This window comes from Elusimicrobiota bacterium, from assembly GCA_016218575.1.
GTDB lineage: Bacteria > Elusimicrobiota > Elusimicrobia > UBA1565 > UBA9628 > JACRDN01.
In genome coordinates, this window is the sequence record JACRDN010000016.1 from 56,889 (window position 1) to 114,343 (window position 57,455).

At 62.8% G+C, this 57,455-nt stretch carries 50 protein-coding genes and 1 pseudogene (2 of these 51 cut by a window edge); 16 read left to right on the plus strand and 35 right to left on the minus strand.

The annotated features are described in order from the left end of the window. The 8 genes from HY921_05315 to HY921_05350 all read left to right on the plus strand — a co-directional run. A protein-coding gene (locus HY921_05315) for a cytochrome c biogenesis protein CcdA (protein MBI5630284.1) crosses the window boundary here: on the plus strand, positions 1-665 show its 3' portion. 67 nt of this gene lie to the left of the window's left edge; only the last 665 of its 732 coding nucleotides appear in the window; its start codon lies beyond the left edge, outside the window; it ends in the stop codon at positions 663-665. After that, positions 662-1,168 (plus strand): TlpA family protein disulfide reductase, encoded by a 507-nt coding sequence (locus tag HY921_05320; protein ID MBI5630285.1) that lies wholly within the window; start codon positions 662-664, stop codon positions 1,166-1,168. The genes HY921_05315 and HY921_05320 overlap by 4 nt, the downstream gene beginning before the upstream one ends. Further along, positions 1,158-1,991 (plus strand): DUF1207 domain-containing protein, encoded by an 834-nt coding sequence (locus HY921_05325; protein MBI5630286.1) that lies wholly within the window; start codon positions 1,158-1,160, stop codon positions 1,989-1,991. Before HY921_05320 ends, HY921_05325 begins: the two co-directional genes overlap by 11 nt. Positions 1,992-2,004: 13 nt before the next feature. Next, on the plus strand, positions 2,005-4,602 hold the full coding sequence (gene mutS, locus HY921_05330) for a DNA mismatch repair protein MutS (GenBank protein ID MBI5630287.1): 2,598 nt from the start codon (positions 2,005-2,007) through the stop codon (positions 4,600-4,602). After that, positions 4,602-6,368 (plus strand): DNA mismatch repair endonuclease MutL, encoded by a 1,767-nt coding sequence (gene mutL, locus HY921_05335; GenBank protein ID MBI5630288.1) that lies wholly within the window; start codon positions 4,602-4,604, stop codon positions 6,366-6,368. Before mutS ends, mutL begins: the two co-directional genes overlap by 1 nt. Positions 6,369-6,640: 272 nt before the next feature. Next, positions 6,641-7,447 carry an SDR family NAD(P)-dependent oxidoreductase gene (locus HY921_05340; GenBank protein ID MBI5630289.1) on the plus strand — a complete coding sequence of 269 codons (807 nt, stop codon included), beginning with the start codon at positions 6,641-6,643 and terminating at the stop codon, positions 7,445-7,447. Then, positions 7,444-8,217 carry an acetoacetate decarboxylase family protein gene (locus HY921_05345; GenBank protein ID MBI5630290.1) on the plus strand — a complete coding sequence of 258 codons (774 nt, stop codon included), beginning with the start codon at positions 7,444-7,446 and terminating at the stop codon, positions 8,215-8,217. Before HY921_05340 ends, HY921_05345 begins: the two co-directional genes overlap by 4 nt. Then, the gene (locus tag HY921_05350) at positions 8,214-9,476 is read left to right on the plus strand and encodes an FAD-dependent oxidoreductase (protein ID MBI5630291.1); all 1,263 of its coding nucleotides are present in this window, start codon (positions 8,214-8,216) and stop codon (positions 9,474-9,476) included. The genes HY921_05345 and HY921_05350 overlap by 4 nt, the downstream gene beginning before the upstream one ends. A gap of 4 nt (positions 9,477-9,480) precedes the next feature. Here the strand turns inward: HY921_05350 and HY921_05355 are convergent, their stop codons facing one another. The 10 genes from HY921_05355 to HY921_05400 all read right to left on the minus strand — a co-directional run bounded on the left by HY921_05355 (position 9,481) and on the right by HY921_05400 (position 21,153). After that, positions 9,481-10,200 (minus strand): 7-carboxy-7-deazaguanine synthase QueE, encoded by a 720-nt coding sequence (locus HY921_05355; GenBank protein MBI5630292.1) that lies wholly within the window; start codon positions 10,198-10,200, stop codon positions 9,481-9,483. 2 nt (positions 10,201-10,202) lie between these two features. Continuing rightward, positions 10,203-10,868, minus strand: coding sequence for a 7-cyano-7-deazaguanine synthase QueC (queC, locus tag HY921_05360; protein MBI5630293.1), 666 nt, complete (start codon positions 10,866-10,868; stop codon positions 10,203-10,205). Positions 10,869-10,881: 13 nt separating this feature from the next. Next, on the minus strand, positions 10,882-11,658 hold the full coding sequence (locus HY921_05365; GenBank protein ID MBI5630294.1) for a 3'-5' exonuclease: 777 nt from the start codon (positions 11,656-11,658) through the stop codon (positions 10,882-10,884). A gap of 13 nt (positions 11,659-11,671) precedes the next feature. Continuing rightward, entirely contained in the window at positions 11,672-13,042 is a 1,371-nt protein-coding gene (locus HY921_05370; protein ID MBI5630295.1) for a CPBP family intramembrane metalloprotease, read from the minus strand. A 225-nt stretch (positions 13,043-13,267) separates the two neighbouring features. Next, positions 13,268-14,590, minus strand: a complete 1,323-nt coding sequence (locus HY921_05375) for an FAD-dependent oxidoreductase (GenBank protein ID MBI5630296.1) — start codon at positions 14,588-14,590, stop codon at positions 13,268-13,270. Beyond that, positions 14,587-15,612, minus strand: coding sequence for an undecaprenyl/decaprenyl-phosphate alpha-N-acetylglucosaminyl 1-phosphate transferase (locus HY921_05380; protein ID MBI5630297.1), 1,026 nt, complete (start codon positions 15,610-15,612; stop codon positions 14,587-14,589). Before HY921_05380 ends, HY921_05375 begins: the two co-directional genes overlap by 4 nt. Then, entirely contained in the window at positions 15,609-17,585 is a 1,977-nt protein-coding gene (locus HY921_05385; protein MBI5630298.1) for a hypothetical protein, read from the minus strand. Before HY921_05385 ends, HY921_05380 begins: the two co-directional genes overlap by 4 nt. Further along, positions 17,585-18,352, minus strand: coding sequence for a glycosyltransferase family 2 protein (locus HY921_05390; protein ID MBI5630299.1), 768 nt, complete (start codon positions 18,350-18,352; stop codon positions 17,585-17,587). The genes HY921_05385 and HY921_05390 overlap by 1 nt, the downstream gene beginning before the upstream one ends. Positions 18,353-18,394: 42 nt before the next feature. Then, entirely contained in the window at positions 18,395-20,041 is a 1,647-nt protein-coding gene (locus HY921_05395; GenBank protein MBI5630300.1) for a glycosyltransferase family 39 protein, read from the minus strand. Beyond that, positions 20,038-21,153 (minus strand): DegT/DnrJ/EryC1/StrS family aminotransferase, encoded by a 1,116-nt coding sequence (locus HY921_05400; GenBank protein ID MBI5630301.1) that lies wholly within the window; start codon positions 21,151-21,153, stop codon positions 20,038-20,040. The genes HY921_05395 and HY921_05400 overlap by 4 nt, the downstream gene beginning before the upstream one ends. Positions 21,154-21,208: 55 nt before the next feature. Between HY921_05400 and HY921_05405 the strand changes: the two genes are divergently transcribed. Next, positions 21,209-22,972, plus strand: a complete 1,764-nt coding sequence (locus tag HY921_05405) for an ABC transporter ATP-binding protein (GenBank protein MBI5630302.1) — start codon at positions 21,209-21,211, stop codon at positions 22,970-22,972. 21 nt (positions 22,973-22,993) lie between these two features. Here HY921_05405 and HY921_05410 read toward each other — a convergent pair whose 3' ends face one another. The 11 genes and pseudogenes from HY921_05410 to HY921_05460 form a co-directional block, all read right to left on the minus strand. Continuing rightward, the gene (locus tag HY921_05410) at positions 22,994-23,431 is read right to left on the minus strand and encodes a hypothetical protein (GenBank protein ID MBI5630303.1); all 438 of its coding nucleotides are present in this window, start codon (positions 23,429-23,431) and stop codon (positions 22,994-22,996) included. A 3-nt stretch (positions 23,432-23,434) separates the two neighbouring features. Continuing rightward, entirely contained in the window at positions 23,435-23,692 is a 258-nt protein-coding gene (locus tag HY921_05415; protein ID MBI5630304.1) for a type II toxin-antitoxin system RelE/ParE family toxin, read from the minus strand. Next, positions 23,689-23,937 (minus strand): type II toxin-antitoxin system Phd/YefM family antitoxin, encoded by a 249-nt coding sequence (locus HY921_05420; GenBank protein MBI5630305.1) that lies wholly within the window; start codon positions 23,935-23,937, stop codon positions 23,689-23,691. The genes HY921_05415 and HY921_05420 overlap by 4 nt, the downstream gene beginning before the upstream one ends. Before the next feature lie 39 nt (positions 23,938-23,976). Then, positions 23,977-24,306 carry a cupin domain-containing protein gene (locus HY921_05425; GenBank protein MBI5630306.1) on the minus strand — a complete coding sequence of 110 codons (330 nt, stop codon included), beginning with the start codon at positions 24,304-24,306 and terminating at the stop codon, positions 23,977-23,979. Continuing rightward, positions 24,303-24,534, minus strand: a pseudogene (locus tag HY921_05430) (hypothetical protein). Before HY921_05430 ends, HY921_05425 begins: the two are co-directional and overlap by 4 nt. Further along, on the minus strand, positions 24,531-25,724 hold the full coding sequence (locus tag HY921_05435) for a glycosyltransferase family 39 protein (protein MBI5630307.1): 1,194 nt from the start codon (positions 25,722-25,724) through the stop codon (positions 24,531-24,533). The pseudogene HY921_05430 and the gene HY921_05435 overlap by 4 nt, the downstream one beginning before the upstream one ends. Continuing rightward, positions 25,711-26,403 carry a nucleotidyltransferase family protein gene (locus tag HY921_05440; protein MBI5630308.1) on the minus strand — a complete coding sequence of 231 codons (693 nt, stop codon included), beginning with the start codon at positions 26,401-26,403 and terminating at the stop codon, positions 25,711-25,713. The genes HY921_05435 and HY921_05440 overlap by 14 nt, the downstream gene beginning before the upstream one ends. After that, on the minus strand, positions 26,400-27,392 hold the full coding sequence (locus HY921_05445) for a GHMP kinase (GenBank protein MBI5630309.1): 993 nt from the start codon (positions 27,390-27,392) through the stop codon (positions 26,400-26,402). Before HY921_05445 ends, HY921_05440 begins: the two co-directional genes overlap by 4 nt. Continuing rightward, complete coding sequence (locus HY921_05450; GenBank protein MBI5630310.1) at positions 27,389-28,447, minus strand: Gfo/Idh/MocA family oxidoreductase; 1,059 nt, start codon at positions 28,445-28,447, stop codon at positions 27,389-27,391. Before HY921_05450 ends, HY921_05445 begins: the two co-directional genes overlap by 4 nt. Continuing rightward, entirely contained in the window at positions 28,444-29,163 is a 720-nt protein-coding gene (locus HY921_05455) for a glycosyltransferase family 2 protein (protein MBI5630311.1), read from the minus strand. Before HY921_05455 ends, HY921_05450 begins: the two co-directional genes overlap by 4 nt. Further along, positions 29,160-29,786 carry an SIS domain-containing protein gene (locus HY921_05460; GenBank protein ID MBI5630312.1) on the minus strand — a complete coding sequence of 209 codons (627 nt, stop codon included), beginning with the start codon at positions 29,784-29,786 and terminating at the stop codon, positions 29,160-29,162. The genes HY921_05455 and HY921_05460 overlap by 4 nt, the downstream gene beginning before the upstream one ends. Before the next feature lie 120 nt (positions 29,787-29,906). Here HY921_05460 and HY921_05465 point away from each other — a divergent pair, with 120 nt between their 5' ends. Both HY921_05465 and HY921_05470 read left to right on the plus strand, forming a co-directional pair. Continuing rightward, entirely contained in the window at positions 29,907-31,607 is a 1,701-nt protein-coding gene (locus HY921_05465) for a hypothetical protein (GenBank protein ID MBI5630313.1), read from the plus strand. Between the two features lie 145 nt (positions 31,608-31,752). Next, the gene (locus HY921_05470; GenBank protein ID MBI5630314.1) at positions 31,753-33,054 is read left to right on the plus strand and encodes a hypothetical protein; all 1,302 of its coding nucleotides are present in this window, start codon (positions 31,753-31,755) and stop codon (positions 33,052-33,054) included. A gap of 72 nt (positions 33,055-33,126) precedes the next feature. Here HY921_05470 and HY921_05475 read toward each other — a convergent pair whose 3' ends face one another. After that, positions 33,127-33,672, minus strand: a complete 546-nt coding sequence (locus HY921_05475) for an HAD family hydrolase (GenBank protein MBI5630315.1) — start codon at positions 33,670-33,672, stop codon at positions 33,127-33,129. A gap of 26 nt (positions 33,673-33,698) precedes the next feature. On the opposite strand from HY921_05475, the gene HY921_05480 reads away from it, so the two are divergent. From HY921_05480 to HY921_05490, 3 genes are all read left to right on the plus strand, one after another. Continuing rightward, entirely contained in the window at positions 33,699-34,706 is a 1,008-nt protein-coding gene (locus HY921_05480) for a glycosyltransferase family 2 protein (GenBank protein ID MBI5630316.1), read from the plus strand. After that, positions 34,703-35,377: an adenine nucleotide alpha hydrolase gene (locus tag HY921_05485; protein ID MBI5630317.1), complete on the plus strand. Its 675-nt coding sequence runs from the start codon at positions 34,703-34,705 to the stop codon at positions 35,375-35,377. The genes HY921_05480 and HY921_05485 overlap by 4 nt, the downstream gene beginning before the upstream one ends. Before the next feature lie 1,174 nt (positions 35,378-36,551). Beyond that, positions 36,552-37,253 (plus strand): hypothetical protein, encoded by a 702-nt coding sequence (locus tag HY921_05490; protein ID MBI5630318.1) that lies wholly within the window; start codon positions 36,552-36,554, stop codon positions 37,251-37,253. Here the strand turns inward: HY921_05490 and HY921_05495 are convergent. The 12 genes from HY921_05495 to HY921_05550 all read right to left on the minus strand — a co-directional run bounded on the left by HY921_05495 (position 37,229) and on the right by HY921_05550 (position 54,044). Continuing rightward, positions 37,229-39,190, minus strand: coding sequence for a hypothetical protein (locus HY921_05495; protein MBI5630319.1), 1,962 nt, complete (start codon positions 39,188-39,190; stop codon positions 37,229-37,231). The genes HY921_05490 and HY921_05495 overlap by 25 nt on opposite strands. Beyond that, entirely contained in the window at positions 39,187-40,392 is a 1,206-nt protein-coding gene (locus HY921_05500; protein MBI5630320.1) for a glycosyltransferase family 39 protein, read from the minus strand. Before HY921_05500 ends, HY921_05495 begins: the two co-directional genes overlap by 4 nt. Then, a complete protein-coding gene (locus HY921_05505) occupies positions 40,385-41,941 on the minus strand; it encodes a TldD/PmbA family protein (GenBank protein MBI5630321.1) in 1,557 nt (518 codons plus the stop codon). Before HY921_05505 ends, HY921_05500 begins: the two co-directional genes overlap by 8 nt. A gap of 100 nt (positions 41,942-42,041) precedes the next feature. Then, entirely contained in the window at positions 42,042-44,585 is a 2,544-nt protein-coding gene (locus HY921_05510) for a tetratricopeptide repeat protein (GenBank protein MBI5630322.1), read from the minus strand. After that, complete coding sequence (locus tag HY921_05515) at positions 44,582-45,268, minus strand: glycosyltransferase family 2 protein (GenBank protein MBI5630323.1); 687 nt, start codon at positions 45,266-45,268, stop codon at positions 44,582-44,584. Before HY921_05515 ends, HY921_05510 begins: the two co-directional genes overlap by 4 nt. Next, positions 45,265-46,260, minus strand: coding sequence for an NAD-dependent epimerase/dehydratase family protein (locus HY921_05520; GenBank protein MBI5630324.1), 996 nt, complete (start codon positions 46,258-46,260; stop codon positions 45,265-45,267). Before HY921_05520 ends, HY921_05515 begins: the two co-directional genes overlap by 4 nt. Positions 46,261-46,263: 3 nt before the next feature. Beyond that, a complete protein-coding gene (locus HY921_05525; GenBank protein MBI5630325.1) occupies positions 46,264-47,439 on the minus strand; it encodes a glycosyltransferase family 2 protein in 1,176 nt (391 codons plus the stop codon). Continuing rightward, positions 47,436-48,833 carry an FAD-dependent oxidoreductase gene (locus tag HY921_05530; protein MBI5630326.1) on the minus strand — a complete coding sequence of 466 codons (1,398 nt, stop codon included), beginning with the start codon at positions 48,831-48,833 and terminating at the stop codon, positions 47,436-47,438. The genes HY921_05525 and HY921_05530 overlap by 4 nt, the downstream gene beginning before the upstream one ends. Beyond that, positions 48,830-49,933, minus strand: a complete 1,104-nt coding sequence (locus tag HY921_05535) for a DegT/DnrJ/EryC1/StrS family aminotransferase (GenBank protein ID MBI5630327.1) — start codon at positions 49,931-49,933, stop codon at positions 48,830-48,832. Before HY921_05535 ends, HY921_05530 begins: the two co-directional genes overlap by 4 nt. Beyond that, on the minus strand, positions 49,930-50,442 hold the full coding sequence (locus HY921_05540) for a hypothetical protein (GenBank protein ID MBI5630328.1): 513 nt from the start codon (positions 50,440-50,442) through the stop codon (positions 49,930-49,932). Before HY921_05540 ends, HY921_05535 begins: the two co-directional genes overlap by 4 nt. Then, positions 50,372-52,849 carry a glycosyltransferase gene (locus tag HY921_05545; GenBank protein MBI5630329.1) on the minus strand — a complete coding sequence of 826 codons (2,478 nt, stop codon included), beginning with the start codon at positions 52,847-52,849 and terminating at the stop codon, positions 50,372-50,374. The genes HY921_05540 and HY921_05545 overlap by 71 nt, the downstream gene beginning before the upstream one ends. Then, positions 52,830-54,044, minus strand: coding sequence for a DegT/DnrJ/EryC1/StrS family aminotransferase (locus HY921_05550; GenBank protein MBI5630330.1), 1,215 nt, complete (start codon positions 54,042-54,044; stop codon positions 52,830-52,832). Before HY921_05550 ends, HY921_05545 begins: the two co-directional genes overlap by 20 nt. Positions 54,045-54,074: 30 nt before the next feature. Between HY921_05550 and HY921_05555 the strand changes: the two genes are divergently transcribed. Then, the gene (locus HY921_05555) at positions 54,075-55,964 is read left to right on the plus strand and encodes a YfhO family protein (GenBank protein MBI5630331.1); all 1,890 of its coding nucleotides are present in this window, start codon (positions 54,075-54,077) and stop codon (positions 55,962-55,964) included. On the opposite strand, the gene HY921_05560 is transcribed toward HY921_05555, so the two are convergent. Then, complete coding sequence (locus HY921_05560) at positions 55,899-57,086, minus strand: glycosyltransferase family 9 protein (protein MBI5630332.1); 1,188 nt, start codon at positions 57,084-57,086, stop codon at positions 55,899-55,901. The two genes, HY921_05555 and HY921_05560, sit on opposite strands and share 66 nt — an antisense overlap. Positions 57,087-57,159: 73 nt before the next feature. Here HY921_05560 and HY921_05565 point away from each other — a divergent pair, with 73 nt between their 5' ends. Beyond that, positions 57,160-57,455, plus strand: the 5' portion of a protein-coding gene (locus HY921_05565) for a hypothetical protein (protein ID MBI5630333.1). 121 nt of this gene lie beyond the right edge of the window; 296 of the gene's 417 nt are visible here — the first part of the coding sequence; the start codon lies at positions 57,160-57,162; its stop codon lies off the right edge, out of view.

Below are 57,455 nucleotides of genomic sequence, written 5' to 3' on the forward strand. Positions count from 1 at the left end.
TCCTGCCCCTGGTGCCGGGCTATATTTCCTTCCTCTCTGGACTCTCCTTGGAGGAGCTTTCGCGCGGATCCGACCGCCGTCAAGCGCTGGCCAAGGCGGGCCTGGGCTCCGTTTTTTTCGTCCTCGGTTTCTCCCTCGTGTTCACCGCTCTGGGCGCCTCGGCCTCGGCCATCGGCCGAGTCCTCTCCCAGAACCTCCCCCTCTTGAGCAAGCTGGCGGGAGTCCTCATCATGGCCTTCGGTCTGCACATGACGGGACTCGTCCCGATCCGCTGGCTCTACTACGAGAAACGCCTTTCATTAGCCCGATTCCCCTCAGGCTATGGAGGATCTTTTCTCATGGGACTGGCCTTCGCCTGCGGCTGGACTCCCTGCATCGGGCCGATCCTTGCCTCGATCCTGGCGCTGGCCGCCACGCAGGAAACGGTCGGAAGGGGCATGCTTCTGCTTTTCGCCTATTCCCTGGGCTTGGGGATTCCATTCATCCTGACCGGCTTCATGGTCAACGCCTGCCTCCAGCTTTTCGCGCGCTACAAGCGCTATATCCGCTGGGGCGAGATCGCGGCCGGGGCCCTGCTCATCCTCGTGGGAGGGCTCGTGGCCGGCAACCGTCTGACCTGGCTCATCCAGTATCTGCCCAAGTCCCTCTCCCAATTCTCCCGATGAGCCGCCGCCTTCTGACGGCCTTGGCGCTCCTCGCCCTAGGCGCCGTTCTATTCGTGAGCCTCAAGGAAACGCGCCGCGAGAGCGAAAGCCTGGAAATCGCCCCGCCCTTGTCGCTTCCGGACCTGAACGGAAAAACGATCTCCCTGGAAAGCTTCAAGGGGAAGGTGGTCTTGCTGGATTTCTGGGCCACCTGGTGCGAGCCATGCCTCGAGGAGCTCCCGGACCTCATCGCCTTGCACGAGAAATTTCAGGAGAGAAGCTTCGCCCTCATCGGGGTTTCCCTGGATCCCTTGGGAGCCAAGGCCGTTCGCCCCTTCGCTCGAAAAAATAAAATCCCCTACCCGATCCTTCTGGGAGACGAGCTGCCGCCGGCCGGCTACTTCCTGCGCGGCATCCCCACAGCCTTCCTGATAAACCGGGAGGGCCGCATCGTCAAGCGCTATCTCGGCCCGCAGACCTTCGCGGACCTGGCCAAAGACATCGAGGAACTCCTTGACCGCTAGAAAAACGTTGTTGTCGCTTGCTTTCGCCCTCTCGTGGATCGCGGGCCCGGTCTCGGCGACCGTGGTCTCGGAAATGTTCCCCAACGCCAATGAGCTCTTCGCGCGCCTCCTGGCCGATCCTCGGCAAATCCAGCTCTCGGCCGCCTACTACAAGCTCAACGGCAACAACAGCGCCGACATTTCCCTCGGCCACAGCTGGGGCATGGCGCGCTGGCACAGCACGGACAGCCTGTGGTTCTGGCAGTGGAACATCGAGGGCATGGCCTTCTCTCGCTTCAAGCTCTCGGGGGCCGTCAATGAGTTCCAGACCGTGGACTTCTTCGCCAACGTCCCCCTCGAGGTCCGCCACGGCATCTATTCCGGAAAATTCATGCTCTTCCATGAAAGCTCGCATCTTGGCGATGACTACATCCGCCGCACCAGCAACACGGGATTTCGCTACAGCGTGGATGGACTGAGGGCCCTGTTCTCGGCGGAGCCATGGCAATTTCTAAGAGGCTACGGAGGCGCCACCTTCCTCATGCACAGCATCCCCTCGCCCAAGAGGGGGGCTTTGCAGTACGGCTTTGAGCTCTCCAGCCCCGAGTACAACGCGCTCAGGGACACCCCGGTAAAAGCATATCTTGCCCAGGATTTCCAGTTCCACGAGAACGTCTCCTGGAACATGAACTCGAGGACGGCCATCGGAATCAACATCGGGTTCAAGGAAGTGATCCGCTCCATGCGCCTTCAGATAGGATACTTCAAGGGCCACTCCCCCTACGGGCAATTCTTCGCCGTTCCAGAGCAATACACCGACATAGGCATCAGCTTCGACCTTTAGTACAATACACGCCATGCCGCAGCCGCAAACCCTGCCGGACACCCCCGTGATGCGCCAATACCAGGAGCTCAAAGCCCTCTACCCCGAGGCCATCCTGTTCTTCCGCCTGGGGGATTTCTACGAGATGTTCGCCGAGGACGCCCGGGATGCCTCGCCCCTTTTGGGTCTGGTGCTCACCTCGCGCCAGGGCGCGCCCATGTGCGGCGTGCCGGCGCACAACAGCCAACATTACATCGCCAAGCTCCTCAAGGCCGGGCGCAAGGTGGCCGTGGCCGAGCAGATGGAGGAGCCGGGCCTGGGCAAGAAGCTCGTGCGCCGCTCGGTTACCAGGCTCATCACCCCCGGAACCGTGATCGAGGACGAACTCCTGGAGCCGAGCTCCGCCAATTTTCTCGCCGCCATCGAGCTCGACGTGGTGGGCTGGGGCGCTGCTTGCCTAGACGTCTCCACGAGCGAGTTTTGGGCGACCCAGGCCCTGAACGACCGGGACTGCCGCAAGCTCATCGACCTCCTGGCGCGCCTGGGGCCGGCCGAGGTCGTGGCCTCGCCGGCCGCGGCCGCCCGGCTCAAGCTCAAGGAAATTCTTCCCGCCAAGGCCTGCCTCACGCCCTGGGAGATCGCCCCCGCCCCGACCAGGAAGGACTGGGCCCAGAATCCGGTCTGGGCCAACCACCCCCTCGCCCTCAAGGCGGCCCAGCTCGCCGCCCAGTACGTGCAGAAAACCCAGTTTCACCTGACCGATGTGCTGTCTCCCTTGTACCGCGAGTCCGGCTCAGAGATGCAGCTCGATGAGACCGCGATAAGGACGTTGGAGCTCGTGGAATCGGCCGACGGCGAGAAAAAGCGCAGCCTCTGGGGCCTGCTCGACTCCTGCCAGACCCCCATGGGCAGCCGCAAGCTCAAATCCTGGCTCCTGCATCCCTCGACCGACGTGGCGGAGATAGCGCTCCGCCAAAACTCCGTGGAGGAGCTTCTGGCCAATCCCGAGGCGAGGACGGGCCTGGCCCGGCTTTTGCGCGAGATCGCGGACCTGCCGCGGGTTTCGAGCCGTCTGAGCACCCGGCAGGCCTCCCCACGGAACCTGGGCGCCCTGCGCCATTCCCTCTCCCAGCTCCCGGCCATGGAAGCCCGGCTCTCCCAGATTCTCTTCACCTCCGGCTTGGCGGTCCTGGCGGCCAAGCTCAAGGACCTGGCCGCGCGCCTGGCCCCGTGCCGGGAGACCCTGGCCCGGGCCTTGGCCGACCATCCCCCGGCCCGGCTTTCCGATGGCCAGCTCATACGCGAGGGCTACCACGAGGAATTGGACGAACTCCGGTCCCTCAAAACAGACAGCCATGGGCACCTCTCGCGCCTCGAGGCCTCGGAGCGCCAGGCCACTGGGATAGGATCGCTCAAGGCCGGCTACAACTCCATTTTCGGCTATTACTTCGAGGTCACCAAGGCCCACCAAGACAAGATTCCGGCGCGCTACACCAGGAAGCAGACCTTGACCAACGCCGAGCGCTACATCACGCCGGAACTCAAAGAGCTCGAGAACAAGATACTGGGGGCCGAGGATAAGATCCTTCGCCTGGAGGCCAGGCTCTTCGAGGCCCTGCGCGGCGAGGTCCTCAAGTACCACGACCAAATCCTGGCCTTCGCCCAGCTCTTGGCCGAACTCGACGTGTTCCAGTCCCTGGCCCAAAGCGCCGCCATCCATGATTTCGTCAAGCCCCAAGTAGACCTCTCGCACGACCTCGACATATCGGAGGGAAGGCATCCAGTCCTCTGCGCCCTTCTTGCCTCGGGCACCTTCGTCCCCAACTCCCTGCGCTTGGACGGCCGGGATCCGCAAATCATGATCTTGACCGGGCCGAACATGTCGGGCAAAAGCACCTTCCTCAGGCAAAACGCCCTGATAGCGCTTCTGGCCCAAATCGGCTCCTTCGTTCCGGCCAAATCCGCCAAGATCGGCTTGGTGGACAAGATCCTCACCCGCATCGGCGCCCAGGACGCTTTGACCCAGGGCGCCTCAACCTTCATGGTGGAGATGACGGAAACCTCCCATATCCTCAGGACCGCGACTTCCCGCAGCCTCCTCATCCTCGATGAGGTCGGCCGCGGCACCTCCACCTTTGACGGGATCTCCATCGCCTGGGCCGTGATCGAGCACCTCCATGCGGCCTATAAGAGCGACGCTGAGGGCCCACGCGGTCCGAAAGTGCTCTTCGCCACGCATTATTTCGAACTCACCGAGCTCGGCCGGGAGAGGGAAGGCATCGTCAACGCCAACGTGGAGGCCAAGGAGTGGACCGGGGCCGAAGGCCGCAGCGAACTCGTTTTCCTGCACAAAATCTCCCCCGGGCCCGCGGACCGCTCCTACGGCATCCAAGTGGCGGCCCTGGCGGGACTTCCCGCCAGCCTGCTGACCCGCGCCCGAGAGATACTGACTTTCCTTGAAAACGAGTCCGCCGCCGGGCGGCTCACCGGAGCCCAAACCCCGGGGCGCGCCCCGGAGCTTCCCCTTTTCACCGGTCACCCCGTCCTCGAGGCCTTGCGCCTTATCAATCCCGAGAACATGACTCCGCTGGAGGCCTTGTCGGCGCTCTCGGAGCTCAAGAAAAGGATCTGATGCCGAGCATTCAACGCCTTTCCCCGGAAGTTTCGAGCCAAATCGCGGCCGGAGAGGTGGTGGAAAGACCGGCCTCCATGCTCAAGGAACTCATCGAGAACTCTTTGGACGCCGGGGCCTCGCGCATCGAAGTCGAAGTCGCGCAGGCCGGCAAGAAATCCCTGCGCGTGAGCGACGACGGGCACGGCATGGAGCCGGAGGACTGCGCCAGGAGCCTGGAGCGCCATGCCACGAGCAAAATCTCGTCCTTGGCCGACCTCGACCGCCTCGGCACTTTCGGCTTCCGCGGCGAAGCCCTTTTCGCCGTCGCGGCGGTCTCGCGCCTGAGCCTGGCGAGCTCCCAGAGGGGTGCTGCCGCGGGCTGGAAAGTGGAGGCCGCGGCGGGCCGAATATTGTCCTCCGGGCCCGCCCCGGCGGCGCCGGGGACCACGGTCGAAGCCCGCGATCTGTTTTTCAACACCCCGGCCCGGCTCAAGTTCCTAAAATCAGACTCCTACGAGAAGGGGCGCCTGATCTCCGTTCTCGAGGAGGCGGCTCTCGCCAACCCCGAGGTCCATTTCTCCTGCAAGTCCGAGGGGCGCAAGGCCCTCCTCTTCGCGGCGGAGAGATCCCCCGATCCCGTCGAGAGCCGCTTGAGGCGGGCCGCCGCCGTCCTCGGCCCGGACCTTTCCGATGGACTAATTCCCGCGGTCGCCGAAAGGCCGGGGCTCAAGCTCTGCCTTTTCCTCTCCCCGCCGGAAAGACCTTCCGCCTCGCGCTATTTCCAATTCTGGCTTCTCAACCGCAGGCCCATCGCCTCGCGCCTCCTTCAGCAGGCCCTTTACCGGGCCTACGAGGAGCATCGTCTGGCAGGCAAGCACCCGGTGTGCGTGGGGCATTTGGAACTCTGCCCCGACTCCTTCGACGTGAACGTGCATCCGGGCAAGCGCGAGGTGCGCTTCAAGTCCGACCGGGATATTTTCGAGGTCGTCTCGGGCCTGGCCCGCTCAGCGCTGTTGAAGGCCCAGCGCGCGGGGGCCCTTTGGGCCGGAGCGCCCGCGGCCCCGGCTTTGGAGGTGCGGGAAGCGCCGCCGGCCTACCGCGGCGGCCCGGCGGCCGCTTTGGAGCCCTTCCTGGGGCTCCAGACTGTACCCTCTCAGGCCTTGGCCGCCCCCGAGAGCGCCCCGGCGTGGTTCACGCCGCCCTACCGTTATCTGGGGCAGATCGAGAAGAGCTATCTTCTCTTCGAGGCGGCGGGCGGCCTCTTCATGCTGGACCAGCACGCGGCCGCCGAGCGAATCCTCTTCGAGAAACTGATGGCCGAGATCGAGGAGGGCCCGGCCCGGGCCCAGAATCTCATGCTCCCCCTCTGCGTGGAGCTCCCGGCCTCGGCCGTGCCCAAGGTCCTGTCCAAAAAGGAAAGGCTCGAGCGCCTGGGATTCACGGTGGAGCCCTTCGGAAAGACCGGCCTGCGCGTGTTGGCCGTGCCGGCGCTTATCGGCAAGGACTCGGAGCTCAAGGAAGTCCTCCACCGCCTCGTGGATTCCCTGGGCGACCCCGTAAACGCCGCCCAGGAGGCCCGCCACGACGCCTTGGCCACGGTCGCCTGCAAGGCCGCGGTCAAGGCCCACGATCCCCTGGGGCCGGAGCAGGCCTTGCGGCTTCTCGAGGACCTCAAGGACTGCCGGGACGGCTCCTGCTGCCCCCACGGCCGGCGCGCCATCCTGGCCATGAACCGGGAGGAGTTGGCCCGCCGCTTCCAGCGCCCCGGCGCTCCGCCGTTGTAGTTTCTCGACGACAAATAGGCCATTTTTGGGCCTTGACATCCCGGCTATTAGTGCTATACTGAACTTGGGGGTGCCAAGGCAGTCGAATTAAGCGACGCTTGCCTTGGCACCTCCGGCTTTTTAGGGGTCTCGAGAGAAGGCCCAGCCGGAGACGTACTTGTGGATGATGCTCGCGACCAAGCTTTGGTAGGGAATTCCTTCCTCGACCTGACGAGCTCTCAGTATGACAATCATCAGCGTTTAGGCTGGGGCGGGTTATGTCTAATGGACCCGTGATGAACCTCAAGGGCAAGACCGTCCTGGTCACCGGCGCGGCCTCCGGAATCGGGCGGCGCCTGGCCCGGGACCTCTTCTGGAACGAGGGCAGCCGCCTCATACTCGCCGACATCGACGCGGAGGGGCTGGAGGAGCTCGAAAACGAACTCGAGCCGCCGGGGGAGGGAGACCGCGTCGAGGCCGTCGTCTGCGATATCGCCTTGGAGGCGCACGTCGAAAGGCTCGCCCGCGCGGCCGGCGGCGGTCCGATAGACGTGCTGGTCAACAACGCGGGAGTAGCACGGCTGGGCTCCTTCGAGAACGGCGACTTTCGCGATTTCGAACGCGTTATCGCGGTCAATCTCCTGGGCACGGCCCGGGTGACCAAGGCCGTGCTGCCCCGACTGCTCAAAAGCCGCGAGCCCTTCATCGTCAACGTCGCCTCCATGGCGGGCTTGGTCGGGGCTCCGGGGATGAGCTCCTACGTAGCGTCGAAGTTCGCGATCGTGGGGCTTTCCGATGCCCTGCACGCCGAGCTCGAGGGGCGCGTAGGCGTCGGGGTTGTCTGCCCCACCTTCGTGCGCACCAACATCGCGCAAAACGCGCCGGGCAGGGCGGGCTCTTTTCTGGCCGCAGTCGGGTCCAAACCCGCGAAAGTCTCGACGGCGATCCTGCGGACGATCAAGGAGAATAAGAGGCTGGTCCTGGTCAATCCCGACGCATATTTCTTCTACTATCTTCACCGTTTCTTCCCGGGCTTGAGCGAGACCCTGGTGAGCGCGGGCTATAAAATGCTCCAGGCCGCCGGAGTCGTGGAGGCGTGAGCTCCCGGGATTTTTTCGGCCCTTACCTCCAGGAGGACATCTCCATCCGCGGCGCGGCCGCAAAATCCCCCCTGTTTTACCGAGACCTGCACATGATGGGAGCTGTTTTCACGGCGCCCCTCGGCCGCCTGAGCGCGGCTCTTCCCCGCGGGGGCCCCGCCCCTTTGAACGTTCTCGGGCGCGGGTTCGTCGCCGTCCATTGCCTGGAGTACAAGGACACCGACATCGGACCCTACAACGAGGTCTCTCTCTCTATCGCGGTGCGCCGCGGCTGGCTGCCGCTGGCCTCGCTTTTCCAGGCGGCCCGCTCGCTTTGGCGGCGGGAATTCCACGGCTACGTCTCGGCTCTGCCGGTGACGACGACGATAGCCCTGCACGGGGGCCTCGACTACTTCAATTATCCCAAGTACCTGGCAGACATCACCTTCAGGGAGACGGCCGGACATCGGGTCTGCACTTTGCGCGACAAAGAGAGCCTGGACGTCATCCTGGAGTTCGAGGGGCGAAGAATCCCGACCCGGAACCGCGCGCCCAGGGACCAGAACCTGACGGCGATGTTCTCTTATCCGGAAATCGCCGGACGCCCCCATCGGGCGACATTCCTGGTGAATCACATCGAGCGCGGCTCCCGTTTCTTGAGCGGCGCCAGACTGCGCCTGGGCAGCCACCCGCGATCCCAGGCCTTCGCGGAGTTGGGCCTGGGCCCCTTGGCGCACTACCTGTTCGCCCCCAGATGCCAGGCGATCCTGTTCAGGCCCGAGCCCCTGTGAACGATGGCAAACAGCGCGTCGCCGTAGTCGGGGGAGGCATCGCGGGCCTGGCCGCCGGCTATTACCTCTCTCGCAGGCATGAGGTCTCCCTCTTCGAGAAGTCCGGCCGCCTCGGCGGCAACGCCTACTCCTACAGAACCCCCGCGGGAGACTTCCTGGACGTCGCGGCGGCGGCGTTCGGCAAGGCCGGCTACAAGAACTTCTACGCCCTCCTGGATGAACTGGAAATACCCACCGAGCCCTGCCCGACCTCTTATTTAAGCTTCCACAACCTCGACACCGGGGAGGGGCTGTATCTCACCCCATCGGTGGAAGGAGCGCTCTGCCAGGGCCTGAAGCTCCTGCGCCCGGCCAACCTGGCGAGCCTCGCGAGGCTCTTCCTGGGCCTCAAGCGTGCCCAACTGCGGCGCTCTCGGGGCCGGCTTTCAGGCGAGACCCTCGGCGGCTGCCTGGAGGGACTGCCGGAATTCTCGGGAGACGCCGAGATCGCGTTTCTCTCGGCGCTGAGCCTTCTCTCCTCGATGGAAATCCACGAGCTTCTGGCCTCGCCCGCGGACTTTTTTCTCGACAAGCTGCGGACGCACCATGACGTGATTTCGCCCAAGGCCTTTTATTCCGTCCGCTGCGTGCGGGGAGGCACCCGGCGCTACGTCAATTCCCTGGCCGCGCCATACCGCAAGAGGATACGGTTCAACGCCAGTATCGCCGCCATCGAGCGCGGCGCGGGGGGCGGGACGACTCTGGTCCTGGAGGACGGCTCGCGGGAGGCCTTCGAGGCGGTGGTTATGGCCTGCAACCCGGACCAAGCCCTGGCGCTCCTGGCGCGGCCGACCGCTCTCGAGCAGGAACTATTGGGCGCTTGGCGCTACAAAGAAGGTCGGGTCGTGGTCCATCGCGACCATTCCTCCTTCCCTCCCCGGCCCTTGATAGGAGCCTACACCTTCCTCTACACGCTCAGGGCCGGGACAATGCGGACTTCGGTCAACGGCGCCCTCTGGCACGAGCCCCAAGCTCCCAAGGATTGCGACTTCATCAGCGCCCAGCATCCCAACTATCCCATCCGGCCCGATCTCATCGCCCTCGATACCAGGCTGCGCACTCCCCTCTTCGACTTCGCGTCCTGCGCGACCATTCCCCTCCTGCCGCGCCTCAATGACGGAGGCCCCGTCTACTACTGCGGCAGCTACTTCGGCCACGGGCTCCACGAGGACGCCGTGGCCTCGGCCAAGCAGGTCGCCCGGCGCTTGTATTGCCTTTAGCCGCTTAAGGCAGTCCCCAAACCGGATGCCACTGGGGAATGATCCGGACATCCTTGAGGAGGGCCCGAGCCTGGCGCAGGAACCGGATGGCGAGCTCGGGCGCCACGGGCTCGACCCCTAAGCGTGGGGTGGCGGGCTGGAGGACAAGCGTGACATCGGGCGAGCCTTCCTGCATCAGGCGGATGACTTGCCGCCACTCGGCCGGAGTGGAGCGGGATGTCAGGACCACCTTCACGAAAGTATTCTTGGGCGCGATCCGCAGGAATTCCAGATGCTCGGACCACGTCTGCCTCCCCGTGGCCGAGGGAAGCTTCACATCCATGGCCACGACGTCGCAAAGCCCCGCCACCTGGCGCAGGGCACCGACGCGGGTGCCGTTGGTCTCCAAATAATTCCGAAAGCCCTTTCCCCGCGCCCAGGCCATCATGGGCTTTAGAAAAGGGACATGCAGCAAAGGCTCCCCTCCGGTCCAAGAGACGGCCTCCGGCCTCTTCTCCTTGGCCAAGGCCGCGATTTTCTCCTCCACTTGAGACCGGCTCCACAAGGCTCCCGAGGGAATGGGAATGGTCTCTGGCTCGTCGCAGTAGTCGCAATGGAGGTTGCAGCCGCCAAAGCGCACGAATATCTGCCTTTGCCCAAGATAGAGCCCTTCCCCCTGGAGGGAAGAGAATATTCGCACGATGCGGGCTGCATTTGAATTAGCGAGCTTGGCTGTCTCGGCCATTTTTAGCTCAGAGCGGGATCGGCGACGCCGACCTCGTAAAATCCCTTGGCCCTGAGCTTGCAGGAGTCGCATTTCCCGCAGGGACGCTGCCCGCCTCTATAGCAAGACCAGGTGAGGGCAAGCGGGGCATTCACCTTCAAGGCGAGCTTGATGATGCCCTTCTTATCAAGACGGATAAGAGGTGCTAGGACCTCGAATTCCCGCCCCGCGGAACCCGAACGGCTTCCCAGCCTCGCCGCTTTCTCGAAAGCGGCGAGGTACCGGGGCCGGCAGTCGGGGTAGCCCGAGTAGTCAAGGGCATTGGCGCCGATCACGATGGCTTGAGCTCCCACCGCGTCGGCCAAGGACAGGGCCAAGGACAGGAAAACGGTGTTTCGTCCGGGAACGTAGGTGCTCGGCAACTCCCTGCCGATCTTCGGGAGGGGCAGATCGGGAAGAGCAAGCCCCTTGTTTATCAGCGAGCTGACCTTCAACCACGGGAGGGCGAGCTTTATCTCATGGAATTCAGCCCCGGCGCGCTTGGCCGCCTCTCGCGCCGCGTCGAGCTCCCGCCGGTGCCTCTGCCCATAGTCTATGGAGAGGGCCGAGAGGCCATAACCGCGCTTCTTGGCCCAAAACAAAGCCGTGGTGGAATCAAGGCCGCCGGAAAGAAGGACCACCGCTTTCATGAAAAGAGCCGGCCTATCGCCGGACCGGGAATTTCCCGGCAAGGGCGTCGCGGCAGATCTGGGCCAGCTCCTGGGTGGTCTTCTCGGCCCTCATCAGCCATTCCAAATAGGACCGCTCCTTCTGCACCACCTCGCGCAAGGTCAAGGTCCTGTGCTTGCCGAAATTGAAGCTCGCCTCGCCGTTGCGCCAGACGAATTTCCCTTCGGAGTCCACGTTCCTGTCGTCGCGCTCCTGGCAGAGCGCGCTCAAGGCCCCCAGGTCCCGCGGGAGGGCCTCGTAGCGCTGGACCTGGCCCCAAAAAACCTCGAAGGAGGCCCGAGCGTCGGGCTCGGCGCGGTGGGCGTCGGTCAGCTCCTTGCCGCAGTAGAATTTATAGGCCGCGGTGAGGTTGCGGGGCTCCATCTTGCGGAAGATATGGAGCGAGTCCACGAGCTTGCGCCCGTTGGTGGGAAAATCGAAGCCCGCGCGCTTGATCTCGGCCTGGAGGATGGGCACGTCGAACTTGAGTATGCCGAAGCCCCCCAGGTCGGCCTCCCCGATGAACTCCAGTATCCGGGGCGCCACGTCCTTGAAGAAGGGCTGGTCTCGCACCATCTCATCTGTGATGTGGTGCACCGCCACGGCCTCTATCGGGATGGGCATGCCTGGATTGACCAAGGAGGAGAAGCTCTGTTCGGCGCCGTCGGGCAGGCGCTTGACGAGGGCTATGTCCACGATCCTGTCGTGCGCGGGGGACACGCCCGTGGCCTCTATGTCGAAGAAAACCAGGGGCTTTTCGAGCTTAAGCATGGGAGATAGAGAATTATAGCATTCCGGAAGCGGCACGACGCCGAACCGCCCTTGAGACCGGGAGCGGCCTCGGAGTCCAGCGCAGCAACAGATAAAACAGAACCGCTAAGAATGCCAGGCTGGGCCAGCCCATCGCGGGGCTGATGCCGTATAGAATCCCAAAAAGCGATATCTCGTTTACCCCGCAGAACTCGATCAACAGGTTCAATGCCGTATGCGCCGCGACCGCGGGAGCCAAGCCTCCCTTATGATAGAGGAGGGCAAAAACCAGCCCGCCAAGCACCCTGGACACGAATATGCGGCCTACAAATCCGTAGGCGAAAATGTGCCTGGCGCTAAATACCAGCGAGGACACGATGAAAGCCGCCCATAGGCCGGCTTTCGAGGCGCCGTATTTCTCTCGAAGACCGCCAAAAAGAAAGCGGCGGAATAAGATTTCCTCTCCCAAAGCGCTCAAAAATATATTGGCACTATAAGAAAACAGAGGACCCAAAACCATCTCCCCAACAACCAGATGAAGACCCGTGACCGCGGCTGCGTAAACAAACGTGAGAACATGCTTATTCGTTAAACGGAGGAACTTTACAATCTCTCGGGCGGTTAAAACTTTCAGCGTTGTCGTCAAGGCCTGGTAAATTAAGAACGCCGCGAACCCAGCCCAAGGAGAAACCTGCTGGAGCATGGCCATGAGATCCATATCGAGAGCATCCTGCGCATGGTCCACCGGCCCAATGGCAAAGGCCGCGGCCAATACAGATCCCGGAACGGCCAAAGCACCGATCAAGGCCCCAAAAAACGTGGTGCCCGCCGGACGGCTCTCCAAGAATACGGGAAAACCGATCCGCGAATTTGCTCGGTCGGGCGCGCTGGCCGGATTGGCGGGCGGCAGCCGAGCCGCCCCGCCGCCGCTTCTTTCCGGCACGACTACGGCAGGGCTGGACTCCCCTTGGCCCGCGATCCGAAGACCGTCAAAAAACCCCTCGATGGCCCCAAGGCGTCCCAGGAGGTCGCTGGAAAATGCGTCCCGGGCCATGCCGGCCTCGCTCCGGGTAATCCTCGAAAGAAGGCTTTGCGCCTCGGGATGGGCGGCAATGACGCGGGCCATTTCCGCGAGGACTTTCAGATTCGCGGGCCCGATCAGCCGCCGCATGCGCTCCCGAACCTCGGGATTGACGCCGGCGTTCTCCTTGAGCATTGCCGGACGTCCTAGGAGAGAGAAGACGACGCTCCCCAATTCATCGTGGTGGGCCAACTCTTCCCCTTGGGCATTGACCACCTCGGCCGGAAGATGTCCGCTATTCAGGAAGCTCTCAAGGACTTGCGGCTGGCTCAAGGCCGATAAGGAAGGCCGAAAAACGCGCCCGGCTGTCGCCTGGATTCTCATTGATCCCTTGCCTGATTAAAGCCTGCGAGGCAAGGGCAAGACCGCGCGGCAATAACAGCGGCCCCGAGCGGGACCGACCCCTCCCGGCCATGGCCGAGGAAGGGAACACGGACCAGGCAAGAGACACAGCCGCCGCGCAAGCGGTCGCCCTACGCGCGAAAGATCGCATGGCACAGGATGACCCGATCCGGAAGTTCTTTCCAGGGGCTTTATGCCCAGCGAGCACTAGGCCGAAAGGCCTAGATTCTCGGCGCAGCGCTTGCCGTCCAGGACGGCCTCCTCCATGAAGGAATACTTCCAGGCGCCGTAGCGGCCGATGGAATCGGCACCCATTCTTTTGAGGTGGGCGAAAATCGCCTCCACGGCCCGAGTGCGGTCGAAGTCGTAGACCACGTACGCGCAAGGAATGGGGGTCCAGAGCTTGGCGATGATCTTGTCGGAGGACTTGAGCAGGCCCGAGCCGCGCAGGCCGCGCAAGATCGCGTTTTCCATGCGCTTGAGGTCTATCCTCTCCCCGGGCTTGCGCGAGAGCTCGATGTAAAGGGAGCTAGCGCCTTTTGGCGCGGCGAGCTTGGAAAAATTATTGTAAAAGCCCACCCGATAGAACGGATACTTCTTCTCCGGGAAATAGATCCAATGCTTCTCGGAGACATCCGGGCGCCCCACCCCCAAATTGAGGCAATACACCGTATTCCAGCGAAGCTTGCGCCGCGCCTCCAGGACGGAAGCCGGCAAGGGCGAGGCCAGGTCGAGGAATTGGGGCAAGGGCACGGTGTTGACCAGGCGCTTGTAGGAGATCTCCCCCACCCCCCGCGCCACCGCCACGCGCTCGCGCAAATCCACGGAAACGACGGCATGCCCTGCCAGGAACTGGCCGGCCTCAAGCCTGGCCGCCAAGGCGTCCGGCAAGGCCTGGATCCCGCCGCGGACGGGGTAGCGGAACGCCGCGTTGTAGCCGAAAAGCTCCTTCTGCTCCATCAAGGCCCCGCGCAGGACCTCGGAGGTCTTGGGTCTCGGGATAAAGCGCCCCTGCCATTGGGTGGTGAGCTTCGCGAGAGGCATCCTCCAGAGTTTCTCATTATAAGGGAACATGAAATGCCGGCATATCCCCTCCCCGAACTGGCGCAGGCACCAGTCCTTGAAGGAGGGGTCCGACCCCAAGCCCCGCTTGGGCGGCCGGTGGATCGTCTTCAAGAAGCCCAGCACGCACTCCTCGATCACGCGATCTGGCAGGCCGTAGGTGTTGGCTTGGAAGGGATAGCGCGCGTAGCGGCCGGCAAGATAAATCCAGGATTTCCTCTGGTGCGAGGCGACATTCCCGGCGAGAAGCTCCATGACGAGCTTCTCGCCATAGGAGTCATGCAGATGCAGGAGATGGCCGGTATGGTCGAAGACAAAGCCCTCGTGGTTGATGGAACCGGCCAAGCCTCCGGGGCGCGGGTTCTTCTCCAGCACCAAGGAGCCGAGCCGGCCTCCTTGGTTTAGATGGTAGGCGGCCGACAATCCGGCCAGCCCCCCGCCCAGGATCAAGACGTCGGTTTTTATCACGGGCGCATCACGACCTGGGCCAAGGCCTTGGAGAGGAGCAGAAGCTCGGCCAGGATCACGGCGTAAATGCACAGGGCGAACCCCAAGGGCAGCACAGTCACGAGAAACGCGCAGAAGGCAAGGAAGAGCCCCGCGCCCGCGGCCAGGCAGACGATACGGCCGCGGGAGTAGCCGAGCTTCTCCAGGCGTAAGGCAAAATGATCCTTGGAGCCGAGGAACGGTGACTCTCCCTGGCGGATCCTCAGGATCATGACGAAGAAGGTGTCGTACATGGGGATGAGGAGGATCAAAAGCGGGGCGAAAACCCCCAAAGGATTGATCTCGCTGTATTTGGTCCCCAAGGCCAAAGCCGAGAGGACGAAGCCCAGGAAAAGGCTGCCGCAGTCTCCCATGAATATCTTGCGGCGAGGGGAGATGTTCCAGGGAATGAACCCCAGCGCGGCCCCGGCCAAGGCCGCGGAGGCGAAGTTGACGTAAAGCTCCTCGGAGGGAAGCGAAATCATCAAGAAGCCCAAGGCCGCGATGGCGGCTTGGCTGGCGCTCAAGCCGTCCATGATGTCTATGATGTTGAAGGCGTTGGTGATCCCGACCACCCAAAGCACGGTCAGGCCCACGGCCAAATAATCCGGGCTCAGGAAGCGGATGCGGATCCCGAAATAGAGAAGGAGGAAAGCGGCCGCCATCTGCACCGTGAATTTGGGCTTAAAGTGGAGGCCGTAGGGCTTTTTCAAGTCGTCCACGACGCCTAGAAGGAAGACCAAGGTCCCCCCGACAATCAAGGCGCGCAGGGTCCGAAGCGTCCCGGTCGGGAAATTGGTGAGGAGGCGAAGCATCACCAAGGTCCCGACGAAGCCGCAGTAAATGGCTATGCCCCCCAAGGACGGGGTCGAGGTCTTGTGGGTCTTGATCGCGGAGGAGGGCTGATCCATCCAGCCCCGGCGCAGGGCGAGGGCTCTGACCAGCGGGGTCAAGGCGAAGGAGAGGACCCAGGAAGCTCCCAAGGCGTACAGGTAGAGCCTCACAGCACCTTCACTTTGTACAAGGCGCAAGCGGGACCCTGGAAAACCGGCTCCAAGTACTGGTCAAGGCCCGCCCAGTTCCGGGCGGCGCGCGCGCTCGCCGGGCCCAGGGCCGGGGCCAGGCGGGCGGCCTCGCGGGGGACGTAGAGGACGGTCGAGAATCCCTCCCCGCGAATCCTCCTAGCCAGAGCCGCGGGATCCGAGGCTTCAGCGCCCCAGGACAGGTAGCGGTTGGGAGCATTCACCGTCGCTGCCTCGTGCTCGCCCTTGACGTAATAGCCGCGCTGCTCGCCCACCACGAGGACGGCGCCGCCGTTCCCCGCGGAATCCGCCCGGCGGGCGCAGGGATAATAGTCGAGGCGACGCGATAGGAACTCCTCGCGGCTTTGCAGCCCGAAAAGAAGCTCGGGAACCCTCAAAAGCCCGGCCTCCACGTAGCCGAATAGGAAGAGATGGGCCCCTATGAAGAAACCCATGGCCGAAGCCAAAGCTCTCCGCCCCCAGGCCTCGAGCCCGTCCCACAATTTATGAAGACCGCTTCCCGCCAAAAGGCATAAAAGAGGAAGAATCGCCGCCAAAAAGCGCAGGACCTCGGCCGTGAAAAACCACACGCCGAAATAGGCCAGGCAGAACCAAGAAAGGCCCCTCAAGAATTGATTTTTCCACCCGGCCCAGATTCCAACCGGCAAGAGCCAAAACACCGCTTCCCAGCCGAGCCCCCCTAATACGTCGGCTCCCCCTCCAAAACGGGGGTCGTTGGTCAGCAGCCTCAAGGGCAGGAGGAGAAGGTCCTTCCCAAGGGATCCGACGTGCCCGTATTCGGTGAAGACGTGGAAATACGCTTCGGACGACCGGGAGCTCCAGCCCGTGCGGGTCATGGGAAACCAGCGGTAGAAAAACGGAAACACGGGATTGCCCACGGCCAGGAAGTTCTTGGCGAGCCACGGGATAAATAGAGCCGTCACAATCCCGACGAATACGCCCAAGTCCGCGGCCGCGGCGCGCCTTTGGGCCCGATGCGCGCGCAAAGCCGCCGCGGCCAGCGGAACCGCCAGGAGTGCTGCAGTGGCGCCGGCGTAGTACTTGGTGCCCAAGGCCAGGCCCGTGAAAAGGGCGGAAAGGCAGAGCCAGGAGCGAGGCCCCGCGCCGGGGCTGAGCTGCCTCCAGCGCAGATAAGAGAAAACCGCTGCCGTGCTCCAAAGCATGGCCAAGGGCTCCACGTAGGTGGTGGCCGAGAGGAGCATGGCGCTCGTGTGCGTGGCCAAGAGAAGGCAGGAGAGAAGCACCGCGTTCATCGGGGCTTCGCGCTTTCCCATCTCGAATATCCAGCACAGGCTCAAGGCCGTGGCCAGCCACATGAGCATTTGGGCCATGAGATCCGATTTCAGGACCAAGGCCAAGGCGAAGAGCATTTCCCCGTTCTGGGGAAAGTGCGAAAAAATCAAATGCGGGGGATAGGAGAATCCCCCGGCCCGGACATAGGCCTGGGGTAGGGCCAGGTGGTAGACCAAGGAGTCGTACTGATGGGGAGGAACCCAGGTCATCCAGAAGCACAGGAGCAGGGGCAGGAAAATCGCGACCGAGGCCAGAGGCCTCTCGCGCAAGAGATTGCGGTCCGCCGCCAGTGAAGCGAGCATGGGCCGCATCTCGGTGAAGCCGACCACCCATAGCAGGGAAAGCAACAGGATCACGGCCCAAAGATTGAGGAGCCCGCAGGCGGCCAGCATGAAGGACCCAAGGCTTAAGACCCCGAGGCCGAGGCTTGCGCCGATCAAGGTTTTCTGGGAATCGCTGACGTCCGCGAGATTCAAGAAGCCCGCGAAAACCCGCCCGCTTCCGGCCGCAGTCAAGGCGACGAGGCTGAAGAGCAAGGTCGCCCAGAGTCCCTCCTCCGCCGCCGGCCCGCAATAGCGCGCCACGGTCGTTACCGCCAGGAGGAGGCTCGCGGCCGCGGCAAAGCCCGAAGGCCGGCTCATTATCCCCGCGTGGCGCCGTGTTTCGGAGTGAGGAGGGCTAAGGAAACAAGGCCCAGGCGATGGACCAAGAACTGGGCCAGCACCCAAAGAGCGGAAAGGCCGTAAACCACGCTGCGCCTAAAATTGATGGAGGACGCTTCGGGGAAATAACGCGCAGCCACCGGCACGTCTCCCACGCGGAACTGGCAGGCCGCGGCTTGGATCAAGAATTGCTGATCGAAGACGAAGTCGTCGGAGTTCATCTCCCAGGGCAAGGTCTCGAGGACTTGCCGAGAATAGGCCCTAAGCCCCGAGTGCCATTCCCCCAGATTTTGCCCGGTCAGGAAATTCTCAAGTCCCGTCAGCAGGCGGTTGAAGACGTACTTGTAGAGCGGCATCCCCCCCTTCAAGGCCTCCCAGCGGGTGCGGATGCGGTTGCCCAGGACCACGTCGCAGACCCCGGCCGAGATGAGCCCGCTCATGATCGGGGCCAGGCGCGCGTCGTACTGGTAGTCGGGGTGGATCATGATGACGATGTCGGCCCCGCGCTTCAAGGCCTCGGCATAGCAGGTCTTCTGGTTGCCGCCGTAGCCGAGGTTTTTTTCATGGATGATGGTCGTCAGGCCCAGGCGCCTGGCCGCCGCGACCGTGCCGTCCTTGGAGCAGTCGTCCACCAGGATAATCTCGGAGACGGCCCCGGGCGGGATGTCGCGCACCGTTTTCTCAAGCGTTTTCTCCGCGTTGTAAGCGGGCAAAACCGCGATGACCTTGAGCTTGGCTCCTGGCATATGCGTACTATTAAACTACAATTTGCTCAAAAAGTTAAAAAGTTAGCGCATGATTCCGTACACTTGGAGGACCGGGCCGTTGAGGCGGCCTGGGACCGGGGAGAAGGTCCGCAGAAGCCGCCCATCCCGGGCCAGCTCCTCGAAGAACATCGCGTACTCGGGCTCGCGGTCGGGGCGCGCCCCGTAGCTCGAGGTGACGACGTACCGGATGCGCAGGGCCTTGGCCACGTCGAGACCCGGGCGCACGTCCGCGTACGAGGAATCGGCCTGGGAGAGGGCCACGTGGCGGGGGGACGCGTCCATACCCCGGGCGGAGTGCTGGATGCGGTAGATGCGGTAGCCGCCTCCGGGGTGGAAGTCGGCCATGGCGCGGTAAAGCCTCGCCCGTGGGGAGCCCAGCCGCCGCGTCCTTTCCCATAGCTCGAGGGCTTGCTCCCGCGCCATGGGAAGGCCCGGAGAGGCGTCCGGCTGGTCGAGAAGAACAGCCTCCCCGGCTGGAATGTTCTCCCGGATCCAGCGGGCCGCTTCCTGACGAGTATCCGCACGCCTCATCTCGCGGTCGAGGCTGAGGCAGGACAAAAATCCCGGGAGCACCACGATCAAGGCCGCCGCGGCCGCAAGCCAAGCCTTTCTTGGACGCTCGATCCAAGAGAGCCCCCGAGAGGCCAGGAAAGCCAAGCCCGGGTAGCCTCCCGCCAAATAGCGCGGCCAGCCCCCGTCGGGATTGCCGCTCAAGGCAAGTATGTAGAAAAGAAGCGGGCCGGCCGAAAGAAGGGCGAGTCTCGACCGCCCCGCGGCCAGAAGGAAAAATCCCAGGAGACACGCCGCTCCCCCCGCCAGGCCGGAGCCGGAAAAACCCGCCATGTTGGCGAGGATGGACTTGAGGAGCTCCCGGCGGTTGACGGGATAGAGCGCGGCCTGCTCCATGTGATCCCGTATCCCGGCCCAGAAGCCCGGGAAATCGAGGAGGGCGTAGGGCGTGCCCGCGAGAAACCCCAAGCCCAGGGCCGCCAAGCCCTCGAGAAGGAAGCGGTGCGGCCTCTCGGAGAGCCTCAGCACATGGGCCAAGGGAAGAAGGGACCAAAGCGGCAGGGCGGTGTACTGGGCGGAGAATGCGAGCCCCAAGAAAAACCCGCAGGCCCAGTAAGAAAGGCGACCGCCCTCGCGCTGGAGGCGGAAAGCCCAATACCAGCCCGCGGCCGCCAGAAAAAACATCAGGGAGTCTGGCTTGGCGGCATGGCCGAGCTCGGATAAAACGGGCGAGAAGGCCAGCAGGATGGCTCCCCAGGCAAGGCCCTCTCCGCCCGGGCGGGCCTCCCGCTCCATTTTCCAGACCCAAGCAAGTCCGGCCACGCTGAAAAAGGCGGAGAGGACTCTTCCCATCAAATAAAAGGGCGCGGGATGCCAGGCGAAATGCCCCACGAAGGCGCCCAAGCCGCGGCAAAGGCCGAGGCATGACCAAAGTAGGAAGTATAGGCCGTAAAGGATGAAAAGAAGGTATGGCCATAGCGTCGGGTACTTGAAGGCATAGGGCCTGAGGCTTCCCCCGCCGAAAGAAACGGCCAAATTGACCAGGTGCGGCTCGTCGCCGTTGAAGGTATGAGGAAGGCCCCAAGCAATCCCTACAAGACGAACCAGCAAGGCCGAGAAGAGCAACGCCGAAAGGCCGGCGAGGCCTCGCCGGCTCATGGCGCGCCGCGGCAGAACACGCGCGCCGCCTCGGCCACGCGCGAAAGCTGCGGGGCCTCAAGCTCGGGATACAAGGGAAGCGACAATATCTCGGAGGCGGCCTTTTCCGCCTCGGGAAAATCGCCCTCTCGGCCGAGCCAGGGACCGAGGGCCGGCTGAAGATGCGCGGGCCGAGGATAATGCACGTCGGCTTGTATCCCCAGGGCCTGGAGCTTGGCCAACAGCGCGTCGCGACGCGCGTGACGCACCACGAAAAGATGGCAGTTGGAAATTCGATCTTGCTCTTCCTCGACGAAAGAGAGGCCCGCAAGTCCGGCGAGGGCCTGGCGGTACGTTTGGGCGTGCCGGCGCCGGGCCGCGTTCCAAAGGTCCAAATGCGCAAGCTTGGCCGAGAGCACCGCGGCCTGCACATCCGCCATTCTCTCGTTTCCCGCCAGGGCGTCGTGGTAGTTTTTCTTCTCGGAGCCGTGATTGCGCAAGGCGCGCAAAGCCCGGGCCAAGGCCTCGTCGTCGGTCGCCACGGCCCCCGCGTCCCCATAGGCCCCCAGGTTTTTCCCGGGGTAGAAGCTGAAGGCCGCGGCCCGGGCCAAAGACCCGGCCTTGCGGCCCTTATAAAGGGAGCCCGCGGCCTGGGCCGCGTCTTCGAGCAGTATGAGACCTCTCCTCCTGGAGAGGTCTCGGAAGTTTGCCATGTCCGCCGGCTGCCCGTAGAGATGCACCGGCAAGATGACCTTGGTCTTCGAGGTGAGGACTTTTTCCACCTGGACGGGGTCCAGGTTTAGCGTGCGCGGCTCCACGTCCGCGAAGACAGGCTTGGCCCCGCAAAGGAGGATCGCCTCGACCGTGGCGAAAAAGGTGAGCGGGGTCGTCACCACCTCGTCGCCCGGCCCCACCCCGCAGGCCTTGAGCAGGAGCCAAAGGGCCGAGGTCCCCGAGGAGACTCCCACGCAATATTTGACGCCGAGGTAAGCGGCGAACTCCCGCTCGAAACTTTCCACGGCCGGGCCCAGGACGAAGTGCTGGCTTGCCAGCACTGGGGCGAGGGCTTGGCCGATCTCGGCGCGGATGGACTGGTCCTGGGCCTTGAGGTCAACTAAGGGGATGGTCTCCACAGCCAGGAGATTCTACCCTCTTTAAGAAGACTTTTGCACCGTGGTACAATGCGTCATGGCTCCCTCCCCGCCGCTCTCGCGCCTGCTGCGCTACGCCTCCAAGCACCGGCGCCGGGTGCGGCTCGCCTCGGCCTGCTCGGCCGCCAACAAATTCTTCGACATCGCGCCCGAGCTCCTCATCGGCATGGCCGTGGACGTCGTGGTCAAGGGCCGACGATCGCTGATGGCCGGCTGGGGGCTCGCAGACCCCATGGCCCAGCTCGCGGTCCTGGCTGGGCTCACGCTGGCCATCTGGGTGCTCGAGTCCCTGTTCGAGTACTTCTACCAAATCCTTTGGAGGAATCTCGCGCAGACGATCCAGCACGAGCTCCGTATGGACGCCTACTCCCATGTCCAGCGCCTCGACATGGCCTATTTCGAGGAGCAGAGCACGGGAAGCCTCGTGGCCACGCTCAACGACGATATCAACCAGCTCGAGCGCTTCTTGAACGGCGGGGCCAACGACCTCATCCAGGTCTTCTTCTCCGCGGCCCTAATAGGGGCCATCTTCTTCTACCTGGCCCCGCTCGTGGCCTTCTTCGCCATGCTGCCGATCCCGGCGATTCTGGCCGGGGCCTTCTGGTACCAGAAGCGCGCCGAGCCCCTCTACGCCGCGGTGCGCGACCAGGCCGCGGCGATCTCGGCGCGGCTCTCCAACAGCATCTCCGGCATCGCCACGATCAAGAGCTACACCGCCGAGGAGCGGGAGCTGGAGCGCCTTCGGGCCGAGAGCCTCGAATACACCCGCGCCAACGCCCGGGCCATACGCATGAGCTCGGCCTTCATCCCCATCATACGCATGGCGATATTGGCCGGGTTTCTCGCGACCTTGGTCCTAGGAGGAAGAATGGCGCTCCAGGGAACCTTGGCCGTAGGCTCCTACAGCGTCCTGGTTTTCCTCACCCAGCGCCTCCTTTGGCCCCTCACGGGGCTGGCGGAGACCGTGGATCTCTACCAGCGCGCCATGGCCTCGGCGCGGCGGGTGCTGGACTTGATCGGAACCCCGGTCGCGCTCGTCCATGGGGGCAAGCCTCTTTTAAGGAAGGACGTCCGGGGCGAGCTCCGCTTCACGAATGTTTCCTTCTCCTACCGCGGAAGAGCCCCGGCTCTGCGGAACATTTCCCTCGCCATCCCGGCCGGGAGCACCGCCGCCTTCGTAGGGCCGACGGGCTCTGGAAAAACCACCTTGACCAAGCTCCTCCTGCGCTTCCACGACCCCAATGAAGGCCGCATCACTCTCGATGGGACCGACATCACCGAGTTCGACCCGCGGGCCCTCAGGCAAGCCATCGGCTTTGTGAGCCAGGATATCTTCCTTTTCCACGGCAGCGCCCGGGAGAACATCGCCTACGGCGGCGCGGAGGGAGGAAACGGCAAGGTAGAAAGCGCCGCGAAAGCGGCCGAAGCCCACGAGTTCCTGGTCCAGTTGCCCCAGGGCTACGACACGGTGGTGGGCGAGCGCGGCCAAAAGCTCTCCGGCGGCCAGCGCCAGCGCCTGGCCATCGCGCGCGCCGTGCTCAAGGATCCGCCCATTTTGGTCCTGGACGAGGCGACCTCCGCGGTGGACAACGAGACCGAAGCCGCCATCCAGAAGTCTTTGGATCGCATCGTGGTCGGCCGCACCACCATCATGGTCGCCCACCGCCTCTCCACCATCGTCAAGGCCGACCGCATCTTCGTCCTGGACAAGGGCCGGATCGCCGAGTCCGGCAGCCATCCTCAACTCCTAGCCCTTCGCGGCATTTACGCCGGGCTCTGGCACGTGCAGACGGGCGCCTAGAAGCAGTCGGTATGCGCCGGATTACGTCTTGACCCACGATCCCAAAGCCTCGAGCGCCGAGCCCTCGCTGAGTTTTCGGTATTGCTTCAACACCTCAGTCGGAACCCATTTTGGGAACGCGACATCGCGGCTGATGTGGCGACCGGAGGAGGTATGCTCCTGGCGGACCCGCGCCAACTGCTTGGCCGAGAAGCGGTAGCCTAGCCGGACCAAGGCGGGCCAAAGCCTTTTATGGACCAAGGTGATCTTGCCGCCTACGAGCCGGCAAACCAGAACATCGGGCGACTCCGTCACGTTTCCGAGAATCGCGAATATCGCCTGACCCTTGGGATGGCCCCACCAGCTGCCCTTGATAGACTCGCCCGCGATGAAATCAACCAGGCTCGGGACGGGGCCTTTCGCCGAGACCAGAACCACCCCCTGCTTGCGGACAAAATCCAGCGCCTTGTCGGCGGTCATGGCTCAAGTGTCATAGACTTCCCGGCGATGGCCGACCGTCAAAACCAATACGACCAGCTCTGCCTTCCGAACCTTGTATAAGATGCGCCAGTCTCCGACCCGATAGGACCATCTGTCGCTGAGCAGTCCCGTCAGGCGTTTGCCGAGCTCCGGGTGCTGGGAGAGCCTTATTATGGCTTTTTCGACGCGCTCCTTGACGGCGCGATCGAGCTTTCGAATGCGGCGGGCCGCCTCCTCGGTGTAGAGGACGCGGTAGGTCATTTGAATATGTCTTCGTGCTCCACGAGGCGCCGCGCCCTCTCGTCTTCCTCCGCTTTAAGCAAGGACAGCATCAGCTTCTTGTCGGCCAGGATCTCCAAGGTTTCGAGCTCCTCCGGAGACACGAGAACCGCCGAAGGGGTTCCATTCCTGGTGATGACGACGCGCTCGCGCTTTTTCCTGCCGATGGAGGCCACCATCTCGGGCAGATGCGCCCGGACATAGGAGACTGGAGCGATTTTTGTCATTGTTTCACCTCCGGCCATATTGTACATTATTCTGTACAATTATGCCACTGCCGACACGACCTCAACGCCGTCTCGCTCCACGACGCCTAAGAAAACGGCTTCTTGGAGCGCGACCAAGCGGTGAACCTCTCCGGGGCCGGCAAACACATGATCGCCCGGGCCCAGGATTTGCGAGCAATACTCGACGCTCCCTTCGATTAAAAATATCTGTTCCCACCCCGGGTGCTTGTGAAACGGAAATGAAGACCCCCTCGCGAGCTTGAGAAGGGCCGTGCCTCCCCCGGCATCATTGCGCCATAGCCAACAGAAGGCGATGCCCTCGTACACGGTGGGGTTCCACTGCCTATCCTTGGCTAACGAGAAAATCATGACTGAACCTCCCTTGCGAACGCGACGACATGCCCATCGGGGTCGAGGCTGTACGCCGCCTCATGGCCCCAGTCCCGCATCAATAGAGGGCTCAACTCCCGCGCCCTCGCTCAAGCGGAACTCGGTCATTCCCGGAACGTCGAGCTGGGGCTTCAGGCCCAAGACGCGCCCGTAAAAGGCCGCGCTTCTATTCTGGTCCGAGACGTATAAAATGAAATGCGCTTTCACGCCGCGTTCTCCCGACGGCTGTACCCCGCCCCGGCCAATACGGCCAGGAATGGGATTAGGGGCAGACGGTAGCGCAGGTTGCTCGCGAAAACGGAATGAAGCAAGGTGAGGTGAAAAACCCAAGCAATAAAAAATAGAAGAACAGGTTTTTCATGCATGAATCTCCAACTCCCCATCAGGGCTCCGGCAAATAAGAGCAACGAAAAGACTCCCGCTCCCCAGCGCGCCAGCGCAGAATGGGGCGGGCCGGGGCTCAAGCGCCAGAACTTGAGGGCTTTGCGCCAACAAAGCCTCAGGAACTCTCCCGGATGAGCCCCGATCCAGGCCTTGGCCTTGGCCGCGAAGTGCGCGTCCACGGCAAAGGGATCGGAAAGCCCCAGGGCCTTGGCCTCCGCCCCCATGGCGGCGGGCCTTTTGTGATGGACCTCGTCGGGGTCCACGGTCAATCCTTCGTAAAGATTCCATCCACCTTGGACCGAGACGGGGACAAAGCGCCCGTAGCGCAGGTAATTGCGCGCGGTCCAGGGGACCAGCGAGAGAGCCCAGACGACCCCGCATAGCCCGATCAGCCGCACCCAGCGCGGCTGGAAGCGGCGTAGGAAAAAAGCCGCAACAGCGAGAACCGCACCGAAAGGAAGAAGCACCCCTCGCACCACGGTGGCGAGTCCCCCGGCCAGGCCGGCCAGCGCGGCCTCGAAATCGCTCCCCTTTTGCCAAGCCTCGCTCCAGTGCAGGAAGAACCCCGTCACGAGAAAGAGAAAAAGAGTTTCCGGCATGAACCGGGCGTTAAAATACACGAGCATGGGATCAAAAGCCGTGAAGAGGCCCGCCAGCAAAGTGGCTTGCCGGTTAAAGCCGAGCCGCCTGGAGAGTCGCGAGCTTAAGGGTGCGAGGCTCGCGCCGAGACCGAACTGGACCCAGCGCGCCGCGGTAAGCCCCCAATCCCCGGCCCGCAGAAATGGGGCCAAGAAAATGGAATAGCCCGGTGGGTGCGTAAGAAAGGGCTCAGGCCCGTGGCCCAGAAAGGAGCGGGCCATGGCGATATAGACCCCGTCGTCGTATAGTCCGTCGTCGGAGTAGCCAAACAATCTTCCGGAAAAGGCCGCCCAAGCCAAACGCAGGCCCAAGGCCAGGAAAAAAAGCGCCAGCTCGTCCCGGGGAAGGCCCAGGGCCTCGTCAGGTTCGGACAAAATCGCTCCACTCCCGGCAGGCCCTCTCGTAGCTCTCGAGCGTTCCGATGTCCAGGACTCGCTCCAGGGGGAATCCGAAACACTCCCCGCTCCATTTTGGGAAAACGTCAAGACCTAGGTCCCCCCGGGCAGGCAAACGGTCCAGAAATTCCGAGCCGGCCAAATAAACTCCGGCCGCGGCCAGATCGGACTTGGGTCGGGCGGGCTTTTCCTCGAAGCGCAGCACGCGCCCACCCGGCCCCAGCTCCACGATACCGGCACTCCGAGGATCGGGAGCCTGGAACAGGCCCAAGGTGAGCTTGGAACGGCTCTCTCGATGAAACGCGGCCATGCTCGAGAGATCGTCTCCAACCACGGTATCGGCGTAGAGAATCCAATACGCGGATTCGCCCCGCACGAAGGTCTTGTTGGCGGCCAAGGTACCGGCGGAACCTAGTAGTTCCGTTTCGTGGAACAAATGGACCTTAACCGCGTAGCGGTTGGCGTCGAAGAATCCCCTCACCTGTTCGGCTTTGTAATGCGTATTGATCAGGACCTCCTCGACGCCGAGGCGTTCGAGGAAGTTCATCTGCCAATGCAGAAGAGGCCGCCCGCCCAGGGGCGCTAAGCACTTGGGCAAGGACTTGGTGACGGAGGGAAGCCTTGTCCCCAGGCCCGCGGCCAGGAGAAAGGCCCTCACTTCCAGATGCGGCGCTTCATGTTGAACACGATCTTGCTGCCGTCGGGCTCAAGGGCGATGGGGAGCTCCCGGCGGCCGTCCAACGCGGCGCGGACCGCGGCCCTCTTCATCTCCGGAACGAAAAGAAGGAAAAAGCCCCCGCCCCCGGCCCCGGTGATCTTGCCTCCCTCGGCCCCGCTGGCCTTGGCCGCGGCATAGAATTCATCGATCAAGGGATCACTGACACCCTCGGCCAAAGACTTCTTGAGGAGCCAATTCTCATCGAGGATTTTCCCCAAAACGTCCACATCTCCAGACTCCAAGGCTCGCCGCGCGCGCGCGGCCAGCGCTGCGATTCGGTCAAGGTTCGCGCTGTTAGCGCGAGCCTGGAAGCGCTCTTGCTTTAAGATGTCATGGGCGCTTCGGGTCTTGCCGGTGTAATAAAGGAGAAGACTGCTCTCGAGCTTTCTCAGGATTCTAGTGTCTGCCGCGGGACTTGCGACCTCCACGGCACCGCCTTCCCTGAAGGTGAAAAACCGTACTCCCCCGTAGGCCGCGATGTACTGATCCTGGCGGCCGATGGGCCTGCCGCAGCGCTCGAGCTCTACCTCGCAGGCCTGCCGAGCCAAGGTCTCGGCATCCACTTGGCGGCCCTGGAAGGCGTGGAAGGCGTTCAAAAGGCCCACGGTCAGGGCCGAGGAGGAGCCCAGGCCCGAGCCCTCCGACGGGATGTCGGCCAAGGTCGTGACCTCGAAGCCTCGCTCGAGGCCCGCGATTTTCATGGCCTCGCGCGCAAGCTCGTGCTGGACCTTGCCGACCGTGGAGACCCTCTCCTTGCGCCGGCCGTAATTGACGTGGATCTCGTCGTCGAAGCGCTCCTGGATGATGACGTGCACGTACTTGTCTATGGCGCAGGAAAGAACTCGCCCAGGCTTCTTGTCGCAGTAGAAAGGAATGTCCGTTCCGCCCCCGGCCAGGCTCACGCGTAAAGGCGTTTGGGAGATAATCATTTGAAAGGAATAGTCTTGCCGCCGCCCGCCGCCGAACGGCAGGCGGCCTCCAATATCTCGACCACCCGGACCCCGATCTCGGGGCCGCTCAAGGGCTGGCGCTTGGCGCGGATGGCGTCCAGGAAATCCATCGCCTCTTTCCTCAACGGCTCATCGGGCAGAAGGGCGGGGATCGAAATATCCCCGGCCCCGTAATAAAGCGTCTTTTTCCCCCGCGCCGCCGCGCCCACCCGGGTGTCCTTGCCGGGAAACACCAGTCTTACCTTCTCGAAGGGCTCCACGTCGTCGTAAAAGGCCGAGCCCTTCTCGGCGTAAACCTCGACGCGTCTGATCCTGCGGCTGGAAAGCCAGCTCACGTGGATGCGGGCCACGACCCCGCGCGTAAAGGCGATCTCGATGAAAGCCGCCTCGTCCAAGCGTTCCTGGAGGTAGCGCCGCCCCGTAGCCCGCACCGACAGCGGGCGCGACCCCGCCAAGGCCAAGGCCAAGGCCGCGTCATGGGGGGCCATGTCCCAGATCACGTCATGCTTGGGCTCCGGCGGGCCGGGATTGACCCGGACCATGTCCATGTAAAGCGGCCGGCCAAGCTTGCTCGGAACTAAAGACTCCTGCAGGACCTTCACGGCAGGGTGATAGAGGAATACGTGCCCCACCCCCAGGCAGAGCTTCTTCTGCGCGGCAAGCCGCGCAAGTTCCCGGGCCTCGGCCGAGGAATGGGCCATGGGCTTCTCTATGAAAACGTGCTTGCCCGCCTTAAGCGCGGCGCGGGCTATGGGGAAATGGGTCACCACCTCGGTGGCCACGATCACAGCGTCCACCTCGGGGTCGCGCAGAGCGGCCTCGGCGCTTTCCGAGGCCTTGAGATGGGGATAGCGCTCCAAGGCCCAGGCCCGTCGGCCGGGCTTCAAGTCGCAGAGCCACTTCACTTTGGAGCCCGGTATCTCCTGGAACACCCGGAGAAGGTTCGGCCCCCAATAGCCGCAGCCGATTTGCGCTAGTAGGACCTCTCTCCTTTCGAGAGAGGTCCTGGGTGAGTGTTTTTTCTTGCCGTTCATGACTTGATGTCGAAAGTCAGGTAGACAATCGGCCTCAAATTGCCGATCCAATCCACCACAGGACGTATCTTAGTATAACGGCGGTAGGCGCTCAAATCGGGATATATCTTGGTCACCGGCACCTCGCAGACCTTGTAGCCCAGAAAGAGCGCTTTGAGCTGAAGATAGTATTCCAGCTCCCCTCTATTAAGCCATTCCTGGTCGAGATTGATCCGCTGGTCCTTGAGGAGGGAGGCCCGGATCGCGCGGAATCCGTTGGTGGCGTCGGTGATGGGAAATCCCGTGGCCAGGCGCACGAGCCAGGGATAGGCCCGCGTCAATATCACGCGGTGAAGGGGCATCTTGCCGTAGGCCCCGCCCCGAGCGTAGCGCGAGCCCTGCACGTAGTCGTAGCCTCGGCTGGCGATGGGCTCGATGAGCCGGGGGATCTCGGCGGGATCGTCCTTGTCGTTTCCGGCCATGACGACGAGAATTCCGTAGCCCTTCTTGAGCCCGTAGCGGAGCCCCGTGCGGATGGCGGCCCCCACCCCCACGGTCTTCTCATGGCGCAGGACCGTGGCCCCGGCGGCGGCGGCCTCCTCGTCGCTGCCATCGTAGGAGGCGTCGGAAACCGCCACCACCTCGGCCACCACCCCGGGGGGAATGCGCGAGAGCGCCCGCCCGATCTTGCCTTTTTCGTTGTAGACCGGGACTATGACCGCGATCCCGTCTTTCACGCCTTCTGCTTCAAGTAGAACGTGATGATGTGGGCCAGGCTCATGTGCATGTCCTCGATCACCCCGTACTGGTCCGAGGGGACGAGCAAGGCCAAATCGGCCAAGGACTTGAGCTTGCCGCCGTCAAAGCCGAGCCAGGCGAGGGTCTTGGCCCGGCGCGCCTTGGCGAACTTGGCGGCCGAGATGAGGTTGGGGGAATTTCCGGAGCCGCTCAGCATCAAGACCACGTCGCCGGGCTTCAAGATGTTCTCCAACTGACGGGAGAACACCGCGTCAAAGGAGATATCGTTTCCCACCGCCGTGATAAAGGCGTTATTGTCGCACAAGGACAGGCAGCGCACCAAGGGCTGGTCGGTCCGGGCCGCGGTTTTCGAGAAATCCACGGCGATGTGGGAGGCGCTCGCGGCCGAGCCCCCATCGCCGATCACGTAAATCGTCCGCCCCTTGGCCTGGGCCTCGACGATCACGGCCGCCATGCGCCCCACGAGCTCCAGGTCCAAGCCCTCCCACTGGGCCGTGATCTGCCCGCGGTACCAGCGCGCGAACCCCCGGGCGTCGAGCCCACCCGGCCCCACGGCATAAGTCCGGCCGGGAAGAGTGCCTTTTATTTTCTTGCCCGCCATGTTCGCCCAGTATAGCAAAAGCGTTTCCCCTGGTCCCAATTCCACCTGGGCCGAATGCCCTTCGGATTCTAGGCCCTTTGGCTCATGACCCTCCTAAAAGTGATCGTTTAGAATCATCAAATGAGACTCGTATTCGCCCTCCTTGGCAGCATCGGTCTTTTCTCCGCCACCGCGCGGGCCGCCGGGCCGGCGCCCGCGGCCCGGGCGCTGATTCCGCCAAAACCCGCCGCTCTGTGGCGGCCGCTGGAGATGAAAATCCCTTCTCCAGGGAAGAGAAATACGCTGTCCTTCCTTGACCAAGCCTCGACTCCGAGAGACTCCACGGCCCTGGCCGCCGGCCTAGAGGCGATGTATGACGCCTCGAGAACCGCGCCCCTCATCCTAGATTCGCAAGGGGACTTTTGCTCCGGAGGAGGATTCCATTCCGGCTTCGGCGGAGGCTCGGCCGGCGGCAGGGGAGGTCCTGGCGGCGGCGGATTCGGAGGCCCTCCGGATAGAAGTGGAGGTTCCGAACCGGGCGCAAGCCCCGGGGAGCCGAATGATGGGAGTCGTTTTTTTTGGCTGTCGCCCGCCGATATGATCGCAAATGGCAGCCGTTTGATTCTCCCGGATCGCGCGCCGGCTCGGACCCCGCGGCAGGCGAGTGCTGCGCCCACCGAGGGAATTGAAAAAATCTCCCTGAAGCCCGTCCTGGAAGCGCTTTCCATCGAGGACATGGATTGGGGAGGGATACCGCTGCGTTCAGCGCGCGACATCGCCCTGACACCGGGAGAGGCGCAGGCTTCCAACTATCACAGGAGAATGCCCAGCAATACCTACCCCATCGAAAAATTCGCCGCGGATTCCTCGGGAGAATTCCTGGCTTTGTCCTTTCACCAGGCCGTGGTGCCTAAGGACAGCCAGGCGGACCGCGGCGCGGTCGTCGTGAAGATCGAGGATGGAGCGCCGAGAATCGCCCACGTAATCAAGCCAGGAAACGGCTGGAACCGCGTCAGCGGGCTTCGATTCGTCCCCGGGCCTTTTCTAAGGGTCGAGGGATTTAACCCCGCCAAGGACTCTCATCGATATTCTTTGAGCTACGAATTCTTAAATCCCGCGACCGGAGCCAGGTCCAAGCTCGGGGATTATTTGCCTTTCGAACACGTCGTCACGGCCAGGGCCTTCTCGGATCATTTCTACTTGGTGGTCCACGACGAGGCGGGCCAAACGCGCCATTCGCTGGTCTACTTCGACCCCAGGGAGCGCGCCGCCGGCGTTTTGCCCTTGTTGAATTCCGATGAAGCCGGCCTAAGACATTTTCTCCACAATGTCGTCGATGAAAGAGACGTCTGGAGCCGCGGGGATAGTTCCGTCTGGGTTCGAGCCACTGTCCATATCCAGCAGCATCCGCATCAAGCCAGCTGGATTTTGAAAATTACATCCCAGGGAGCCTCACTGGAAGAGGATGAGGTAGGCCCAGGCGTGGTGTCGCACGCATATCGCGTCGAGGGCGCGCCGACTTTGGTTTCGCGCAGGAGGGATTCCACCGTCTCGCTGCATGAGATCGCCTCGGATCGTCTCGTCCAGGAGTGGACCTTGAAGGGAACGGCGAAGGAATCAGTCTGGGGGACGCTCAGGAAGGCCCCGGGCGGGTACGTCGCCCAAGGCGGCAATCATCCCTATTACGGCTTCTATCTCTTGAAGGACGACGGGACCATCGAAGCACTGACGCCGGCGAAGCTGCGCCTCATCCACTTCGACGCCTATCCCGGCCTGATCACGGGCGTCGGGAACCTCAAGCGCGAGAACTACAGCGTGGATTTCTACCGGATCCGCTACTGATATGATTCGCGCGCTTTTAATTGTCTCCTCCTTGGCGCTCGGCCGCTCCAGGCCATGCTGGGCAAGCCAGTCCACGAGAAATCCCGGGGCCGAGTCCTTGCTGATCAGCCTGCCGGCACTCCATTCAGCCCCAATTTCCGAGGGGATGAGCGCCGTTTTCCCTTCTCGGCCCTCCGTCCGGGTAAGCGACGCGGTATCCATTCAAGCTCCAGTTCCTCGTTCAGGCATTGACAAGAAAGCCGACCAAGCCGTCCAAGCGGGAGTCAGGTATCTGCAAGGCCGGACCCTATCGGATCATGCCTGGGCGGTCTATCTATTCGATCAGGCTCAGACCCATTACGAATATCGAAACCTCCCTCAAGCGGCCCGGGAAACCCAGCTCCTCTATCTCAATTCACTGCTGCGCTTCTTGCGCTCAGTCTTAAAAGAGAAGGGACAAGAAGACGCCTTGGAAAAATTGGCTGACGCCGTCTACACCTCAGAATTCAAGCCTATTCCCGCTTTGGAAGACGCGGAATTTAGATCGCACCTTGTATCTATTGTCGAGAGTTTAGACGCGGGCGGCAAGCCCTCGGAAGTGAGAACCGCTCGCCAGAGGCTCAAGAACTTCCTGGAAAACGGGAGAAATCCGCCCGCTTTCGGAATGTCCTTCACCATGCTCCTGCCGGCAATCGAAGTGGAGATCGGCAGGCTCCATCGCGAGGGCGTCCTGGCTCACGGCCAGGAGCTCGACTCCAGCATCACGGAAAGGATTGGAGCCGCGCCGAGCCTGCAGGGATGGGACGCCACGCCGAAGCGCGTCCAGGGAGTCTTGGTCCATCTTGGAAAGAGCAATCAGAAAATCGTCACGGTCGGAGACGGAACCCTTCTCTATACCGGAGCGTGGAACAGGGCCATGCCCGGATCAGGGGAAAACGACGACCCCTCCATGCTGGTTTTGTCGGCCCTGCGGGATTTCAAGGATCCGACCGCTTTGGGCAAGGCCCGAAGCGTAACGAGGCTCCACGGGGCCATAAAGGCTTACAGGCAAGCCGGCAGCGATCCGCGCGATAAGACCAGCTCTCATTTCGACGTCTACTTGCTTTATCGCAACGCCCTTGTGGGCTTTCTCAGCCATTTATTGCGCCATCCTGCTGAGACGCTGCCCAAGGGCATTGTTGAAGCAAACGCCAAAAAGATCCTTGCCTATCTGCGCGGCGCCAATCCCCGAGGCCTCTATTACGCCCTCGGCCACAAGCCCCAAGGCTTGACCAGAAAAGCCAGGCGGCGGATCCTGGCCTTTCTTAAGAAAATGCGACCAACGACGATGGACCCGAACTTCACCGAAGCGCTTAAGCTGTTGAAGAATTCCCTGCGCGGCGGAGCCCGTCAAGGGAGAAAAACCCAACCGAGCATCCCGTTGCCTGAAGGGCCCCTGCCGGATCATCCGGATTTCAAACTGAATTAGCCAAAATCCTCTACTGCTCGAGCGCTTCGAGGAAGCGCTCGAGGGCCCGGGGCATGTCCTCGCGGCCGAAGCCTATTTCTCGGAAAGAATCCAAAGTGCCGCGGAGGCGAGGTCGCGGAAGGTGGCGTGGGGCTTGATCCGGTAGGCGCCGTCGCGGCCCGCGTGCCCGGTGTGGACGAGAAGCCCCTTGCAGCCGGCGTTATAGGCGGCTCGCATGTCGGTGGTGGTGTCTCCGACCAGATAGCAGCTCTTCATCTCCAGGTCGAATTTCTTGGCCGCCTTCTCGAGCATTTCCGTGCCGGGCTTGCGGCAGAGGCAGGCTTGGCGCCGCCCGAACTCGGGATGGTGGGGGCAGAAATAGACGGCGTCCAGGCCCGCCCCCTGCTTGTGCAGAAGGCTTTCCAGGCGCCGGTGGATTTGCTCAAGGCGGGCCAAGCTCAAGAACCCCCGGGCCACCCCGGATTGGTTGCTCACCACGATGACCTTGAAGCCGGCCTTCCTTAATCGGGCGATGGCCTTGGCGGCGCCGGGCAGGAGCTTAAGCTCTCTGGGGTCGCAGAGGTAATTGACTTCCTCGACGATCACCCCGTCCCGGTCCAGGAATACCGCTCGATTCATGCAATTAAGTATACTGTCACCGAATTATGCCTTTTTTCTCCATCATACTGCCGACTTATAATCGCGCGCGCATGCTGCCGAGCGCGCTCTCAACCGTGAAAAGGCAGAGCTTCCAGGACTTCGAGGTGCTCATCGTGGACGACGGCTCCACGGACGACACCCCGCGGATGATCGAGGAGTGGACCCGCGATTCCCGCTTCAAGTACCATCGCCTCGAGAAAAACATCGGGAACATGCACTGCCGCAACCTCGCCCTCGGCATGGCCTCGGGGGCCTGGATCACCAACATAGACTCCGACGACTTCTGGACCTTGGACCGGCTGGAGGTTTTTGCCCGGCATATCCAGGCCCGCCCTCAGGCGGGCTTTGTCTTCTCGAACGGCTATCTGTACCGCTACGGCCGGATCATCGGAATGGCCTTCGATCCCAGTCACTCAATAAAGGAAGGTAAAGTCCCAGGCTACTACGCCGTAGGCGAGGAGTTTCTGCCTTACCTCACCACCAATTTAGCCATCCCGCGCGAGCTGTACCTCAAATACGGCAATTACCGCAAGGACATGATAATCCTCGACAACGAGCTTTACGCCCGGATGCTGGAGGACGGGGTGGAGATCGCCGTGATCCGCGAGCCTTTGGCCGTGCGCCGCATCCACGAGGGACAGGTTACCCACAAGTGGATCGAGGAGTATCCCGAGGCCGTGGAGGCCCTGAAGGCTTGCGGCACCCCTGCCGAAATCCTGCGGCAGGAAAAGGAAAAGCTGGTTTACGAAGTGGCCGATTACCTTTGGCGGGCTTTAAAGCCCAAAGAGGCCCGGGACTTCATGCTCAGAGAGCTCGGAAACCAGGCCAAGGACTCCCCGCTTTATTTCAAAACCTTCGTGCCCCCGGGCGCTTTGGCCTGGGCCAAGAGCGCCCGCCGGTTCTATCTCATGCTCCGCCACCACCCGGTCTGGGCTTCTCCCGAGGTCCGGGAAGTCTACGCCCTCATCAATCCCCTGCTGGCCAAGGAAGCCCGGGACCCCAAAAATGCATGAAGCGGGCCGCGGCGTTATGGACCGGGGGAAAGGACTGCTCTCTGGCGCTGCATGAGGCGCGCGGCCTCGGCGCCGAGGTAGTCGAGTTGGTCACCTTCGTTCCCGAATCCCCGTCCTTCCTGGCCCACCCCCTGCCATTTCTCAAGCGCCAAGCGCAGGCTCTAGGCCTTCCCCACCGCGCAATCCAAGTCAAACCGCCCCTCGACGCCGGCTACGCGGTAGCCATTCGGACTCTGAGGCGGGAGGGCATTGACGCCCTGGTGACGGGAGACATCGCCGAGGTGGACGGCCATCCGAATTGGATAAAGGAGATGAGCCGGGGCTCGGAGGTCGAGGTCCTGACCCCGCTTTGGGGCCGGGACCGACGCGGCCTGCTCAAGGACCTCCTGGACCGCGGCTTTAAGGCAACGTTCTCTTTGGTGAAAAAGCCGTGGTTCACGCGCCAGTGGGTCGGCCGGCCCCTAGACCATAAAGCCATAAGCGACATGGAAGCTTTAGCGTCCGCCACCGGGCTCGACATTTGCGGGGAGAACGGAGAATACCATACCCTCGTCCTGAACGGCCCTAATTTCAGAATGGGGCTTCAAATCTCCGCTTTCGACGTGCGTGAAAGAGCGGAGATGCTGTACATGGATATTCGGGAGATTAAACCTCTAGGACCTTCGTCCTAACAACCGTTGCCCGGATGGCCCAGGCGCTCCCTGGCAGCTTCTGGTACACTACCTAAGTGCTTGTTTGGGCCATCCCGGCGCTCTTTTTCCCCTCCCCGGCCATTTCCGCCGCTCCATCGGTCTCGCCGAGAACCGTGGCGGAGATGCGACTGCCTCAACAGAGCGCCGCTCTAGTGTCCGTGCTGGAAACGGTGAACCGCGCCGCGCATAAGCTTTTAAGCTTGGAGTCCCAACTGACGAAGGCGGAGTTGCTGGAGCTTGCCGGGCAAATGAAAATCTTCGCCGCTCTTCCAGAAACTGAAATAGATAAAATTTACCATGAAAACCGTCTCCGCCTAAAGCAGCAAATCGTTCTCATATACAAGTCTCTTTCAAAAGAAGGGGTGCCGCCGCCCGGAAGAGCCGGCGTCTTGACGGTCATGGAGCCCTTTCTGGCCCGCCTGAGCTGGCAAACCTCGCGAGAACACGCTGGGCGACCCAGGCGACTCATAAGAGATTGCTTGAAGAGATTGTCGCTTTGCGCTTGGCTCGAAAGAGAAAAGGAAGCCCTGACCCAAGACGAGCTGGAGAAATTGAACGGGCAGCTCGAACTCGTCCTCAATATTCCAACCCAAGAACTGGAGGAAGACGCCCGAACCCCAGCGGCTTGGGCCGCGGCCTCCGTCAAACAGCTCGCCGGCGAGCTTACGGGGCATCTCGCGAAGAGTTCGCGCGATCGGAACGGGCAGAAGCGCGACGCATCTCAAACCCTTAATTGGGCGCGCCAAGTGAAGAGAAAGCTCGCCTCCATCGGCCCGAAAGTGACCAGACGGGAAGCTCATGCGCGCGTTCTGCAGGAGCTTATACAGCTCCATGGCAAAAAGTATAAAACCGAGAATTTCGCTCCCGACCGGGCCTCTTTTCAAGAGATCACCGCCTTCCTGAAAAAGCTCGACAAAACACCCGGAGTAAGCTCAATCAGAACCCGCACATTCGCCTCGTCCGGGAAAACAATACTGGTGCTGACGGTTGCCTCGACAAAACCAAAAACAGTGAGGAACCGCCTGGTCAGGACATTAAGCCCGGAAGACGCCGTTTTTTCAAGCGCTTGCTGTCGAATAAGCAGGTCTCTTGGGAAACATCAAGGCGCTCTCCGGCCGCTCCAGCCTCAAGGCTGCCGCAGGAAGACGCCTCAATGGACCCGCCTCCCGATGAGCCGCGCTTTCCCGCGGACCAGCTTGAACGGGAAGAGGAGCTGGCCTGCGCTTATTTCCCGGCCGGCGGCAGCGCAAAAAACAAACTGGAACGGCGGATCGCCTTGCTGGCGGCCAGGCACGTGCTCAACCGGCGCGCCGACTTCGGCCTGCCGCCCGGCGCGGTGCCTCTGGTCAAGACCATCCACTTCCTCGCGGATGGAAAAGCTCGTATTATTTTCGCGCCCCAAGAGGTCCAATCCAAAACACAAGAAGACGAAGAAAAGCGGCCGCCCTCCCGCATCCCCATGATCGGAACGGAGATCATAATGGTGGTGGATCCAACCGCCGAGGAAGCCATCTCGGCCCAAGGACATTGGCTAGAGCCTGCGGCGGAATTTATGCTGGTTGACAGGGCATTGCTTCAAAGCCAGGCCCGCAAGATTTTAGAGGACATCTTGAGGCCTGGCGAAAACATCCTGGGGCAAGGAAGATTGGTTCTTCTTAGAGGAAAAATTCTCGCCTGGGAATTCCAAGTCATGGGAGACGACAGGCTCAGCACGCGGCTCGGCGGGGGCTTTCACTATTTTTACATTGACGCCGCCAAGGGGAACCCCGTCAGGGTTGATGTCCAGAAGGAAGGGGCCAGGCATGTCCTATTTGACTTTCTTGACGACCTTCACTTAGGCCAGCCGGAACCATAAAGCGACTCATAAGACGACCGCGTCATGGCCGGGGCCATGGTCTCTTTCTCCAGGGACGGGCCCGCCAGGCTCCTGAGGGCCGCCTCAAGCCGCCGCAAGGACTCCCCCAAGGCCGGCAGGCTGGGGCCCAGGACCTTCACCTCAATGATCATGTCCGGACCTTGTTTGAGCGCTCGCACCGCCGCCACCTCCTTAAAGGGCAGAGGCGGCGGCTCCCTACGCCAGCCTTTGAGAATGTACCGCTCCACCTGGACATGGGGAACCCGGGGAATGGTCGGGATGCGCCGGCCGCGCTCCCGGGAATCGCCCGGGGGCGGGGACAGGACCGGCGCGGTCTCGGGCCTGGCGCTCGAGCGCTGGGCCTCGGCGTCGGCCAAAAGCAGGCTCGGGGAAATGACGGAAAGCGGGACGTTGAGGGAAACGTTTTCGGCCCGGGCGTCGCCGCCCGCGGCCAAAGCGTTGTTCATAAGAGCCAAGGGAGTGCCCACGAGATCCAGGTGGCGCACCATGGTCATTTTCCCGGTCTCGGCCTCCACGAGATAGACCAGGCGCGGGATGAGGCGGATAGAGACCTGCCCCCGGCTCTCCTGATTCTGCACCACCGCCTGGAGCTTTCGCACCCAAATGCCGTACGGCTTTCCTTGGAGCCTGCACTGCCGCCTCAGCTCGGCCAGCAGCTCCTCCTGGGATAAAGGCTTGGCGGAGCTGAATATCAAAGTCCCCGGAGACCCGCCGACCCAATATCCCGGAGAGGCCCGGCCGTGCCCGTTGGAGCGGGGAAACCCCTTCACCGAATAGCGGGAAGTCAGGAACCCCTTGAGGGTTCCTCGAGAGATAAGCTGGACCTTCTGCGCCGGGACGCCCTGGTCGTCATAGTCGTAATGCCCCGCCAAGGCGAGGCCTCCGAAGGAGGGAACCGTGGGATCGTCCTCCAGGCTGAACTCGGAAGCGAGAATCCGAGAGCCAAGCTTGCCGCGAAAGGTCTGGGCGCCTCCCGGGTTGCGCAGCTCCTCGCCGGAGAGCCTTAGGCCCCAGGCCAGGACAACGCCGGCCGCGACCGAGGGATCAAGAAGGGCCGGGGCGCTGAACGGGGAGGTGCTGGGGGCCGTCTTGAGGGCGCTCAAATCGCTCAATATGTCCCTGGCCGCCCCCTCGATCTCAGCGGAGGACGGCAAAGCGGAGGGAGAGACCGCCGCGAACTGGCGGCTCGCGGAAATTCTGAGGCCGTCCTCCGCCAAGGCCACGGCCTCGAGCTCGATCTCGGCCACATCGCGGCCCGAGTCCACTCGCCCGCCCTCGCTGCTCCTCAAGCGCGACCACTGCCGGTCGAGGCGCACCTTGACCTGGGCGGAAAGAAGTCCGGAGTTCTCCCGAAAAATCCGACTGCCCCGGCGGCAAAGCTCAGACAGGGCCGGAACGCTCCAGGACGAGGCGGGCCGGTCCATGAGCCTCTGGCGGGCGGGCTCTTGAGAAAGATCGCCGGCGTCGTACTCGGCCGGGCCGCGCTGGACGCGCAGGGCCTGCTTTCTCAAAAAATCCCCGACCGCGCCCGTGTACATCCCGTCGAAAAGCCTCCACAGCCCGTGCCGGAGTGCTAAGGAGTCGTCCTCCATGGAGAACTCCCCGCCGATGAAAATATTCGGAAGCCCGAGAGGATGGTTGTCGAGGCCGGGGGAGCCCACGCGCAGGTCCGGGGTGACCAAGCGCTGGCGGACCGTGGCCTCGAGCTCGGGGGCTCCCATGGCGCAGCGCTGCCACCACATCTCCTGGTCCGTAACCGTCACGCTCGCGAAATAGGGCTTGGGATACCCCTCGGCCTGCATGGCCATGGCGCGGGAGAGCTCCGTGTCTAAGGCGGCCTCCAACATCTCGGAGGCCGCCGCCTGGGAATATCCCGCCAGTATACAAGCAAAAATCAGAAGTAGTCTCATCTTCATGCCTTGAGGCGCCTCAGACATCGCTCGAGACCCACACTGGCGTACAGGATGAAAAAGGGCATCATGGCCAGGCGATACCGGATCATGGTGAATATCATGGCATAGACCAGGCTTTCCGATAAAAGGAAAAGATAGACCCAGGCCGATCCCGGAGGCTTGAGGAAAGCCCATATCAAGCCCAGAAACCCCAGGGGAATGATCCAGCCGTCGCTCAAGAGGCTGGCCCAGAAAACATGGCGGTAGGCGATATCGTAGCCTCGGTCCCGCGGCGCCAACCGCCATTCGTCCCAAAACAGGCGCCAGGCGGCCAGGCGCAGGAAGGCGGCCGGGTGATCCCGGACGCGCTTGAGGCCCTGCCTCCAAAAGTAGCGGTCGCGGGCGACGTCGTCCAGGTCCCGCCCGCCTTGGTAGCCCGGGTCCAGACTTAGGATTTTCGTCTGCTCGAGGGTTCCCCCGAGCTCCTGGGGCACCACCTGGTAAATGTAGAAGTTCGTTCCCCCGCCCTCGGTGTTGCCGAGGATCAAGCGGTTAAAGCTTATCCAATTGCGCAGCGGCCAAAGCCCATAAATGGCCGAAAAAACGGCAAGATAGATGGCCACGAGCCTCAGGCCGCGCTGGCCCGTCCCGCGCAGAGTCCATAGAAATCCGGCGGGAACGAGGATCAACGCGAAAGGAAGGACGGTGGCCTTGGTGAGAACCGCAGCCGCGGCCGCGGCTCCGGCGGCGGCGAAAAGAAACGGCCGTCTCTCCCGCGAGGCCCGTTCCAGCCAATACAGGCAGAAAACCGCCCAAAAGCAGAGAAAAGTCTCGCGCAGGGGCTTGGCCGCGTAATATATAAAAGGGGGATAAACGGCGGCCAGGAAGGCGGCGCCTAGCGCTGTCCGCTCTCCATGAAGGGAGCGGGCCAGGGCGTGCAAGTAGAATATCATCCCCACGCCAAAGCAGGAGTGGACGATCAGGAGAATCCAATAGCTCGCGCCGAAGAGCCTGAAGAACGCGGCCAGCACGATCGGATAACCCGGCTCTCGCGCGGCCGTGGGCCGGCCGTCCTCTCCGAGAAGCGCGCCGCGCTCGGCCAGGGAGCGCGCCAAGTCCACGTAGCTGTCCGTGTTGTAGAGAACGGGGGGTGCTGCGCGCAGGCCGTAACCCAGGCGCAGGGCCAGGGCCCCCGCTAGGACCAGCCACAGCCGGCGGTCAGTCATGCAGGGGCGAGGGAAGAAGCGGCGGCCGGCTGCGATCCTCGGGAATCCTTTGGAGCTCCACCTCTGAGACGAGCACGCTCGGGGCGATCTGGCTCACGGGAATGGAGCCCGACTCGGCGCCGCAAAAGTAGCCGCTGGAAAGCCTCGGGTCGTTTCCCGCGGCCGTGATGCGGTTTAAGATCACCAAGGGAGTGCCCACCAGGCTCACGCCGCGCACCAAAGTCATTTCTCCCGTCTTGCCGTCCACCCGGTAGACAAATTGCGGCCGCACCTCCAAGGTTTGCGCGGCCTGGCGGGAATTGGGGTTTTCCCCTCCAGAGGAGCCCACCAGCCAAAAGCCGTAGGGCTTGCCCGACTTGCGTATGAGGGCCAGGAGTTCGGCCTTCAAGGCCTCAGGGCTTCGAACTCCCTCGGCGCGCACGATGAGGTTGGCCATGCGTCCCGTGGGCCGCTTGTGGAAGTCCGAGCGGCCGTGCCCGTTGGAACGCTTGAAGCCCTTGGCCGGCCAGCGCGACATCAGGAAGTTTCTCAGGACCCCGCGCTCCACCAAGGCCACGCTTCGCGCCGCGACTCCCTCGGAGTCGTATTGATAGAAGCCGGGCAGGGGGCGGCCCTCGAAGCTCTCCAAAGTCGGGTCGTCCCAGAGGCTCAAGAACTCGGGAATGATTCTCTTACCGACCGAGTCCTTGAAGACCTGGCTCTGCTGGGGGTCCCGCTGGCGCTGGCCCTCGAGCTTGTGGCCGAGGGCCTCATGGAATAGAACGCCGGTGAACTCCGGGTCCAGTATCGCGGGGGCCGCCATGGGCTCCTGCACCGGGGCCCGGCGCAGCTCCAGGAGCTTCTCGGCCAGGGCCTTTATCTCGCCCTTGAGCTCCCGCTCCGGGGGAAGCTCGCTTAAATCCCTCATGGTCCAGGTTTTGAAGACCCCCATTTTCATGCCGTCCTCGGCTCGCGTGCTGGCCCAGAAGCTGAGGGCGTTGGGCACGCTCTCGGCCGGGGTGGAAAGGAAAGTCCCCTCGCTCGTGACGAGATAGCGCCAGGGCGAGCGCAGGCGCACCGACACTTGGGAATCGTAGATTTTCGGATAAGGCTTCAGGGAGAGGCTCACGTCCTTGGCGAGTTTCTCGGCCCGGGCCAAGTCGAAGGCGGCCGGGGTTCTGTCCAGGACCAGAACGGCGGGAGGCTCCTGGGTGAAATCCGCCAGAGGCTCCTCCACGTACTCGACGGCCCTTTTGGCCTTTTTCTCGAGATAGCCGGAGATGGCACCCTTATAGGCGTCGTCCGTCAGCCGCCAAAGGGCCTGGCGCAAGGCCTGCGGATCGGCCCCGACGGTAGCCTGCCAGCCTTGGAAGGCAAGATCGGTGTTGTCGAGCTCGGTCGAGCCGAAGCGCGCCTCCACGTAAAGGCTCTGGAAGCTCTCATGCTCGCGACGCAGGATGGAGCCCAGGGAGGCAACCCACTCCCAGCGAGTCTGGTCCACCAGGCGGTAGGCCATGAAATACGGCGGGCCGAAGCTTTCGTGCCTCAGACCCTTGAGAGAGCGCTCCATTTCCGCCCGCATCGGGCTGAAAACCGCGGGTCCAGACGCCGCCGCGTCTGGATGACAGGCGAAAAGCAAGAAAGCGAGAGCCCATCGAGCTCGCCCCATCCTACTTTTTCGAAGGAACGATTTCATAACCGGAAGAGACAGGGCTGCCCACTCCAAGGGAAAACGGCGCCGGCGCGACGCGCAGAAGGCCCAAGGATTGCGCCTTCTGGTAGAGGGCCGACAGATTTCTCTTGGCCTGCTCGTAATGGGAATCCAGTGAGAGGGCTTTGCGGTAGGCCCTCTCGGCGCCTTGGAGGTTATCCATGAGGAAGTAGGCGTTGGCCAGATTAGTGTAGGCCTCGGCCGATTCGTGCCGGTGGACGGAAAGCTCGCGCCCGGATTCTTGAACATAACCTTGGTACGCGAGCAGCGTGCTCCTCAGGAAAGTATTCCTGAGGAGCACTGCATCAATCTCGCACTTCTCGGCCGTGATGGCCGCCTCGAACACTCGCGCGGCCTCGGCGAAGCGCTTCTGGACCATGAATATCTGCCCCATGCGGAAGTAGTTCGGAGCGTAGACGGGATCTATCGCCTCGTAGAGCTTGAAGCGGTTCAAGGCCCTTTCCAAGTACTTCGGAACCTCCTCGGGATGGCCGTGGCCCATGGCCCATTCCGCCCGGCGCATGTGCAAGGTCCCCACCTGATGGTGCATCTGGACGTAGTTGGGAGCCAGGCGCCGGACCTCGTTGAAGACGTCCAAGGCCCTCTCGTAGTCGTCGCGGGGCTGGTTGTCCCTGTCCCCCCAGGCCGGATTGTACTGCTTGTCCATGTTGAAGCGGTCGAAGAAGACGTTGCCCATGAAGTAGAGGGACATCACGAAGTTGGGATTGTTCTCCTGGACGATCTGGTAATGATGCAGGGCTTGGTCCCATTGCCGCTGCTTCGAGAAGAAAATGCCGACGTTGTGGTGCACGTCGGCCTTGAAATAGCCCCAGAATATCCTCAGGGGATAGAGGGCCGCCAGCACGGCCAAGGCCACGGCCGGCTTCTCGGAAAGGTAAACCAGCTTGACGAAGAGAAACGTCATCGCGAGCACGCAGGCAGAGAGCACCGCCCAGGCCAGCCACCACTGGAGCACATCGCCCTGGTAGACGATGCGTTCGACCGGGCCCTGAAGATCGGCGAAGTCCCTGAAAAGGAAGAAGGCGGCCCAGGCCAAGCCGCCCCAGGCCGCGAGACGCGCCGGCCATACTAGAAATTCCGAAAAAGTTTGGACGAGAGAGGCCTCGCCTGGGACAGGCGCGGTCTTAACCTCGCGCCTGTCATTCATCTCATACAGCCCACTTCCCCTTGCCAAAAACACGATCATCCCGCAGAGAAGCCCCAAGTACACCCCAGAGGACACGAAGCGCAGGCTCACGTCGAAGCAGTTATGCCCGAGCATCCCCATCAAGGCCACGAGATACCCCGTCAGGTCGTAGGCGCGCGGGGGCGGCCGGCCGTCCTTGAGGCTTAAGGTGGTGGTCAGCTGCCCAAGAGAGCGGAAGCCCACCACCATGGTGCTGAGCATCATCCAGATGAAGATGCCGAACCCCAGGAGGCCGTTGTCTAGAATCTGCTCCAAGTACTCGTTTTCCGAGTGGTCGGTCTCGGTGTTGTGCTTGCCCTCGATGTGGAATATGGGCGGTCGGCGAAAGGCCGGATAGGCCGGCGGGAAGCTCCCGATGCCGGTTCCGATCCAGGGCTGGGTCATGATCAGCTCCCAGGTCGCCTCCCAGGTGAACAGCCTGAAATTGACCGAGACGATGCGGGCGCTCAAGTCCTTGGCCACGAAACCCACCAGCCCCAGGATGCCCGCGGCCGCGACTCCCAGGATCCATTTGCGGTAAGGAGCGGCCTGCTCCTTGAAATAAGTGAAGGCGATCGCTCCGAAAAGAAAAATCACCATGGCGAAACCCACCCAGGCCCCCTTGGTGCCGGTCATGATGAGGTCTATTAGCAGCAGCGTCATGAGGGGGAGCAGCCTTTTTTTCCTGGTCTTGAGGTATTGCGTGAAAAGAATGGGAAACAGAATGACCAGAAAGTCCGCGAAGAAATTGGGATTCCCGTAGGTCGAGAATATGCGCTGGCCGAAGGCCCCGCGCCAAATGAAGGGGTCTATGCCCTTGCCCACGCCGGGGGGAAACCAAGTGTTGTCGATGATCTGCCAGAAGCCGTAGACCACGGCCACCCAGCCGGTCATGACGAGGATCCTCGTCAGCCTATCGGCCGCGGCGGCGTTGAACTCGCAGATGACGATCAAGGCCACGGTCATGAAGAAAAAGTGCCGGATGAAGAAATCCACGCTCGCCATGGCGTAGGGGGAATGGGTGAAGGAGAGCACTCCCACCGCCAAATAGGCCAGGAAGGGGGAGATGCAGACGAGGTCGCTGCGGCTTAAAGGGGCTCCGCGCGCCTCGATGAGGCGGGCCACCCAGAATACCAGCAGGGCCAAGCCCCCCATCTGCATGACCGTGATCTTGACCTGGGCGGAGTCGTAGGTGCGCAAATAGAACAGGGAGGAGATCAGGAAATACAGGATGGGAAGCCACCAGGCGATGATTTTCCTGGCGAAGAGTTCCACCTCCTGGGATCGGCCGTTGGCCTGTCCGGCTGCGGATTTCATTGCCCCACCCCCAGCATCTCGCGGGCCAACTGCCGAATGAAAACCATTCCAGTGGGCAAAGACTTGGCCGTGCTCTTTCCCCCCAGGCGCTGGCCTTCCCGCGTCGCGATCTCGGCCACGCGCAGGCCCTCCTTCATCGCCCGTATGGACATTTGATATTCGATCACGAAGCCGTCGGCGTCGCAGGCCATCTTGGCGAAGGCCGAGCGCCGCACCGCCCTGAACCCGTTGATGGCGTCGGTGATGTACGATCCCCTATTCCAAAGGATGTTCGCGATCAAGGTGAAGGCCTGGTTCACCCATTTGCGCGGCCGCAGGCACTGCGCGTCCTCCTCGTTGAAGGCCCCCTTCATCATGCGCGAGGCGATGGCCATGTCATAGCCTTCCTCGAGCTTCTCGAAAAGGCGCGGGATGTCCGCGGGATCCTCGTTGCCATCGGGGCTAAAGAAAACCAAGGCCTCCGCCGAGGTCGCCTCGGCCGCGACCCGGAAGGCCACCCCCCTGCCGCGGCGGGGCTGATCCAGCACGCGCAGGCCCTTGCCTTCCAGGAACTGCCGCGTGCCGTCCAAGGAGCCTCCGTCCACCGCGAAGAACTCCTGGGCCGAGTGGCGCGGAATCTCGTCGAAAATCTTGGGCAGGGCCTCGATCTCGTTGAAAGTAAGAAGAACCAGGGCCCTTCTCATCTCGCGAGCCCCAAGACCTCTTGGTTTTCCCGGCACCAGGCGATCGTCCGCGCAAGTCCTTCCTCGAGGCCTACCTGGGCCAAGAAGCCCATCTTCTGCCTGGCCTTGCTGGTATCGCAATTGCGCCGGGGCTGGCCAGAGGGCTTGGCCGCGTCGAAAATGAGCTTGGCCCGAGAGCCGGAGACCTTCAGTATCAGCTCGGCCAAATCGCGGATCTTGATCTCCTCGTCGGTTCCGATATTAACGGGATCGCACTCGGCGCAGCGCTCGGCCGAGTCCAGAAGCCCGCGCGCCAAGTCCTCGACGTAGAGGAAAGCCCGGCTCTGCGATCCGTCCCCCCAAACCAGGACGGGATCCTCGCCCCCGAGAATCCGGCCGATCAAGGCCGCGATCACATGGCAGTCCTGGGAGCCGAAATGGTCCCGCGGGCCGTAGGCGTTGTAGGGCCTGGCGATGGCCACCGTCATGCCGTGCTCCTGGTGGTAGGCTCGGCCCAGGTACTCGGCCATGCGCTTGGCCCAGCCGTAGCCCTCATTGGTGATCTCGGGGCTGCCTTTGAAGCCCTCGCCCTCGGGCGTGGGAATCATCGCCTCCCGGGGATAGACGCAGGCGGAGCTCACGGCCAGGAATCTCTCGACCCCGGCCAGGCGCGCGGCCTCCATCATGTGGCAGGCCATGAGCATGTTCTCCCGGAACATGGTCGCGGGATGTTCGGCGTTATAGGCGACCCCGGCCACGCGCGCGGCGAGATTGAGCACGACCTCGGCTCCCTGGCAGGCCTTGCGGCAGTCCTCCGGAGAGCGGAAATCGGCCCGCAGAAGCGAGATGTCGCTCCTCACGGCCTCGAGGTTGGCCTCCCGGCCATGGGAGAAATTGTCGGCCACTGTCACGCGCACGCCTTTGCCCCGGCGCAGGAGCTCCTCCACCAGGTGGCTCCCGATAAAGCCCGCCCCGCCCGTCACCAAGACTTTTTTATTGTCCCAAAACCCCATCCTTTAATCCTCCGGCTTTTCCTCCAAAGCCTTGGGCAGGTGCGCCACGATGTCCAAGGTCGTCCCGAAGCAAAACAGCACCGTGCCTAGGATCACGGCTAGGCCCCCGGCCAGGACGTAGATCCAATGCAAGGTGATCCGCCCGCTCGAAACATACTCAAGGATCGTATCCGAGTTGAGCAGTATCCCGCCCAAGGCGAGCCCAAAGCCCAAGAGGACCGCTCCCTCGCGCAGGCGAGGATATTCAAGCCACCCCGCCGGCCGGCGCACCGCGATGTTCGAGGCCGTTTGAGCCACCATCCCGAAGGCGAGAGAGATCATGGAGCAGACCATCAAGGTCAAAATCGTGAGCAGGCGGTAAATCATGTCCTCGCGGAGTTCGCGGTGGTCCCAATAATACTTGACCGGACCCGCGCCGTAGCCCAAGGCGACCAGGCCGAAGGCGACGCCCAGGGAACCGAAGATCTTCAAGGGATGGTATGAAAAAATGATGCCCAGGATCACCCTGAGAAAGCGCAAGCCGTCGGCCAGCACGTTGAGCTTGGAGCGGCCCCGCCGCTCGAAGTAGGGGATGGGAGCCTCCACGATGCGCAACCCCAGGCAGGCGGCGCGCGCGGTCATGGCCGGCGTGAAATGCAGGCCGGAGGGCAGGGGCTTGAGCCGGCGCAGGAGCTGGCGCTTAAAAAGGCGCATGCCGCTGGCCGAGTCGGAAACCTCAACCCCGGTCAGCCTCGAGATGAGCCAGCCGTAGAAGAGGTTGCCGGCGTAGCGCAAGCCGGGCATCTGGGACTCCTCGTGCAGACGATTTCCCACGGCCAGATCCGCGTGGGCCCGCACCAAGGCTTGGTAAAGGTCCGCGAAAGCCGCCGGGTCGCAGGTGCCGTCGGCGTCGAGGAAGGCCAGATAATCCCCCGAGGCCCTCTCGAACCCGCTCAAAAGGGCCCGGCCGTAGCCCAGGTTCCTGGGGTGCGCCACGAGCCGCACCTCGGAGAACTTGGCGATCAAGGCCTTGGTCCGGTCGGCCGAGCCGTCGTCCACGGCGATCACCTCCACGCGGGAAAGCCCCGTCCTCCGGCAGAGAGGCTCGCGCGCGGCCAGGCAGCGAGACAGAATATCCTCGATCGCCTGCTCCTCGTTGTAGGCGGGGACGACGATGGAGAGGCTTTTGCCTCGGCTCATGGCGCTCCCAGGCGCGCGGCCAAGCGGTCGGCGACCTCGTAGCCCATTTTCATGGCCACGTGGGTGTTGACGTACTGGAACCGCCCCTGCCTGCCCGCGGTCTCGACGTTCTCAAGCCCCGCGAGCGCCGCCAGCAAAGTCCTCAACGCGTCCTCGTAGCCCAAGGTGTACATGGGATGGGCGTGGCGCGCCCGGAAAACGTGAGACTCCTCGATCTCGGCCCGAGTCAGAAGGTTCTCGCGCACCAGATCCGCGACCACGGCTTGGGTCGCGGCCGAGTCGTCGCTCCAGAACCGGTCCCGAGGATCGCAAGCGATCTCGGCCACGAGCAAGGTGCGGCCCGCCGGCTCGATCTTGAAGGCGAAATGCGCGAGATCGGTGATTCTGTTGAAGGAATGCTCCCTAAAATACATGAACGAGGCCGGAAGAACCTTGGGGCGGCGCACCTTGAGCCCCACGAAGACGATGGCGCGAAAGCGCAGTTGGGCGGCGGCGGCCTCGACCTCGGCGCCCAAGCCGGGGCTTATGGCCCCCGCGAACTCGTTGACGGGCAAGGTGTTGACCACACCTCGGCAGGCGAGCGCCTCCTTGCCCCGCGGGCCCAGCGACAGGACCTCGGCCAGGCGCTTGCCTTCGCGCCTCAAGCCCGAGACCTCCGTTGCCAGGCGTATCTCGGCCCCGGCGGCCGCCAAGCGCTCCCCCATCCTGCGGGTGATCAGGGAAAAGCCCTCCTCGGTCGTGTAAAGAGGCCCCTCCACTTTCTCGACGTAGCCCCGCGTCGACAGCGATGGACGCGCTCGCGCGAGCCCGCGCCGGGCAAAGGCCGAGAAGCCTTCAAGCCATTCTAGGATATTGAGGCGCGGAATGCGCTCGCGGGCGAACGCCGGGGAAAACTGCGCGGGCGGGATTCCCCACACCCGCAGGATGTAGTCCTTGAAAAAAATCTTGTAGAGGACGTCTCCATAATAGCGCAGCAGCACCGTCTCCGAGTTCTCGACCTTGGGCTTGACCAGAGCGCCCTCCACGAAGCGGTAGGCAAAGCTCGCCCCCGCCATGACGATGGTCCAGGGAGGAAGCTTGAAGAGGACGTCCGAGACCCTGAGGGGAAACTGGAAGTAGTTGCCGAGAAACTTGATCTGGATGGTGCGCCGGTAGGGGCGCAGTTCATCGCCCATGATGGACTTGATGTCGGCCAGGATTTGAGGGTCCGTGGTGTGGAAAACGTGCGGGCCGTATTCGTAGACGCTCCCGCCGATGCGGATCCCGCCGGCCAATCCCCCGACGTGGTCCTCCCTCTCCAGGAGGATCACCGAAAATCCCAAGGATTTGAGCCGCCATGCCGCGCAAAGCCCCGCGCAGCCTCCTCCCAAGACGACGACGGGGGGGGCGGTCATGCCCTGAACTTCTTGACCATCTCGACGACCTTCGAGATGTCGGAACCGCTCAAGGCGGGATGAAGGGGGATGCTCAGGCCTTCCTCGTTCAAGCGCTCGCAGACGGGAAGCTTGGCCCGGGATTCATAGATGGGATTCAAATGCAGGGGATGGTAGCGCAAGGTGGTGTAAACGCCGTTCTGATAGAGATATTTGGCCAAGGCGTCGCGCCTTCCGCCCAAGACGCGCAGGCAGTAGGTGAAATAGGAGTGCCGGTCGCCTTGAGGCGCCTCCTGGGGACGCAGGAGCCAGGAGATTTCCCTGAACTCCTGTTGGTAATCGTCCCAGATGCGCCTGCGCCTGGTCTGCATGGCCTTAAGCTTGCGCAGTTGGGCAAGGCCAATCGAGGCCGCGATGTCGGAGGGCAGCATTTTTGGAAAAAAATCCGCCACCTGGTATTCCCACCAGCGCTCCTTGTTGGCCGAGGCCTCGAAGCCCGACTTGCCGATGCCGCAGTAGCGCAGCTGCCGCGCCCTTTGGACGAGGGCCGAGTCCCGGGCCGTGAGGCCCCCTCCCTCCCCCATGGCCAGGTTCTTGACGGCGTCGAAGCTGTAGATGCCGATGTCCCCGAGGCCGCCGCAGGAGCGGCCGCGCCTGGCCGAATCCACGGCGTGGGCTGCGTCCTCCACGATGGGCAGGCCGAGCTTGGCCAGCTCCTCGATACGGGCGGGAAGCCCCGCGTAGTGCACGACCATCACGGCCCGAGTCCGGGGAGTCATGGCGCGGGAGACCGTCTCCACGGTCAGGTTATGCGTGTCGTAGTCCACGTCGCAAAAAACCGGGACGCAGCCCGCGAGAACCACGGCGTGGGCGCAGGCGATCCAGGTAAAGGAGGGCACGATCACCTCGGAGCCCGGCGGCAGGTTCAGGAGTTTGACCGCCATGTAGAGGCTGTTGGAGCCCGAGTCGAGGAGCACAAAGCCGGGCAGGCCCAATCTTTGCGCAAAGGCCTTCTCGAAGGCCGCAGTCTTGGGACCTATCCCCATCCATTGGGCCTCGAGGCTCTGGCGGACCTCCGCCAGCTCCTCGGGACCCACCAAGGAACCGAAAACGTTGATCATGCGGTGGCTTGCCTCCGGTAACGGCAGGGGGAGAAGCTCCCGAGCTCGAGCTCGAGGTGATTTTCGGCCTCGCGCGCGACACGGTAGCCGCATTTCTCATACCAACCCAAGGCAGGATTGCCCTTGAGCACCAGGCAGCCGATGCGCGGGCAGCGCTCGGCCAATATGTGGCTGCACAGCAAAATCATGGCCGAACGCATGAGCCCCCGCCCGGAGGCCTGGGGAGCGGCCATGACATTGTAGACGTCGGCGGCTCCCTTGACGAGCCTAAACCCCAGGCAGCCGAGCGACTCGTTGACCATGAACATGAAATCATCCGGCCGCGCGAGGTAGCCCTCGAACCACTCTCTCTGGCCCCGCTCGGTAATCTCGCCCTGGAAGAAGAAAGCCGAGCGGTTGGCGTTCTTCCACAGCCTGAGCCGCTCGAGGTCGCCAGTGTCAATGGCGCGCAAGGCCGCGGGGGGTACCAGCCCTTCCGAGGACAGTCGAAGGCTTTTGGGGGTCGTCATGGCGGCCGTGGCGATGATAGATATAAATGGCTTGATTGGCGAAAAAAGCGCTGTCCCGCGGCCGGGACCAAAGCGCCCGCCACGGCGAGAACGCCCGGGCCCCATCATAATTTTTTTGCGCCCAGTTGTCTATCGCGGCTTTTCCTATTTCATCGAGCAACAGGTAGTTGGGAAGTTTTCCTTTAGGCAGCTCCTCCGGCCGCGAGAAAATGGAGAGGGCGTAGCGGTCGTAGCGCAGCGCCGGGGCGTGGGCCGGTTCGGGGTAGCGGGCAAGTCCCAGGCTTTCGCCCGCGGGAACATGGGCCTCCAGCCAATCCGCGGCCTGGGCCCAGGTCGAGCCCGGCCCACCGTCGCGGCGCATGTTTTCAAGAAGAACGAGGCTTTCCAGGCCGCTCGTGAAAAAAATCAGCGCCAAGGCCCCGGCCCGAATCCCCCGCGGCGCGCGCCACAAGAGAGCCGCGGCCAAGGCGGAGCCCAGGCCCATCAGGGGATAGAGAAGACGCAGGAAGGACGAGTCCAAGGGAACCCCGCCCAAGCGCAGCCATATCAATGCGAAACTCCCCAGAAAAAAGCAGGAGAGGATTCTTCCGGGGCCTTTCCTGCTCGCTCCCCAAAAGACGCCCAAGCCCATGGCCGCGGCTAATACCGGCCCCAGGCCCTCGGCCGCGGCCTTGGGAAGCCTAGCTAACGCGGTTAAGTGGAGGCCCAGCCGCGTGGGAGAGTAGACTTCCAGCTCCCAAGCAAAGTCTTTATAGGAGGAAATCAGGTAGGGGTTAAAGAGGACGAAGAGGCAGAGCCCCAGGGCCAAGCCGCCCAACGCCCACGGCCGCTCTTCGGCTTGGTTTTTCCGGGCCCAAGCCCGGAAAAACCAAGCGACTGCAGGCCCTCCCGCGAAAAAAACCAAGGCCATGTTGGAGCCCACCGCCATGCCGCCGCATACCCCGCAGGCCAGGTAACGCGCCGCGGACGCGCGGCTTTGAATGAGAGCCGCGGCGTAGGAAGCGGCCAAAGCCCAGAAAGCCGCGTAGGGGTGGGGCTTGAGAACATGCGAGTTGTGGACGACCGCGGGGCTCAGCAGGAAAAATAGAGCGGCGGCCAGCCCCGCCCCTCTGCCGGAGAGCTCGCGGCCCATGTGGTAGACGATCAGAAGGCTCGCCAATTGGAAAATAAGTATGAAAAGGCGGCCGCAGAGGTACAGCCGTCCCATTTGCTCCGGGTTCCGGAGATAGAAGCTTAGGTCCGGGGTCAGGACCGCGGCTTTGGTCCAGGACAAGACCTGCAGGAACAGGCCCAAGGGATAGACGAAGGCCCCTCCGTATTGGGCATACAAGGGCTTGAACTCGAGCCTCCAAGGCCGCATTTGGGACAGGATGATGAAGGATTTTTTCTCATCTGGATTGGCGGACTGCACCAGAAAGGACCTGTAGGAGTTGATGAGCGGCGGAGGCGGGAAATCCCAGCCCGGTGGGATCTCCACCAAGCCTTTGACGTAGGTGACGGGCTCCTCACGGCGCATCTCCCGGTGCGAACGTCGGATCTCCCGATAGAGGCCCGCCCAATGCTCGGCCATTTTATCGGCGGCTTCCTGGGAGAGGGGCCTTCCCCCGGGCAGAATCCTCAGCCGCTCCTTTCCAGGAAGACCCCAGCGCAAGCCCCAAAGCCCGGCGCCCAACCCCAGGAGCAGGACCGCCGCCGGGGCCGCGAGCGCGAAAACGCCCGAAAGCAGGATTTTGAGCTCCCACATCATGCGCAGGTAGGACTTGGCCAAGGAAGCCACGCGGGCCTTGGAGGCGCCCCCGCGGCGCGCGTGGTAATGGAAGGGAATTTCGCGGACCTTGCCGCCGTTCTTGATTATTTTGGCGAGAATCTCCTGTTGGACGGAAAAATCCCCATAGTGAAGACTCAACCCTTTCAGGGCCGAGGACTTGTAAAGCCGAAATCCCGAGGAGGCGTCACGGATGGGAAACTCCAAAAGCCAGCTCGTGGCCCAGTTGAGCGCCCGGCTCAAGAGCCAGCGCGACCAGGAGAGCTCGGCCGAGCCTCCGGGGGCGAAGCGCGAGGCCGCCACGAGATCCCAGCCCTCCCGACTCTTCCACAGCTCCCGGATTTCGGAGCAGGGATGCGAGCTGTCCCCGTCCATGGCCAAAATGTATTCCCCCCGCGCCGCCTCGAAGCCCTCGGCCAGGGCCATGCCGAAGCCAGGTTTTTTTTGGGGCAAAACGACGGCCCCCCCTTCCCGGGCCGCGGCCGCGGTTTGGTCGCGCGAGCCTCCCTCCACGACCAGTATCTCGTGGGACTCCACGAGCCCGGCCAAGGTCGCATGGATCTCGGGAAGGAGGACGCGCAGGCTCTCCTCCTCGTTGATCGCTGGGATGAGGACAGTAAGACTAACGGCGGAAGAAGGCATGAAGCTGGTCTAGGATGTGCTCGATGTCGGCGGCGGAAAGATACTGGTGGGAGCCGATGTAGAAGCCCGCGCGGTTGAGCCTGGCGGCCACCGGATACTCTGGCTCTAGGTCTCCGAACATCTTCTTGTAGATGGGCTGGCAAATCAATGGAAAAAGGTCGCGGGTCTCGATGCCGCGCTCCTCGAGAAAATTCACGAGCTCGGTTTTGTCGCCCTGGCGCGCGACCAAGGGATACATCATGAACATGTGCTCCCGGTCGGCCGGGGTCGCGGGCAGCTGGAGGAACTCCTCCAGGTCCTTCAAGCCCTCGCTCAGAAGCCGGGCGTTCCTGCGCCGGGCCTTGATGATTTTATCCTTTTCCTCTATCTGGGCCAGCCCCAAGGCCGCCTCGAACTCTGTCCCGCGGAAACTGTGCCCCACGGAAACGAAGGAGAATCTCTTGGCCACCACCTCCCGGAGCTTGCCGCCGGATAGTCCGTTGTCATCATCTATGCTGAGGTAGATGGAGTCCCGGCCGTGGTTCATGAGGGAGCGCAGGCGCACGGCCAAATCCGGGTCGTTAGTCAGGGTAAAGCCCCCCACCCCGGTGACGATGTAATGGGCCACGTAGGTCGAGAAACAGCTCACGTCCCCCCAGGAACCGACAACCTTGCCCTGGCAGGATGCGAACAAGGTCTCGCAGGAGTCCTCAATGATCTTGAGGCCCCTCTTGCGGGCGATAGCCGATATGGCCTTCATGTCCGCGGGAAGGCCGGTCAAGTGCACCGGAATGACGGCGCGGGTCCTGGGCGTGATCCGGGCCTCGATGAGGGCGGGGTCCATGTTGTAGGTAAACGGGTCCACGTCCACGAACACCGGCCTCATGCGGTTGTGCAGTACGATGTTGGAGGTGGCCACGAAAGTTACGGCGGGAACCAGGACCTCGTCCTCGTCGGTCCAGCCGTATTTCTCCTTGAGCGCGGCCAAGGCCACGTGCAGTGCGCTGGTGCCGGAATTGCAGAAGGCCGCGAAGCGGCAGCCGTGGGCCCGGGCGAAGGACTCCTCGAAACGCCGGGAAAAAGGGCCGTAGGAGATGCGGTTGGACCTGACGACTTGGGAGAGGTACTTTTTTCCCCGGGGGCCGATCTTAAAGTCGCCGACCGTCACCGCGCGCCGAGACGGCGCGGCCTTGCTGGCTTTCAATGTCGTCGCCACAAGCCTATCGTATTAAATATAATCCCCCACGTGCCAGAGCGCCAAAAAACACGGCCGATGCTCCTTCCTTTTTTTATTTTTCTGACCCTTCTCGTCCTTGCTTGGAGAAAACTGCTGCTCGAAGGACTGCTCCCCATAGACGGGAACATGATCGCGGTCTCCTACCCGAATTGGCGGCTCGCCCGCTCTCTCTGGGAAAACCCCAGGCTTCCCCTATGGAATTCTTGGCGCAACATGGGCACCCTCCATTCAGCCGATCCCATCACCTCGGCGCTCTATCCGCTCCAATGGATTTTCAGCGCTTCCGGGGATTTCCCGGAATACGTGAGGCTCTGGGTCGTCTTTCACTCTTTACTGGCCGCGGGATTTGCCGCAGCCCTCGCCTGGCGTTGGACCAAGCGGCCTTCTTCCTGCATCGGCGCGGCCTTTACATCGGCCCTCAACGGCTTCTTCATGGCCCGGATCGTCTTCCCCCATCACCTGGCCTCGGCCTCATGGCTCATGCCCGTGCTTTACGCCGTGGAAACCCAGTCTTGCGCGGGCATCGGCGCCGGCCTGGCCATGCAATGGCTGGCCGGCTACCCCACCTTCAGCCTATTGACCGTTCTGGCGGCCGGGATTTTGGCTTTTGCCAAGGGCGGCAAATCGCTCAAAGCGTTGGCCAAAGGAGGACTGTGGGCGGCGGGGCTTTCCGCGGTCCAGCTCCTGCCTTTCCTGGAGCTTCTGTCCCTCTCGAGCCGCGGCTGGCAGCTCAACGCCTCCATGGCGACGCAATTCTCCATCCCTGCGTTACAGCTCTTTAAGGAGCTGGCTCTCCCCCAATGGATGGCCGCAAGCCCCAGGCTCGCGGGCGATCCCGCCATGGTTTCGTTTTACATCGGCTTGCCGGCCCTAATATTGGCCGGCCTGGGCGCGGCCAAAGGCGGCCGGCTCGGAAAATTCCTGCTCTTGGGCTCGGCCTCCTGCCTTCTTCTCAGCCTCGGACGGCACATCCCAGGCTACGCCGCCTGCGGGCTGACCCGCCTCTTCCGCTATCCCGCCAATTGGCTTTTCCCCGCCTCTGGGTTTCTGGCCTTGCTGGCGGCTTTGGGCCTTTCCCACCTGAAAAGCCGCTGGGCTTGGGGAGCCGCCCTTTTGATAGGAGCCGACCTCGTCCTATTCGCGCAATATCCTAAATCCGCCTGGGGCAAGCCGGAATTCTTGAGCGCTCCTCCGGCCTTGGCCCGAACGATCCAAGGCCTGCCTCGGCCCTGCCGAGTCTACCATGAGGAAGGCCTCATGCGGGCCTGGGCCCAAGGGACGCTGGAGGCCGAGGAGGATTACCTCCTCATGAGGGATTTTTTGGCGCCCTCCTACGGCATGGCCTTCGGAATCGAAGACATCTCCAATTACCAGACCTTGCGGCTCAAGAAGTCCGATGAGTACCGGGCCCAACTCGCCTCCGTGAAAACCCAGGAGCTTTTGGACCGGGCCGGAGCATGCCTCGTGATCGGGCTCAAGAGCCCGGCCGCAAAAGTGGAAAGGTCCAACGTCCTGGTCCGCTTCAATCCCCGCGCCCGGCCCCGCGTTTTCATACAGGACGGAGAGGGAAAAGCGGCCGTGGCGCGGCATGCGCCGGGCAAAGTCGAGGCCGAAGTCGAGGCTCGCGGACCCGTCACTCTGGTCTTCGCGGAAATGAACTACCCGGGCTGGAAGGCCGAGGTGGACGGGGGAAAAGCCAAAATCGGCGAGGACGCCGAGCCTTTTCTATCCCTGCGCCTGCCCCCGGGCAAGCACCGGGTGATTTTCAGGTTCAGCCCGGCATCGTTCTGGCTGGGGCTTCTCGCGAGCGCGCTAAGCTTGGCCGGCCTGGCCTTATCCTGCGCCCAAGATATCCGGGTATTTCTTAAGCACGGCCTCAAGCGCGAAGCCCACTTCTAACTTCCCCAGGCAGTCGCGATGGCCGCAGTTGAGATAATTATAGGGCCGGGCCGGCATGCCCTGGGCCGTGCAAGGGCTGCAGGCGATCCCCGTGCGCAGATCCAAATGCTTCTCGGTGTCCCAAACGGCGCCGTACTCGGCGGGATTGGAAGGACCCCACCAGGTGACCGTGGGAACGCCGAGAAGCATGGACGCCTTGGCAAGCCCCGTGTCGTTGCTTAAAAACAGGGAGCAGGTTTCAATGGCGGCGAAGCTTTCGAGAAGGGAGAGCCGCCCTACCATAGAAAGCATCCCGGGAAAACTCTCCAGCGCTCTTCGAGCGCTATTCTTTTCCTCGGGGCCGCCGATCAAGACGAATTCCAGGGAGGCTTTCTGCGAAAGCCTCCGGCATACCTCTGCGAAGCGCTCCGGAGGCCACATCTTCCCGTAAGGGTTTCCGGGATCTCCCAAATGCACCCCCACCCTACGGCGCGGCAATGGGACGCCCATAAGGTCCAGGACCTTGCGGCGATGCTTGTCGGAGATGGGAAGGCGGGGCCGGGGGAAGGCGGAGCCGGCCGTCATCCCCAGGGCTTCCAAAAGCCTCAAATTCCGGGCCAGGACATGCTCAAAATCCCCAGCGACGCGGGCCACGCGAGTGATCAAGGCCCGGCGCGAAATATCCCCCGTGATCAGAGCTCTTTTAAGTCTCCCCCAGGGCCGAATATGTCCGACTATCTCGGGAACGGCCTCAAGCCCTTGCTGAAAGTAATGCGCCGGCGCCGATAAGGTCAAAACCGCCAGGTCAAAGCCGCCATCCGCTATCCTGCGGTTGATCTCGCCGCGGCCCTCCCGGCCCTGAGGCCCTTCCCAGTCATGGAGCCAAACCTCGTCGACCAGGTTCGTTTCCGGGATTAGCTCCCGCGTCGTGGGATAGGGGTTGGAAAGGAAAACGATCTCGGCTTCTGGATGCTCCCGGCGCAGAACCTCCAGCACGGGCAGGAAAAAAAGCAAATCCCCGATCGCGGCGTAGCCCAGCACCAGGACGCGCTTGACCGGCCGCGGGGAAACGCCCGTCAGGCGCCTCTTAAGCCCGATCCAAGCCGCGCCGAGGCACGCTCGGGCGTGGAATAATGCGCGCATTCTTGAAAGGATTATAAGGGAACTTTTTCGGGGGGTCAATCGTATATAATAGTGAGCGTTTTATCGCCAGCCCATGCCTAAGAGAAGAAGACCTCCGCCCGCCTCGAAAGCCGATCTTGAATCGACGCGCGGCGCCCTGGCGGAGCAAATCGGAACTGTTGAATTTACGCTCAAAGGCGAAATGCGGGCCGTCCAGTCAGGGCTTAAAGGCGAAATCCAAGATGTCCGCTTCGAGCTTACCAAAGTGGACAACAAAGTGGATCGTATCGCTATTGAATTGATAAAGACCAGGGAAGAAATGGCCACAAAAACGGATTTCACCTATATTAAAACCCAACTCAGCCAAATCATCGCCAATTTGGATGGGCT

Bases quoted from the DNA above. Each gene is read 5' to 3' on its own strand.
- HY921_05320 (MBI5630285.1), top strand. From the start codon at position 662: ATGAGCCGCCGCCTTCTGACGGCCTTGGCGCTCCTCGCCCTAGGCGCC.
- mutS (MBI5630287.1), top strand. From the start codon at position 2,005: ATGCCGCAGCCGCAAACCCTGCCGGACACCCCCGTGATGCGCCAATAC.
- mutL (MBI5630288.1), top strand. From the start codon at position 4,602: ATGCCGAGCATTCAACGCCTTTCCCCGGAAGTTTCGAGCCAAATCGCG.
- HY921_05355 (MBI5630292.1), bottom strand. From the start codon at position 10,200: ATGGCCGAGACAGCCAAGCTCGCTAATTCAAATGCAGCCCGCATCGTG.
- queC (MBI5630293.1), bottom strand. From the start codon at position 10,868: ATGAAAGCGGTGGTCCTTCTTTCCGGCGGCCTTGATTCCACCACGGCT.
- HY921_05365 (MBI5630294.1), bottom strand. From the start codon at position 11,658: ATGCTTAAGCTCGAAAAGCCCCTGGTTTTCTTCGACATAGAGGCCACG.
- HY921_05370 (MBI5630295.1), bottom strand. From the start codon at position 13,042: ATGAGAATCCAGGCGACAGCCGGGCGCGTTTTTCGGCCTTCCTTATCG.
- HY921_05385 (MBI5630298.1), bottom strand. From the start codon at position 17,585: ATGAGCCGGCCTTCGGGCTTTGCCGCGGCCGCGAGCCTCCTCCTGGCG.
- HY921_05390 (MBI5630299.1), bottom strand. From the start codon at position 18,352: ATGCCAGGAGCCAAGCTCAAGGTCATCGCGGTTTTGCCCGCTTACAAC.
- HY921_05395 (MBI5630300.1), bottom strand. From the start codon at position 20,041: ATGAGCCGGCGAGGCCTCGCCGGCCTTTCGGCGTTGCTCTTCTCGGCC.
- HY921_05405 (MBI5630302.1), top strand. From the start codon at position 21,209: ATGGCTCCCTCCCCGCCGCTCTCGCGCCTGCTGCGCTACGCCTCCAAG.
- HY921_05410 (MBI5630303.1), bottom strand. From the start codon at position 23,431: ATGACCGCCGACAAGGCGCTGGATTTTGTCCGCAAGCAGGGGGTGGTT.
- HY921_05415 (MBI5630304.1), bottom strand. From the start codon at position 23,692: ATGACCTACCGCGTCCTCTACACCGAGGAGGCGGCCCGCCGCATTCGA.
- HY921_05420 (MBI5630305.1), bottom strand. From the start codon at position 23,937: ATGACAAAAATCGCTCCAGTCTCCTATGTCCGGGCGCATCTGCCCGAG.
- HY921_05425 (MBI5630306.1), bottom strand. From the start codon at position 24,306: ATGATTTTCTCGTTAGCCAAGGATAGGCAGTGGAACCCCACCGTGTAC.
- HY921_05445 (MBI5630309.1), bottom strand. From the start codon at position 27,392: ATGATTATCTCCCAAACGCCTTTACGCGTGAGCCTGGCCGGGGGCGGA.
- HY921_05450 (MBI5630310.1), bottom strand. From the start codon at position 28,447: ATGAACGGCAAGAAAAAACACTCACCCAGGACCTCTCTCGAAAGGAGA.
- HY921_05460 (MBI5630312.1), bottom strand. From the start codon at position 29,786: ATGGCGGGCAAGAAAATAAAAGGCACTCTTCCCGGCCGGACTTATGCC.
- HY921_05465 (MBI5630313.1), top strand. From the start codon at position 29,907: ATGAGACTCGTATTCGCCCTCCTTGGCAGCATCGGTCTTTTCTCCGCC.
- HY921_05470 (MBI5630314.1), top strand. From the start codon at position 31,753: ATGAGCGCCGTTTTCCCTTCTCGGCCCTCCGTCCGGGTAAGCGACGCG.
- HY921_05475 (MBI5630315.1), bottom strand. From the start codon at position 33,672: ATGAATCGAGCGGTATTCCTGGACCGGGACGGGGTGATCGTCGAGGAA.
- HY921_05480 (MBI5630316.1), top strand. From the start codon at position 33,699: ATGCCTTTTTTCTCCATCATACTGCCGACTTATAATCGCGCGCGCATG.
- HY921_05485 (MBI5630317.1), top strand. From the start codon at position 34,703: ATGAAGCGGGCCGCGGCGTTATGGACCGGGGGAAAGGACTGCTCTCTG.
- HY921_05490 (MBI5630318.1), top strand. From the start codon at position 36,552: ATGGACCCGCCTCCCGATGAGCCGCGCTTTCCCGCGGACCAGCTTGAA.
- HY921_05495 (MBI5630319.1), bottom strand. From the start codon at position 39,190: ATGAAGATGAGACTACTTCTGATTTTTGCTTGTATACTGGCGGGATAT.
- HY921_05500 (MBI5630320.1), bottom strand. From the start codon at position 40,392: ATGACTGACCGCCGGCTGTGGCTGGTCCTAGCGGGGGCCCTGGCCCTG.
- HY921_05505 (MBI5630321.1), bottom strand. From the start codon at position 41,941: ATGGAGCGCTCTCTCAAGGGTCTGAGGCACGAAAGCTTCGGCCCGCCG.
- HY921_05510 (MBI5630322.1), bottom strand. From the start codon at position 44,585: ATGAAATCCGCAGCCGGACAGGCCAACGGCCGATCCCAGGAGGTGGAA.
- HY921_05515 (MBI5630323.1), bottom strand. From the start codon at position 45,268: ATGAGAAGGGCCCTGGTTCTTCTTACTTTCAACGAGATCGAGGCCCTG.
- HY921_05520 (MBI5630324.1), bottom strand. From the start codon at position 46,260: ATGGGGTTTTGGGACAATAAAAAAGTCTTGGTGACGGGCGGGGCGGGC.
- HY921_05525 (MBI5630325.1), bottom strand. From the start codon at position 47,439: ATGAGCCGAGGCAAAAGCCTCTCCATCGTCGTCCCCGCCTACAACGAG.
- HY921_05530 (MBI5630326.1), bottom strand. From the start codon at position 48,833: ATGACCGCCCCCCCCGTCGTCGTCTTGGGAGGAGGCTGCGCGGGGCTT.
- HY921_05535 (MBI5630327.1), bottom strand. From the start codon at position 49,933: ATGATCAACGTTTTCGGTTCCTTGGTGGGTCCCGAGGAGCTGGCGGAG.
- HY921_05540 (MBI5630328.1), bottom strand. From the start codon at position 50,442: ATGACGACCCCCAAAAGCCTTCGACTGTCCTCGGAAGGGCTGGTACCC.
- HY921_05545 (MBI5630329.1), bottom strand. From the start codon at position 52,849: ATGCCTTCTTCCGCCGTTAGTCTTACTGTCCTCATCCCAGCGATCAAC.
- HY921_05560 (MBI5630332.1), bottom strand. From the start codon at position 57,086: ATGCGCGCATTATTCCACGCCCGAGCGTGCCTCGGCGCGGCTTGGATC.